We start from the raw sequence: 48,880 nt of genomic DNA on the forward strand, positions 1-48,880 counted from the left end.
CAAACCGTGAGGTCTGGAGAATCGCCGCTCTTTTAAGGCGGCGAGTATGTCAATCAATGCGAACAGTTCGACTTCGACGGTATTACGTTATATTTTTTTAACGACCAGTTCGATCGATTCGATCGCGTCACCTCCACCGCCGTCGCCAAACACTTCCGCAACTATCCCCCCTGCGGTTCGTCTTACCTCGCCAAACCCCTACGGGACGCCATCGACCTCTATTTCAACCGTCGTCGTTTGGGACTCTCCAAACCCAACGGCGAAACCATTTTCGTCCTCACCGGAAGCGTCCCCGAGGATATGGCGGAGGTGAAGAAAACCATCATCGCCGCCGCCAATCAAATCGCCTCGGACGAAGAACTGGCCATTGAAATCGTGCAAATCGGCGAGAATCCTCGTTTGCGAGACCTGCTGCTGAGTCTCGATAACGATTTGCAGAAAATGGGGGCGGCGTTCGATATCTGCGATACCGTTACCCTCGAACAGATCGATCGACAAACCCTCTCGGAAATTTTAATCGCCGCGATCGTCGATTGAATTTTTCATCACAGAGACACAGCGGACACAGAGGTTTTATCGAGCAGTTCGGCGAGTTTCTCTTCGGCGATATTCTCTTAATTTTCAATTTGACAAGTTTGATATTTCGGGATTTCAATGACAAATTCAGTCCCCCACTCGGGATTGGAAAAACACGAGAGTTTTCCGTGGTGTTTATCTACAACGATTTTATAGCTAATTGAAAGCCCTAATCCCGTCCCTTTTCCAACTGGTTTTGTTGTAAAAAATGGGTCGAAAATTTGCTGTTTTACTTTATCGGGAATCCCGCTTCCGTTGTCTTTTATGCGAATTTCAATCCAGTTCTTATTATGTTTTGTCGTAATATGAATTTGACTGGGATTTTCTTGAATCTCAGAATCTCCTCGCTTTTTATCTCGTTCTTCCAAGGCATCTACGGCATTGACAAGGATATTCATAAACACTTGATTCAGTTGTCCGGCATAACATTCTACCAAGGGAATTTCGCCGTAATTCTTAACAATTTCAATCGCCGGATGGTTGGGTTTGTCCTTAATTCGGTTGTGAAGAATCACCAAAGAATTATCGAGACCTTCGTGTAAATCTGCCTCCTTATATTCCGATTCGTCCAAACGAGAGAAATTCCGCAAAGACGCTACGATATCGCGAATTCGCCGCGCTCCTTCTTTCATGGAATCGATGAGTTTCGGGAAATCTTCGATGAGAAAATCTACATCAGCCAGTTCGATTTGTTCTCGGACTTCCTCCGTCGGCTTGGGATAATTTCGTTGATAAACCCGAATCGTTTCCAATAACTCTTCTGAATATTCCTCCGCGTGAACGATATTGCCGAAAATGAAATTCACCGGATTGTTAATCTCGTGAGCGACGCCGGCCACCAACTGCCCCAAACTGGACATTTTCTCGCTTTGCACCAGTTGGCTTTGAGTATGTTGGAGTTCTCGCAACGTTGCTTGCAATTCCTCCGCTTTCTGTCGTAACTGGGCTTCAGATTGTCGCAGTTCCGCTTCGGCGTGTTTGCGTTCGGTAATGCTCAATCCTGTACCTCGATACCCCACCAGTCGCCCGTTGTCGTCGAAAATGGGAACGCCGCTGACATCTTCCCAAACCACCTCACCCGTGGGCGTAACACCTCGGTGTTGCAGTTTAAAAGGGGTTCGATTCTCGAGGGCGACGTTGAGAACGGCGCGAACCTTATCGACATCCGCTTCAAACATCACACTAAAGGGAGTGCGTCCGATAAGTTCCGAGGCGCTGTAGCCTTTCACGTCTTTCACGCGATCGGCAAGGAACGTATATAAGCCGTCGGCGTTGATTTCCCAAACGTACTCGCCAGCGGCTTCGGAAACGTCGCGGAATCGCCGTTCGCTTTCTTGTAGGGCTTCTTCGGCGAGTCGTCGATCGGTGATGTTTTGGGCCATTGAGGCTACGCCGACGAAGTGACCGTCAGCATCGACAAGCGGCGCGTTGTACCACTCGCAGATAATGGTTTTGCCGGATTTGGTCAGGTTCTCGTTGGTGCTTCGGATTCCGCCCTGTTGCTGGACGAGTAAATCCATTAAGCCCAATACTGTAGATTTCGCACTCTCGGGAATAATCAGTCCCGCGACGGTGCGGCCGATGGCTTCCTCGGCGGTGTAGCCGAAAATCCTCTCGGCGGCGGGGTTCCAGGCGGTGATTTCTCCGCGATCGTTCCATTCGATGACGGCTAACGGCGTTTGACGCACCATCATCGACAGACGCTGTTGGGATTTGCGAATTTCTGATTCGATGCGCTTGCGTTCGTGAATTTCGGCGTTGAGGGCTTGGTTGGTGGAGGCTAACCGCTGGGTTCGTTCGCGAACTCGTTGTTCGAGGAGTTCGTTGGCTTGTTGGATTTCTCGAAACTTTTGTTGCAGTGTCAGGGACATGGCGCGAAAGTTTCCCACTAGGGCATCGAATTCCCAAATGGAGGTGTGGGGCCAGTGGATGGGAGAGCTGTCGCTGAGTTTGTCGGAGAGTCCTGTACTGACTTCGGCCAGTTTCCCCAGGGGACGGACGATCGATCGACTCAGGAGACTGGCGGACAGGAGGGCGACGGACGCGATGCCCAACATCGCGAGCAAGCTGCGAATATAGGTTTGTTCGAGGCGATCGATAAACGTATCGGCGGGGGCGAGGACGACGATCGTCCAGGGGAGATCGCTGACGAAGGCTCGGCTGTAGTAGATGGATTTCCGCCAGCGGATTATCAGCGGTAAATCTTCACCGGGTAGCCAGTGATAAACCTTTCCATCGATGTGGTGGGTTTCTCCCGATTCACGATCGAACAGTTGGGCGTTGGCGGGATAGCGGACGATGGGTCGATCGACGCGATCGATCAGGAAAAACTGCGTCTCGAAGGGCGTTTGAAACGCCGCCAACATCTGGCGAAAAACGTTCAAGTCCGCGAAACTATTTTCGTGGGCGATCTGAATTTCCGCCGCCAGTTGCGTCGTGATGGCCTCGAGGGTCGATCGAACAGTATTTTCCAATTCTTGTTGAGCCAAGCGACTGTCCACCACCATCAACCCCAACGTCGGTATGATGGCAAAAGTCACGAGCAGGTTAAACAGAGTGTGGCGCAGGGGAAACAACTGCTCTTGACGACCGTGCAACCAACGGGCGATGGGGGTGTGAACCAGCAGTAAGCTGGCGACGAGGGCGTTGAAAATGCCGTTGAGCGCCACCTTGAGCAGAATGAGAATGGTGGATTGTACGGGCAATGCCAACACCTGAAAGTAAAATACCCAGGTCAGGGGCATTCCCACCAACAGCCAATAGAGACCGTCCAGCACTACCGGATGCAAGGTCGATCGCCGCAATCCCCATCCCACGGCAAAGGCTTCTAGGGTAAAGCTAACGACGGCGTAGGGATAACCCCACAGGCGAATCGTGTAAAGGCTGACCAGGAAACCCGCCAGGGTTCCCAATTTTATTCCGTACAGGCTCGCCACCAGCACGACGGCGATACTGCCAAATAAAAAGTCCACTCCAAAAAAGAGCGGCAAATTATAATGATTTCCCGCGTAACCCAAAAGGATGAGTCCGACGAGAACGCACAGGCTTCCCCATCGCAAGTTTACGTTAGAAGCGAGATACGGTCGGGCGTATTCTTTTTCGAGACGTTCGAAGAGATTAGCCATCAAAACAGATCTGCTTCCCCAGCACAACGACACGCTGAGGTATTTCCTTATCCCAGATGTCGGACTCGCTCAGAGTGCCAGATACACTCCGCAATTTTCCGGAGTAAGGGTCTTACCCCCCCAAGGGATGGAATACCCCTTATTAGCATATCATTCGACGCCAAAGCCCCGAAAGCGTGAAGTTACAGATTTTGGATTCTGTAGTTTTACGGAGATGGGCTGGGGAAGCCGCGATCTCTCGTCAGTCGCCGAGTCGATCGCCCGATTCGATATCGAACCAATGGAGGGACTCGAGGGAAAAGGTAAAATCGAGGTCTTCGCTGTCCCATTTACAATCAGCCGGAAGCAGCGATCGCAGGACGATGGCGTTCTCGTCGTCGCCAGTTCCCGCCACCCGGACGCTCAGCAAGTTTTGCATCCCCAAGTTTTCCACCAAAAACACGCGAGCCGATACCTTCAAGTCGTCTTCGGGGGCGGCCAGACGCAAATCCTCCGGACGAACGCCCAAAACGACGTGACGGGGGGTTTCAATTCCAGAAGGGAGGGGAATTTTCGTGTTTCCCAATACTGCTGCTTTGCCCTGACAGCTCAGGGTAATTAAATTCATTTGCGGGCTGCCGACGAATCCGGCGACAAACTGGTTCGCGGGACGGAAGTACAATCGATCGGGAGGATCGAGCTGTTGTACGTCTCCCTCGTAGAGTACCGCCACCTTCGTCGAAAGGGTCATGGCTTCGACTTGGTCGTGGGTGACGTATACCACGGGGGCCTGTTGCTGCTCGAACAGTTGTTTGATTTCGGCCCGCACCCGTTCTCGCAGCAAGGCATCTAAGTTACTGAGGGGTTCGTCGAGGAGAAACACATCTGGCTGACGGACTAAGGCGCGTCCCAAGGCGACTCGTTGGCGTTGTCCCCCGGAAAGCTGTCCGGGTTTGCGGTTCATTAAGTCTTGTTTTAAATCTAAAAAACGACTGGCTTCGCTCACCCGTCGCTGAATTTCCTCAGAGGAGACTTTTCTCAGCCTCAGTGCCGAAGCCATGTTTTCGTAAACGGTCATGTGGGGATAGAGGGCGTAACTTTGAAACACCATCGAGATGTTGCGATCGCCCGGTTTGAGGGCGGTTACGTCTTTTCCTCCAATAAAAATCGAGCCGTGGGTGGGTTCTTCGAGTCCTGCAATCAACCGCAGGGTCGTCGATTTGCCGCAGCCCGAGGGTCCCAACAAGGTCAAAAACTCGCCGTCTTCGACGTTCAAGCTAATATCCTTCACGGGAATGGTGGTTCGGTTGTAGGTTTTATTTAAATTTTCCAGTTTGAGTTTTGCCATCTTTCAAAACCTTGAGAATTGATAATTTCACCTCATCATCTCATCACCTCCTCACCCCATCACCCCATCACCTCCTCGTCTAAGAATTCTCGATCGAAGCCGCTTCGGGGATATCGCTAATTTCTTCAGCATCGCGCACTTGCGGCACGAGAATCGCCCCAATCAGCATTGAGATACCTCCTAAAACCACTGCTAAAAGGCGATCGTTGTGCAGGAAGTGGTTGACGACCCAGCCTAATCCCAAAGATGCGGCGATTTCGGGTAAGACCACGAAGGCGTTGTAAATTCCCATGTAAATGCCGATGCGGTCTTCGGGAAGGGCAGAGGACACCATTGCGTAAGGCAGTGATAACAAACTCGCCCAGGCGATGCCCAAACCGATGACGGAGACGAGAATCAACAGGGGTCGATCGATAAACCACAGGGAAATCAATCCCGTCGCCCCGGCGAACAGACAGAAGGCGTGGGCGATTTTGCGGTTGGTGAGGTTGACGAAGTAGGGAATGACGAAAGAGGCCAAAACGCAAACGGCGTTGAAGACGGCGATACAGACGCCCGCCCATTCGATTCCTTCGGAATACAGTTGGGAGCCTTGTTCGGTGGCGCCGAAGAAGTTGCGGGCGACGGCGGGAGGAAAGTAGAGGAAAAAGCAGTAAATGCCCAGCCAAGAGAAGAATTGTACCCAAGCCAGTTGGCGCATGGTTTCGGGCATTTCGCGAATGGCATCCATCATGTCGTCGAAGTTTTCGCGAAAGCTACTGGCTTCGACTTGTTCGGCTAGGGCTTCGGGGTCTTCGGGGGGATATTCTTCGGTGGTGACGACGGTCCAGAGGATGGTTCCCATGAAGACTGCGGCGCCGACGTAGAAGGAGATTTCGATGTTGGGGGGAATGGCGCGATCGATCGCCACGTTGGCGACGTCGAACAAATGGCTTAACGTCCAAGGTAGCACTGCCGCCACCACTGCCCCGAGTCCGGTCAGCAGGCTTTGGACGACGAAACCGAAGGTTTGTTGGGATTCTGGCAGCAGGTCGGTGACGAGGGCGCGGAACGGCTGCATACTGACGTTATTGGCTGTGTCGAGTATCCACAAACTCCCGGCGGCTATCCAGAGGGTGGAGGAGTTGGGCATAAAAATTAGCGCGATCGAACTGAGGATCGCGCCAACTAGGAAGTACGGTCGTCTGCGTCCGAGTTTTCCCCAGGTTCGATCGCTCATTTGTCCAACGATCGGTTGCACGATCAATCCGGTTAGGGGAGCGGCAAGCCAGAGAATGGGGATTTCGTCGGCTCTCGCGCCTAAATGCTCGAATATCGCGCTCATATTCGTCATTTGCAGCGCCCATCCGAATTGGATGCCGAAAAAGCCGACGCTCATGTTGAAAATTTGGAAAAAACTCAGCTTTTTTTTATCGGTCTGATTCATGAGAATTTCGCATAGTGCTAGGTTCAGTATAGCGATCGACGGGATTCGTTGCAATTTTTATATCGATACAATCCTTGTATAGTAAGAAATTGGCGATTTTTGACGTACTAACATCGTACACAATTCTACCGGAGGAAAATCGCGACTCGCGCTCCTCGAAACGAGAGTCTCGACCCTCGAGGGGTTCCTCGGACGGGTGGGCGAGGGTGACACTGGCGCAACTGACTCCTTATCCGGAAAACCCACTGAAAAGGCGCGATCGAGCGCCAATTCCCACGAACTGGTCAATACCGGGATCGATCGCTCCGCCAACTGTCACTGTCGCCGAGAGACGATCGAACAAGTCGCCGAACTCTGGCTCTAGACCGGATGCGTCCGCCCCACAATCGAGACTGTAAGCCAGTTACGGACGCCATCTGCCATGAAACGCTCGTTCTCAGTTCGCCTCGCCACCGTCGCCGCCGCCACCCTCTCCACCCTCGGAACGTTCTTTCCGCTTCCGGCTCGTGCGACAACTTTCGGACAAACGGAAGTCTCGCAGCGCGATTTCGTCGCGGTGGCGGCCCCTGTGGGAACGACGCGCCATCAACTGGTGGTGATAGAGCAGGTGTCCGACGCCCGACCCTGTTGGAGCGAAAGCGGTTCGGCTCCCGTGCGCGTCGAGCCGCTGCTGTTAAACTTCGACTTTACTGGGATTTGCGGACGCGCCACCGACAGCAACGGCTTTTCTGTTCGAGTCAACGGCCGCGATTTGGGAACGCAATACAGCTTGCGCGTCCTGCGCGAAGACAACGATTTGGTCTTAAAAGCCGTTCCCTTCGGAGGTTCGGGAGGGGCGATTGAAATCGGCCGCACTCACGGCGCTACGTCCGATTTTGCCAAAATTCATCTCAATCCCGGTTGGCGCTTCACCAAACGTAACTATCAAGGACAATCCCTCGGTCATATCTATTTCACCAACGATCGCCCCCTCAGTGCGTTACTCGAGGCGGAGACGACACCCATCGCCACCACTCCCGAACCTATCTCGACATCGGTTCGTGAGGTTCCCACTTCTGAGGTTCCCACTTTTGAGGTTCCCACTTCTGAGGTTCCCACTTCTGAGGTTCCCACTTCCGAAGTCACTGTCAATCCAACCCCTGCGACGCCAGAACCCGTCACCGCTTCGCAACCGTCTCCCTTCGACGAACTGGACGTAGCTGAAGAACACCGCGCCTATTTACGACAAGTTTGGCAGCAATACGAGATCGCCATCGACAACCAACGATACGCGATCGCCACCGCCGAACGCCAACTGTCAGCAGCGATCGAGCGGGGAGCCTCCGAACGCACGATTCGCCGCTATCAACAGAACTTAACTAATGAGGGGTTCACCGGAGCTATAAGTCCCGCGCTCTACCTGAAAGGTGAGCGTCGGGATACATGGACTCCCCTTGAGAAGTCGATTCCCCTCGATGGGGATGAGACAAGCATTTGCATTGGCTATGGCTTGTGGCACACTATAGCGATGTAGCCCAGGGACTCTGGGGAACGGAAACAGCCTGTCAAGTCGAGCGAGCGGATGCCGAACCGAGTTCGGCATCATTCGAGTCGAGCGTCGGTCTGTCGGGGGTCTATGACCTAGATAAGTGGCGTGGGGCAGGAATACCTAACTGCGAGGTTGGGAAGCCCGCGCTGTACCCGTAGGGTCAGCGTCGGGAGGATGTCACACAACCTGCGCGAGGCTTTGCAATGGTTGCAATCTCGCCAACGCTACGCCATCGCCAATTAAAACTTTGAGATCGGGAGGTTTCAGCAAATTTGGCAGAATTCTCGTTAAAAAACCCCGGCATCTCCAAGATGCCGGGGTTTTGAAGTGGCCTCGCAATTTTCGATGTCAAACCAGCGTACTCGGCGGCGGCGTATCCTCGTCGTCGCTGGCGCTAACACCCGGAGAAGATTTATATAAAGCATCGAGTTGTTCGCGAGCGTCTTCGATACCGATCGACTTCATGACTAACAGGGGTTCTTCAATGGTTTGACCGGATTCGTCGAGCAGTTCCGGATGGGTTGGCTGCGGACGCTCCGGCATCGACGCATTGGGCGATCGCATCCGTTGTGAGTCGGCGCTAAAACTGAGTAAGTTGCGAATGAGATTGCCCACGGCAATAAAAGCCAGTAATGTAAAAGCGAGAATGTAAAGTAGCTGTAGCATTGACAAAGCCTCCGATCTAAGTCCTCGATCGAGTTTTAAAAAAAGTTAATATGCAAACGCACTTTGGTTAAGATTCTAACCGAAATTTAGAGCGATCTAAAGCCGCGCCATGGCCGTTTCCTTACAGACAACGGGCGATCGCTAGTCGCGATTCGGTTCGTTCGAGGTCAAAGTTTCCGAACGTTGACTGCGAAAGCGCATCGACACCTGCCAACATTCTGTGAGCAGACGATGCCACGGCATCAACACGGACATATCGACGCCCGCTTTACACCCTGTCGCTTCGATTAACAGTTTGGCGGAGTTAACTTCTTCTTGAGCCGTCGTGACGCGACGCAACAGTTCGGCTTGTTCGTCTTCGTCTAAAAACGGCATCGTTTCCGTTTCCAGTAGCTTGCGGGAGCGATCGAACCAATACTGGAAGTCGTCGAGGAGTGGCTCCAGTACCTTTTTGACCAAGCTCGGCTCGGGAAGATGGGGGCGGTTCATAACTCTAGAACTGTGAACTAGCGAACAGCTTAATCTTAACGCCATTTACATTTGTTTACAAATTCACCGAGAGAGAACCGCCACCACCGGCGTCGCTATCCCTCAAACCGACGATGCCTCTAGGCTTCGCGATCGGGGTCGTAGGACGGATCGTGCAGAATTTCTTCAGCGCGATAAGTATCGATCGAAGCGTCTACCAATTGGCGTACCCCCGGAATCCTTCTCAGAAAGCGGACGAAGCGATTCGAGGAGGTTGGCGCAGAAGAAGAATGAGAAGTCATAACGCACCACCTGTCTGTAAAGTTTGATACAAGTCCCACTCTCATTTTAACGAGTTTGCCCGAAAATTTCTCACGATTTCGATGGCAAAGGTTAGCGAAACCGTCCGACTTTCCCTCAAAGCCGAAACTCGTACACCTCCCGAATCAACTGCGCCCAACCCTCGGCCAAAGATTCGAGAATGCGTTTCCCCTTTTCCTCCGTGGCTGCCGTCGCATCGCCGACAACGCCGCTTTGACTGAGATCTCGCGTCAACCAAGAAAACGTCAACGCCCCTTTCGCCGCCAAGCGACTTCCCGTCGGGGGCGGATATTCCTTCACCAACTCGGACTGTCGCACCAATTCCGGCAAAATCGCCAACATCAAACTCGTCTCAGAATCGCCAGCGTGCATAGCGAGTTGGCGTTCCTCCTGGCTGACGAGGGACTTGTAAACGTCGGAGACGCGCCACGCAAACACAGGAAACACCCAAAAATCCTCATATTTGGCATGAATGTCCGTCGCGGCAATTTCCATCACCTGGGGTTGTCCCCCGTGGGAATTCATCAAAACCAGCTTGCGAAATCCGGCGCCATAGAGACTCTCGGCGATATCGTGCAGCGTCGCCAAGAGCGTTTCCGCAGATAGGCTGATGGTTCCTGGGAAATGTTGGTGTTCGTTGGATTTACCGTAGTGAAGCGGCGGTAAAGCGTAAGCGGGAATCTCAGCTTCGAGGCGTTCGAGAGCTTTTCCCAAAACGGCCACGCCGATGGCACTATCGACGACGAGGGGCAGATGGGGTCCGTGTTGTTCGATCGCCCCGACGGGTTGAACGAGAACGATATCCGGTTTATTGGGCAGGCGATCGATCTCCGTCCAAGTCAAATACGGAAAAAAGCGATGGGGCGGAATCCAAATATTCATCTCATGCTTTCTCCCCGGATTCCTCGCTCTGCCTCTAGAACTTGCAGGCGTGCTTCGATCGCATCGAGACGGCGTTTTTGTTCCACCACCAGCGTCGCCAACCGCTCGAACATGGGATCCTCTGCCAATACCGAAGCAGAGGGCAACCGTTGCGAAGGAATCTCTAACGGTTCTGGGGTGGGGTTGGGGCGAGAGTTCCCCAATCGTGAGAGTTGGCTACTTAACTGACGAACCTGCGATCGCAACTGCCACAAATCCGACTCCAACCGCGACACCCGGGATTCTACGGACGACGCCAGGGCGGGGGCGACAGCGAGCGATATCGCCACCGCCAACAGAAGACCCAATCCCCAGCGTTTCAGTCGTCGTCCGTTCACGAATCGTCCCTAGAAAGCGTTCCTTCTTAGTGGCTGAGTCCAAGCCAACCGAACTTGACCTCACCTTCGAGAGGCTAAGCACTCAGGCGTTGTTCGGGAAAATCCACCGTCCGCGTCCGCATATTGTAGCGATCGCCGTGGGTCAGCACGTGAATGCGAAGGTTGAACAGACTCAACGGATCGCTTGCGCTCACGTTCGGCTCGTTCGTATAGAGAACTTCGCCGGGGTCGATCACCGTCACCGTCCCTTTGCCCATGACCTGAATGATATCGGCACCTTCAAACATGGCGCAGGTATCTTCATCGATACCGATACCCAAGCGATCGGTGTGACAGGCGATGGCACTAATCAACCGTGCCATCCGATTGCGGTTTTGGAAATGTTGATCGACGATGACTTGGGGCAGAATGCCCAAACCCGTGGTCATATCCACCAGCGATCGATTGGGAGACTCGCCGCTTCCGCCCCCGGCGATCATGTGATGTCCCATCACCGCCGCACCCGCACTCGTTCCAGCCAGTACGACTTCGCCCCGTTGTACTTGCAGCAAAATTTTCTCCATCAACGGCGTATCCGCCAACAGCGAACACAGCCGCAGCTGATCGCCACCCGTCATAAAGACCCCGGTACAGCCTTCGAGGTAGTTTTGCCAAATGGGGTCTTCCCCTTGGTAGCGTTCTCGAATATCGAGAATTTGAACGGCTTTGGCGCCCATATCCTCGAAAATATCCCGATAGCGGTTGCCGATGGCCGCCGGTTCTCGGGACGCCGACGGTATAATGGCAATACGAGCGTCTCGTCCACCCGAGCGATTGAAAAACGTCTGTAGGATTTCGCGCCCGTGAACCTTATCTTCCGCGCCGCCGATTACCAAAATGGTGGTTTGAGGGGAATGAGACATCGTCGGTTCGAGAGATTGAGAATCTGTCTGCATCATAGGAGTTTGGGGCGTAAGTTGGACTGAAAGCAACGACGATCGTGAGGGACGTAACGTCGAAACGGCTACGCATCGATCGATGCGAACGCGCTCTGAAATCGCACTGACGTCGATCGCTGGTAGGTCGATCGTGCTGGCGATCGATGGAGAACGAGTCCCAAGCTCAGCCTGCGGCTTCAGCATTCGTTCGCACCACAGACCTCGTGCCACAGACAAACGTTTTCGCGCCGAGCGCCAACCGGTTGCAGGAAGTTCTAACGCTGAGTGACAGCCGAAAACAAGCGACTCGCCGCCAAGTCAACGGTCGCACCTAAGCTTGTCTATCATATCACCTCGCGTTCGTTCTCCTGCACCGTCAGAACCGCCAGACCTCCGAGAGCTTCGGCGATTGCCGTCCCTTCGGTCGCCGTCGAACTGATAAAGTGAAAATACATCCTATCCTCTGTCCGAACCTCAATTCTGTGAGATTTGATATCGTTACGCTATTTCCTGAATTTTTTTCCGGCCCGTTACGAGTCGGACTGCTCGGAAAAGCCCTCGATCGACAGATCGCCGAAGTTCACTGCACCAACCCCCGAGATTTCGCCACAGACAAACATCGACGGGTAGACGACGAACCCTATGGCGGCGGGGTGGGGATGGTCATGAAGCCGGAACCCCTCTTCGCCGCCGTGGAATCGTTACCCGTCCTGCCTCGGCGAGAAGTGGTGTTTCTCTCGCCCCAGGGGGAACCGATGACGCAAACCCTCTTTAAACAGTGGGCGGGCGAAACGGAGCAACTGGTGTTAATTTGCGGGCGCTACGAAGGCATCGACGAACGGGTGATGAACCTGGTAACGCGGGAAGTCTCCTTAGGGGATTTCGTGTTGACGGGTGGGGAAGTTCCGGCGTTGGCGTTAATCGATGGCGTGGTGCGGTTGCTGCCGGGAACCGTCGGGAAAACGGAATCTTTGCAAGCCGATAGTTTTGAAGACGGACTGCTCGATTATCCCCACTACACCCGTCCCCCCGTGTTTCGAGATTACGCCGTGCCGGAGGTGCTGCTCTCGGGAAACCACGCCAAAATCGCCCAATGGCGGCGAGAACAGCAGATCGAACGGACGCGGCAGCGACGACCGGACTTGTTGAGCGATGCTAATCTGGAAGAAACGGACGGCTACGAGCGATCGAATCGATCGTAACGCCGAGGCATAATGGGTTTCTCGCTACGATGTCCGCCCGCTCGATCCCGACGGAATTCAGAACCTTTGCAAACAGAAGGGGGTAACCCGCGAAGGGAAACCGTCGTTCGGATAGCCTTGTCATCGCCAACGTGCCATCGGGTTGCGATGCTTTGACGCTCGACCCAACTCAAACCATGCGTAAATTCAATCTGTTCCTCGCCAGTCTGTTGGCGGTTTTGTTCGTCAACCAGGTTTCCCTTGAGGCGACCAGAAACACCCCGATTCCCCAATTCGGCATCGAAGCCGCCGAAGCCAGACGCAGCGGCGGCCGCAGCGGGGGCGGGTCCTTTTCCCGTCCGAGTCGATCGTCTCCCTCGCGATCGCGCAGTTCTTCCCCCTCGCGATCGCGCAGTAGCGGTAGCAGCAGCGGTAGCAGTAGCGGCAGCAGTACGCGATCGAGTACCCCCAGTCCCCGCAGCACCTCCACACCCGCTCCGAGTAACAGCGGCCGGACGGGGGGTCGCGTTCAGGGGGGGTCGTTCCAACGGACGCCAACGCCAGCCCCCACCTCTACACCGAACGCCATACCGCGATCGACGCCGACCTCGACGCCGGAACCGATTCCCCACAGCGTTCCCGATCGCAGCGCCCCCACCTACCAACACAACAACTACGAACTCGAAATCGAAGTCGAACAGCCCTCGCGGGGCTATTACACCCCTGTCGTCCCCAGCGTTCCCTACAATGGCGGGGGCGATCGCGAGTCCTCCCCCAACCGGGAAGCCGAAACCGATACTGGCGTCGTCACCCCCACCAGCGATCGCCAAACCGACGCCGCCGTTCGCAGCCAAAGCCGTCGGTCGTCGGGGAATTCCTGGGTGAAATTCCTGTTGCTGTTAATCGTCCTCGGCGGAATTGTCTTCGTCGTCTGGTGGTTGATGTCCCGACAAAATTCGGACGCCAGCGGCGACACGCCGGCCGGCGTCGCCCGAGAATTGGACAACGACATCGTAACCGTCACCAAGCTGCAAGTGGCTTTGCTGGCCGAAGCGCGAACCGTGCAAGCGGATTTGACGGATTTGAGTCGAGACGCCGATTTGGACTCCCGAGAAGGGTTGACGCAATTCCTGCAAGAGTGTGCGTTAGCCTTGCTGCGCCAACCGGAATATTGGACCCACGTTCGGGCCAGTTCCGAAACTTTCAAGAGTCGGGAAGCAGCCGAACGAGCCTTTGGAGAACAGTCGATCGCCGAACGCAGCAAATTTAGCGCCGAAACCTTCTCCAACCTGGGCGGCCGCCTCCGAGAACGGGATCTGGAGGTAGACGAAGACGCTGAACCCGCCGAGTACATCGTGGTGACGATGTTAGTGGGAACTGAAGACGACAAACCTCTATTTGAGGGGGTTTATTCCGCTGAAGACCTCAAACAGGCGATGCAGAAACTCGCCGCCGTGACGCCGGACTATCTGCTGGTGTTCGAGTTACTGTGGACGCCGCAAGCGGAAACGGACAGTTTGACAGCTGAGGATCTGTTGACGGAATATTCCGACATGGTTCCGATTTAAAGCAGTCAAGCCAAATCTTCAGAGTCGGGGCGTTTCAGGCGACGCCCCGAGGGGGGCGAGGCGAGTTTTTCCGGTCGATCGAACGCCGACTGAGGGGGATCGATCGAATAGTTTTTCAGCGGGAATCTCTCATATCGATCCCCGAAATATGATATAAAAGGTGAAGTTTTTTGCGCTTCGCTGAAACGACTTCGACAAAGTTCACTGGCTAAAAATTGGGGCGATCGACCTATCGCCGCCAGTGGATTTTTTTTGTCTTAAATTTCGGCGAATTGCAACGACCTAACAACAGTAGAGACAGCTTTTCATGACCGGAGTATTGACGAAACCCGAAGCATCGAAATCGCCAAAACTCGATGATGACGTTCGCATAAAAGACATTTTAAAAACGTTACCGCGAGACGTATTTGAAAAACGCCCAATTAAAGCTTGGACGACGGTTTTCATCGATATCGCCCTCGCCGCAATCGGTTACCTGGGACTGGCGATCGCCCCTTGGTATTTATTACCCGTACTTTGGGTGTTTCAAGGAACCGTTTTAACAGGGTGGTTCGTTCTCGGTCACGATGCCGGACATCGTTCCTTTTCTAACCGAAAATGGGTCAACGACCTCGTCGGTCACGTGATGTTTTTGCCACTAATTTATCCCTTTCACGGCTGGCGAATTCAACATAACTACCATCACAAACACACCAATAAATTAGAAGTCGATAACGCTTGGGACCCTTATCGCCCGGAAGCCTATCAAAACCTCTCAGCCCTCGAACGAGGCATCTACACCGCCGTTCGCGGTCGGTTCTGGTGGGTGGGTTCCATCGGACATTGGCTCGTCCAACACTTTAACTGGAACAACTTTTCCGGCAAACAACGGGAACAAGTTCGCTTTTCAGCCTTGTTCGTCATCGTCGCCGCCTGCATCGGCTTCCCCCTCCTCATCTCCACCACCGGAATTTGGGGATTTGTCAAATTCTGGCTGATGCCCTGGATGGTATATCACTTCTGGATGAGTACCTTTACCCTGGTTCACCACACCCTTCCCGAAATTCAGTTCCAACCCGCCGAAACCTGGAACGAAGCCCAAGCCCAACTCTGCGGAACCGTTCACTGTTCCTATCCCACTTGGGTGGAAGTCCTCTGTCACGACATTAACGTTCACCTCCCCCACCACATTTCCAGCGCCATTCCCTGGTACAACCTGCGTCGCGCCCATCGCGCCTTAAAAGAACATTGGGGAAGCTACACCATCGAACGAGAGTTTTCTTGGTCGTTGATGAAGCAAATTACCGATCGCTGCCACCTGTACGACCCCAACCAGTGTTATCGATCCTTTAGCGAAGTGCGCGATCGATAAATCTTTAAAACAACGGGCAAAATTACCTTAAAAATCTCCAAAACTCCCACGATAGGGAGCTTGGGCGGGTGTCGCCTCCAGAAGACACCCGCCTTCCTGGTGAGATATTGTGGACAAAAGACCCAAGAAACTTGTCCGATTTGGGAGCTTTTTCCATGGCGATCGCGTCATAGCCAATATGACCCGAAGCGAGAGTACGAAGCACGAACGATGAAGAACTTCTATCGATGGGCGATCGCGGGACTCATAGCCGCCCAACTCCCCCTCTTCACCGCGAAACCCAGCGTCGCGCAACCGGCGACTGGCTTTGAATGCCGCACCACCGACGGCGTACACTTTACCGTAGCCCTCGGCCAAAACGGACGCGCCTCCGATCCCATCGTCGTATGGACGAGCGACGCCTTCAGTCAAGCCGGATATCCCCCCGCCCGTCGCTGTCAAGAAGTCACCACACGGCTGAACAACCTCTTAGAAGACAACAACAACAGCCTATCTGGGTTGTATCTAACCGTCGGGCGCGTTAACAGCCAATCGGTCGTTTGCACCGTTAACGGAACCCGTTCCGGTTGTAACACCACCAACGTGCTGTTTACCCTCAGCGGTCCCAACAGTCGCAACCCCGAAGAAGTTCTCTACAGCCTCTCGAGTCGCACCAGCGGCACCAGCATCCAAGAATCTGGCGGAATTCCCTACGTCAACCTCGAACAACTGGTCAACCAGCATTTTTGATAAGGAGATGATGGGATGAGGAGATGATGGGATGAGGAGATAAGGCGTATCTTTATTCTCCCCCTCTCCGGAAGCTCCCCGGCTCCCCAGAAGCTCCCCCTCTAAACCTCCGTACCGCGTCCGCGAACGGAATATGTCCCCATTCGATCGATTTCTCCAATCTGTTCAACGTACCGCCGCTAAGCTTCCGTCGTTGGCCGTAGCTTCTTTAGCGACCGTCTCGCTTTCCGTTCCCTTGACCGCCGCCCAAGCCCTCACAGAAGAACAAATCGATGCGGTGGCCTCCGTGACGACTGTGGTAATCGGTCAAGGATTGCAAGAAGGCGATATCGAAGCCCGTCGCGAGTGGAACCCCGGTTCCGGTGCCATTGTCGCTCGCGATGGCGATACCTATTACGTTTTAACCGCCCTTCACGTCGTCCGAACTCGCGATACAGTTTACGGTATTCGCACCAGCGACGGTAAAGTGCATTTTGTCGATGACGTGAAGACGAAAGAGAATATTCTCACTTTCGGGGAAGAAGTGGGGGAGTTCGGCGAAAGCATTCAAGGTTACGACCTGGCCTTGATTAAGTTCGAGAGCGATCGCGATTATCCCATCGCCGTCATGGGAGACGCTCAAGCCTTAACCCCTGGCGACCCCGTTTATATTTCCGGATGGCCCAACCCCGACGACGCCAGCGCCCGTCGAATGCGGGAAACGGTTTCGGGAACCCTTAACGCCGTCTTTCCCCCTTCGGAAGACGGGGGTTACAGCATCCTTTACGATAACGAAACCCAGCGGGGCATGAGCGGCGGCCCCGTTTTCGACGAAGAGGGAGAACTCATCGGCATTCACGGCCGGGGACGGGCGCAGGACAATATTTACTGTCTCGACCCGCAATTGAGCGCCGATAACAGTTGTGGGATGCAAGCTGCCCATTTCGTCAGCCAGGTTCGACAAAGCGGCTTGTCCCTAGCCTTCCAACCGCCTCCCGTGGAGCCGCAAGTCATTGCGGCGGGGATGTCCAACTTAGACCGCGCCGATACCATCGAAGATATTTATAGTGCGTTTACCTTCGATTTAGAATCGCTGTTACGAGACGAACCGTCGGGGGGCTGTGGCAGTTTGTTGTTGGGCGAACCGTGCGAACCGTTTTAAGCCGTGATATGAATTGAGGTCGAAGCGGTATTGCAGTCGGAGGCGACTGTTTGTCGAAGCGTCTGCTTTCGTCCGTGGTGGCTTGTGGGGAGAATCGATCGAATGTTGAAATGTCTGGTATTGAGTTTAACCACTGTTTTTGTTGCCCTGTCGCCCGTTGAGGCGGCATCTCTTTCTAAAATTCGATCGTCGCCCCCTTCAAGTTCTCCCGTCTCAAATTCTCCCGTCTCGAAATTTCACACCTCGAAATCTGCCACATCGCTGGGTATTCCATCGGTCCACTCGGCGATCGAATCGGCGACGGAAGCCCCTGTTACCGGAACGACGCCCGTGCGTACCGCCCAAGTTACTTCGGTGTCGCAACTGTCGGACGTAGAACCGACAGATTGGGCATATCAGGCGTTGCAGTCTCTTATCGAACGATACGGCTGCGTGGCAGGGGTGCCCAACGGGACGTTTCAAGGCGATCGAGCGTTGACGCGATACGAGTTCGCGGCGGGGTTGAACGCCTGTCTCGATCGCTTTTCAGACCTCGCCCCCAGCCTCGACCCGGAAGAATGGGCGACGATTCGACGACTGCAAGAGGAATTTCGCGAAGAACTCTCGGCGTTGCGCGGCCGCATCGATACCCTAGACCCTCGAATCACGACCTTAGAAGACCAACAATTTTCCCCTACCCTGGTCATGGGAGGGGAATCGATTTTCGCCCTTTCCTCGGGATTTGGCGGCGAACCCCCTGGAGAGGGCGTCACCAATACGGTTTTTACCCATCTCAGCCGATTGGGGTTTGTGGGGTCGTTTACAGGGCGCGATCGACTGCGGTTTGAATTCCAAGCGGCCAATTTCAGCGATCGCGGCTTCGCCAACCCCGTCGGTTTCAACTCCGATATGGCACTGTTGTCCTATCAAGGCAACACCAACAACACCGTCGAACTCAGCAAACTGGAATATCGCTTCGCCAGCTTCAGCGATCGCGTTGTCTTCACAGTGCGTCCTGTCGGCTTCAGCCTCAGTAGCGTCCTCACCGCCAACTCCCCCTATTTCGACGCCGGACGGGGTTCGATTTCCCGTTTCACCGAAGCCAGTCCCGCTTTCAAACTCGGTCGCCTCGAGTCTGGCGTCGGCTTCGACTGGCTGGTGACAGATACTGTGCGGTTGCAAGGGGCTTACGGCGTGCGGGACGCCGACAATCCCCGAGAAGGACGAGGAGTTTTCAACAGCGAACATTCAGCGGCGGGGGTGCAGTTACTCCTGAAACCCGCCCGAAACTTACTGGCTGGGGTCTCTTATATCAACGCCTATTCTGCCAACGGCCGCCTCGATACCTTCACGGGAAGTTTCATCGCCGACACCAACTCCTTTATCGACGAACCCGCGCAAATCGACACCATCAGCGGCACGTTACAATGGCGCTTAGCGCGGGATTTAACCTTTTCCACCTGGGGCGCGTGGTTCTTTACGGATTCTCTCGAATCCGAGGCGCGATCGACCACCTCCACCTATTTATTCGCCCTGGGCTATTCCGATCCTTTCGGGAACGACGGCGATTTACTGGCGTTTCTCTTCGGTCAACCGCCGAAATTGGTAGACGGAGAAAATCTGGTTTTCGGAGAAGATGAAGATACCTCACTCCACTTCGAACTGTTCTATCGCTGGCGTCTGACCGATCGCATTTCCATCACGCCGGGGGTGTTCGTCGTTACGAATCCCGAACACAACTCCGACAGCGAGACGTTAGTGGTGGGAACCATTCGCACGACGTTCCGTTTTTAACCATTTTTTCAATCTCCTCTCCCTGTCCTCTGTCTCTGGTATGGTAAACCTCTCAAACCCATGTCGAACTCATCGAAACTCAAATTCTCCCTTGGGCTGGCGATCGTCGGATCTCTCGTATTCAGCAGCCACCTGAGAGTCCCTGTTAACGCCCAAACCTCAGACGATCCTTGTCGAGGTCCGAACCCCGATCCCGAACTCTGTCCGCCGCCCCAGCGAGAGCGGTTGCGCCCCACCTTTTCCGAAGAAGAGAGTCGAGGCTTTGAGGAACGGGGCTTTTCCGACAGTTTTCTCGGCGACGCCCTCAACGGGATTTCCGATCCGTTGGGAAGCGGAACGGTTGGTGGCGGACAATTGGAAAACGAGGGATTTCGCGATTTATCTCCGGTCGATCGCGGCTTTATTCCCGCCTTCGATCCCACGGACGTCATTATCCCCATTCCCGCCATCACCGACTCCGACTGTTGCAGCGATTGAGTTCTGTCATTTGGAGACATTTTCCCGTTCCCGGTTCCCCGTTCCCGGTTCCCCGTTCCCTCAAAGACTCAATCTCATACAACATAGCCGCGTTGCGGACAACGCGGCTACAAAAAACCCATCTTAAACAGTAATTTGAGAAGTGATTTGAGAAATTACTTGGCGCTCCATCCTTCGGGGAGTATTGCACCTGTCAAATCGGCGCGATCGAACACCGTTCGAGTTAAATCCGCCTCCCGCAAATCCGCATTTTTCAAAATCGCGCCGCTCAAATCTGCATAACTGAGATCCGCACCGCGAAGGTTGGCGTGACTCAAATCCGTCGGGAGGGCGTCCGTTCCCGCTTCCGCGCTGAGATTGGCGCGACAAAGTTTCGCGCGTTCTAGGTTCGCCCCCTCGAGAATCGCCTCGTTGAGATGAGCGTAACTCAAATCCGCTTCCCGTAAATTCGCCTCCCGTAACGTGGTGCGTTGGTCCGCGGTCGATCGCAAATCCGCTTCGATTAACAACGCCCGTTCCAGGACGGCGCGGCTGAAATCAGCGCCGCTGAGAATCGCTTTGATGAGATTGGCGCGTTCCAAACGAGTCCCCACTAAATGAGCGCCGCTGAGGTCCGCATCTCGCAACAGCGCCCCGTATAAATCGGCGTCCGTAAAATCCGTTCCCCACAAAATCGACTCACTGAGGTCTGCTTCGCGGAAGTTGCTGTGGGGAAAATGACTGCGACCGAGTCGCGCTTGGCGAAAGTCAGCTCGCTCGAAGCTACTGCGACCGAAATCGGCGCTGAGAAGTTCGCACTCTTGTAAATTAACGCGATCGAACGCGCGATCGCCGCGCTCGTAACGTTGGAGAAGTTCGTCAACGTCCATCTAACACCTCTTGAAACTCAGCGTCGGGCCTCCTCACAGTCTAACGGACGGGTGAGTTCGGCAACGAGATCGGCAACGGACACGAGGGCGGTGGCGCGTCCGGCGTTGCTGCCCGAGAAGATTAAACCGTTCTCCAGATTACCACGGGAGGCGTTATCCAAGGCTTGCAAAATACAGTAGGTTTCGCCTTTTTCCCGACATTTACAGGCTTTCAGACAGTTAGCGACGCAACGTTGGCGCTGAGGTAAAGTTCCCTCAATGGCGCGGCGGGCGAAGTCGTTGGCGATGGCGCGGCCGGGCAATCCCACGGGAGAGGGCACCAACACTACGTCTTCGGGACGGGCTTTCAAATGTGCTTCTTTATACCGAACATCGGCGTCGCACTCTTGGGTCGTGATGAAGCGAGTCCCCATTTGTACGCCGCTGGCGCCGAGGCGGAAGAATCGATCGATATCTGAGCGATCCCACACGCCGCCAGCCGAAATGACTGGAATATCTTCGTTTAAATCGGTTTTAATATACTCGACTAATTCCGGAACTACGTATTCCGTATCCAGTTTTTCATCGTTGAGTTCTTCGGCGGACGCCCCCAGGTGTCCCCCAGCGGTGCGGGGGTTTTCCACGATAAAGGCGTCGGGAACGCGACCTTGACGCTTCCACTTGCGATAGATGAGTTTGGCGGCTCGGGTACTGGAAACGATAGGCGCCAGAGCCACATCGGGATAGTCTTGCGTGAGGCTGGGCAGCGTCATCGGCAGTCCCGCCCCGGCCACGATGAGGTTCGCCCCATGTTCGGCGGCGGTTTTGGCTAACGTATCGAAGTCTCGCGCCGCTACCATAATATTGACGCCGATAATGCCGTCGGGACTGATGCTGCGGGCTTTGGTCAGTTCGTCAATCAAGGCCAGTCGGTTGGCCTCGAAAAAGTCGCCTTTGCGGGTTTGTGCGTCGAAATAGGGAGAGTTGAAGCCCAAGCCGACGGCGGAAATAATACCGATACCTCCGGCGTTGGCTACCGCACCGGCCAGGTTCGCGCCGGAAATTCGCACGCCCATCCCCCCTTGAACGATGGGAACTCGGGCGGTGTATTTACCGATTTGCAACGGGGGAAGCGTCGATGTGGCGGGGGGACGGCTGCCGTTGAGGGAAGGGGTTACAGATACCATAGTTCGATCCGTCTCGCTGAAAGAATGAGGGGGCAGGGGAGAGGGGGGAGCAGGGGAGAGGGAGACCAGGGGAGATCGTGATAATTTCTCATGACCTCATCACCTCATCATCTCATCATCTCATCAATCTCATCAATCTCATCACGGGTGACTGAAATACGCTTGATTCTCCCCTGTTGGCGGTTTAAAGTCCGGCTTTGAGACCGTATCCGGCCCGTTGCCAGGCCATGCAGCCCCCTTGCAGGTTATATACTTTTTGATAGCCTTTTTGAACCAGGACGTTGGCGACGCTTTGGCTTCGCATTCCTGAGAGGCAGGTGACGGCGATGGGCTGGTCTTTGGGAATGTCTTTTAAGATACGGGCGAGGCTCATGCGCTTGGCGCCGGGAACGTGGCCGAACATATATTCGATGATGCCGCGAATGTCGACCACTTCGAGTTGGTCTTGGCGAGCCTCCAGTTGGGCGGGGCTGAGATATTTGAGTTTGGGGGCGTTCTTGGTTCGTTTGCTCATAATCTGTTCTGTCGGTCTTATCGATTCTCTTCGGTTGGTTAGTGTCTATTATAACTAGATACTCATCCTTTTATATATCGTATCGCTAAAAACGGAGCCGTCAAGTGGGGTCGATCGCATCGAGATTGCATCAAATCGGGTCGATCGCGTACTGAGATCGACCCTTTTTAAGGTAAGGTCTTGTTGGAGTAACCTGGTTTGCAACGTATTTCAATCGCGACTGGGCGTCGCACCACGGTCGGATATAGCGGCATCTCCGTGAAATCCTGTTGAATTTCGTGGTTTGAACCCAGAATTCCGGAGAACTATATGAGCGCACTCAACATCTTGTCTGCCCTGGGACTTGTCGGTTTGTGTTTTATTGCGTGGCTCGGTTCGGAAAACCGTCGTATCGTTTCGTGGAATACGATCTTCTGGGGAATCGGGCTTCAGTTAATCGTGGGTGCGATCGTTTTTGGTATTGGCAGTAACGTGGTCGTTTGGATTAACGACTTGCTCAATGTCGTTCTCGACGCCTCCGAAGCGGGGGCGCGATTTTTATTTGGGGGCGGAAATTCGGCGTTCGTCCCCGATCCCAGTCGACTCGTCGGTCCGGGAGAGCCGGGACGCTGGCTCGTTCGCACGGTGGGCGCTCCTTACGTGAACGTTCCGGGCGATCGACTCGGACCGGACAACCTCAACCCCGGCTTTATTCTGGCGTTTCGATCGCTGCCGCAGGTGATCTTCTTCTCAGGATTAGTCAGCCTGCTGTATCGCCTCAACATCATTCAACCGATCGTGGCGCTGTTTGCCAAAATCTTCCAGCGCACGATGAAAATTAGCGGGGCGGAATCCCTCTCGGGGGCGGCGAACATTTTCGTAGGGATCGAATCGGCCATCGCCGTCAAACCTTTTCTACCCGAGATGAGCCGCAGCGAACTCTGTGCCATTCTCGCCAGTTGCTTCGGCTCCATTGCGTCGTCCGTTCTCGCTCTCTACGCCGGATTGCTACGTCCGACGTTCCCCAACATCACCGGCCACCTCGTCTCAGCCTCGATTATGACGATTCCGGCCTGTTTCGTCCTGGCCAAACTGCTGGTTCCGGAAACGACCACCCCCAAAACCTTCGGTCACATCCCCGAAGACCCGGAAGAAGAGGGACAGAAAAAACTCAATCCCGTCGATAGCCTCATTGTGGGGGCGTTAGATGGGGTAAAAATGGCGGTGGGTATCGCGGCGGTGATTATCGCCATTTTGGGCTTAGTCGCTCTGTTCAACGCCCTGTTTGAAGGGTTGAGCCAACTTCCGGGTTGGGCGGGGGTCGTTTTTCAATACGTCACGTTACAAAACATTTTGGGGGCGCTGTTTCTCCCCTTAACCTTTTTAACGGGGGTTGCGCTGCCGATTCCCTTTACTGATGGGTTTCAGGAAAACTGGCAGGTGCTTTGGGATTCTTCGGTCATTATCGGACGGCGACTGTTTGAGACCAATATTCCGCCTTACAACACTTTGGCGCAACTGGCTCGCACGGGAGAAATTACCCCCCGCGCCATGCTCGTCGTGAGTTATGTTTTGTGCGGCTTTACTCACTTCGCGTCTTATGGAATTTTCGTCGGCGGACTCTCGGCGTTGGTGCCTTCCCGCCGTTCGGATGTTTCGGCGTTGGGCTTTAAGGCGCTGTGGGCGGGAACGCTGGCGACGCTGATGACGGGGTGTATTGCCGGACTGTTCTTTACGGGAAATACCGATACGATTTTGGGCATTCCGACGCCGTAATGGGAGAGGAGAAACATCACCATGAAACGACATTTAACTTGGTTTTTGGCTTTGGCCCTGTTGGCGGCGACTGTGGTGGCGTGGGTTGGAAGTCCGATGAAAAACTCGGTGGCGGTGGCGTCCGATGGCGGAGGAGAACTCCGTTTGGCTGCGGTGGGAAACCCTCTGGCGCAAACGCCCCCTCAACTGCCCGATCCTCCGGTGGTTCCGACGTCGAACGAAGCGCAGTCGCCGACGCCCAAACCGCAGGAACCGCCTTCGGAAGCGCCGGCTGAGTTTGAATTGGAAGAAATTTCGCCGCCGGAGGAAATGAATACGGCTGGGTTGGCTCTGGCGGAAGGTTCTTATTCTCAGCCGGGTCAGTTCCAAATTGGTACGATCGAGGGGTTTAGTTTGACGAGGATGGCGGGAATTCCTCTGTTCGAGTCGGGCGATCGCACGTTGGCCTATACTGTCGTGACGAAGCAACGGGTGAATCCTCGCGCTCTGGCTCCGGACGAACTGGCTCAAATGGCCATCGAAACCCTCGATCGCGGGGAAGGCTTTCAACCGGGAAGCGTCACGTCCACGGCACCGGATACGATTGAGATGAACTGGACGGCGGAGATTGGCGGAAAACCCCTCACAGGAAAAACTCTGGCGCGTCAGGTCGATCGACAAGTTTTCTTGTTGTTGGTGTCGGCCACGGAAGAGAGTGTCGATCGGGTCGATGGCGCGATCGCTCTGTTATCGAAGACGCTGCAAGCGGCACCGGCACCCGAAACTCAAGAAATGTAACAGGTAAGGAACAAAACGGCAGTTTTATGGTAAATGAAAACCTTCGGGACGATCGCCAGTTTGCCCCACCGACGCAACGAAACCGCGAACCGATTTTAACGGTATTGCGCCGGGTGTTACCGGAGTCGGGAACGGTGTTAGAAGTGGCCAGCGGCACGGGGGAACACGCGGCGTTTTTCGCTCCTCGACTGAAACCCCGTCTGTGGTTGCCCTCGGATTGCAATCCCCTACATCTCGATAGTATTGCGGCGTGGCGGGATTATGTTGGTGTCCAAACTCTGCTGTCTCCCGTGCATCTGGACGCAACGGCCGATCGATGGTCGATCAAACGGACGCCACCGCCGCAGTTGCAGGATTCTCCGATTTCGGCGATCGTCTGTATTAATATGATTCACATTGCCCCCTGGTCGGCGGGATTGGGTTTGCTGGCGGGGGCGGGTCGCATTTTACCCGCAGGCGGACTGTTGTATCTCTACGGACCGTTTAAGGAAGGGGGACGCCACACCGCCCCCAGTAACGAAGCCTTCGATGCTATGTTGCGCGATCGCGATCCTGCCTGGGGCGTGCGAGATTTGGAAACGGTTATTGAGGTGGCGGACTCGGAAGGCTTAACTTGGCTCGAAACCATCGACATGCCGGCCAACAATCGATCGATTCTCTTTCGTAAAACCTAACTCGGACAACGCCAAACATTTACCACATAAAAGCAAATTTGTCAACAACAGAATCGATAAAACGATAAAAAAACAGCAGTTTTTCCGCTCGTCGCAAGAACTTCTCTGTGTCCTCTGTGTCTCTGTGGTGAAAAATTGCTGATATCAGAAAAAATCGAGTCTGACAAAAAAATTGACATTTTTGAGATGCACCCCACTCGATCGCCGAACTATCTCCCCAAAAATCTCTAAAAAAACGGTCAGCTTGCAGCGAGCTGACCCGTTTAAAACCAACCAAAACCAATCACGTTGTATGTGATAGCCGTGAGGAAACTCAATAACAGCGCGTTCCCGCACCTTGCGGGTTCAACCTTTCTGTTAAATCCTTCACGCTGGTTAAATTGTAACAAACATCACTGAATTTTTGTTATAAAACTTCAAGATTTCATGAAATTTGCGTAAAGTTTCCGTATCCTATTTGCAGAACCGGAGGGGACGAGATTTCTTCCGGGTTCCCAAGGCTGCGCCACCTCAGCGCGAATACTGCTGCCACAATTTCCCGATTCGGCGTTGGAGGGTTTGACGTTCCAAGCGATTGAGAATCCGCGCGATCAGTTCCGGTTCGACAAGGGGTTTTTGGATAAAATCATCAGCACCGGCGACGAACACTTGACGCACCGTCTCGGAATCGCGATGGGCTGACAACACCAAAACCGGTAAATCGTACCATTGGGGGTCGTTGCGAACCACCTGACAGAGTTCGATCCCGCTGACATCGGGCATGACGACATCTAACAACAGTAAATCCGGTTGGGTACGGTTGAGAACTTCCCAAAACTGACAGGAATCGTCGAGGAGAACCAGATGAAAGCCCCAAGGTTCCAATAAAGTCTGGATGGCGTCGAGAAGTTCGCTGTCGTCGTCTACCACCAGGATTTTACTGCTGGGGGTGGACGCGGGTTTGGCGAGTTGACTGACGGTTTCGATCGCCTGTTGGGGCGAAACGGGTTTAGCCAGGAAGCCGCAACCGCCCAAGCGGGCGACTTTGACGCGATCGATCAAACTTTCCCGTCCGGTTAACACCACTACGGGAACGGGGGGACAGCGGTGGGTGAGTTGCGCCAACACCTCGAAGCCGCCGCCGTCGGAATCCGGTAAGTTGAAATCTACTAAGGCTAAGTCGGGGGTTTGTTTCGACACTTTCGCCTCGGCGTCGGCGAAGCTATGGGCGAGTTCGACGGTCATTCCCCGTTCTCTGGCGACGGTGGCGATCGATTCGGCGAAGGCGACATCTGCATCGACGACAAACAGATGGGTTTTGGGGGATTCTGATGCTGTCGCTTTGGCGATCGAGTTAGAGTTGAGGTTCGAGTTCGATCGATCGATCGGTAAATCCAAGGCTTGGCGGAGTTCTCTCAAACCGTCGCGCAACTGTAGCGGATTGGGGGTTTCGGCTTTCAACCCTCCTTCGAGTTGTCGGGAAATCTGCGAAGCGCGATCGAACCCGAAACTTCCCAAAGACCCCGCTAGAGTGTGGGTTTCTGCTAAGGCGCTTTTTAACTGTTCGGAACCGAGGGCGTTGCTTTGTAACGCGGCGATGGCCGATTCGACGATGGCGATACGATCGAGATACTTGGCTTTGTTCCGTTCCCACACCGCCGCCAGGGGATTGGGGGGCGTCGGTTCCGGTTCTCGCAGGCGATATCCCAAACCATACACAGTTTCGATGACATCGACTCCGCCCACTTTCTTGAGTTTTTGGCGCAAGTTGGTAATCTGACGGCGCACGGCGTTTTCAGAAGGCGGGTCGTCGAAAGTCCACAAGCGATCGAGAAGCGCACTTTGACTGAAAATCCGTTCCGGCGATCGCAAAAACACCTCCAAAAGTTCGTATTCCTTCGCCGTCAACTTCAACTCGCAACCGTCGTAAGTAATCCGACAGGCTTGGGGGTCGAGGCGCAACAACCCCCATTCCACCCTCGGAAGCAACGCATCTTTTCCCCGCCGCAGCAACGCCCGAATTCGCGCCAGCAACTCTTCGATATCGAAAGGTTTGACGAGATAATCGTCCGCCCCGGCGTCTAATCCCTTAACACGCTGCGGACTCGCATCGTGGGCGGTCATCAGTAAAATCGGCGTGCGATCGCCGCGATCGCGCCGACGGCGACAGAAGGTCAACCCATCGAGGTCGGGAACGCGCCAATCGAGAAGCATCAAATCGTAAGTACAGGTTTCGGCGAACACCCACCCGGTTTGTCCGTCGGTGGCTAAATCGACCACGTAATGTTGGCGACTTAACGCTTCGCCAATTCCTTCTGCAAAGGCTTCATCGTCATCAACTAACAAGATTTTAACCATTGATACTTGATAATTGATAATTAAAACTTGAATTTTGGGGGATTGGGTTTCATCTCTCTGGCTTGAATTTTTCGGGCTATCAATTTTCCGGCTTGCTGAAAAAGGTAAGGAGCCGGTGTTAAATCGATGGTTTCGACCTATTGATTGAGTTGTTGTAACAGATTTCCCAACTCTCGTTGGTAACGACCGTAACTCGACCAATCTCCATTTCGTAACGCTTCTTGCGCCTGGTTGTACGCTTCTTGCGCCTGTTGCGCCAGTTGAGAAAATTGCGGCGTCGCGCCTGTTGGAGGCGCTGTAGTTTCTGGCGGCGTTTCGGCTTGTTCTCCAAAAATGGCGTTTAAGGCTTCTTCTAACGTCGGTTCCATGACGATTTGGTTGTCGTAAGCCACCACGACGCGCTTGAGTTCCGGTAATTCGCCCCGTTCGGCGCGTAAATACACGGGTTCGACGTACAATAAGGATCGATCGATGGGAATCACTAACAAATCGCCGCGAATCACCCGCGAGCCTTCCTGACTCCACAAACTGAACTGTTGGGAAATCGTCGGGTTTTGGTCGATTCTCGCCTCGATTTGACTCGGACCGTAGACGAGTTTTTGTTTGGGGAAATCGTAGATTAGGAGTCGTCCGTAATTCTCGCCGTCCGATCGACCTGCCATCCAAGCGATGGTATTGTCTTTATTGACCGGCGTAAACGGTAAAATCAATACGAACTCTTCCCGATCTTCCTCAGGGAGTCGCATGATAATATAATAAGGTTCGACGGTTTCTTGATTGCCTTCGTAAATCTCCGTGGGAAAGCGCCAGAGGTCTTCGCGGTTGTAGAAGACTTCGGGATTGTCCATGTGATAGGACAAATACATTTGTGCTTGAATCGAAAACAAGTCTAAGGGATAGCGGAAGTGCGCCGCTACCGTTTCGGGAACTTGCGATCGATCCACGAACAAATCGGGAAAAATATTGCGATACGTCTGCAATACCGGATCGGATTCTTCTACGACGTAAAATTTCATCGTTCCGTCGTAGGCGTCGATGGCAATTTTAACGGAGTTGCGAAGATAGTTGACTTCTCCGGCGACGATATTTCTCAAGTTCTGTTGACTCAAGAAACTGGCGGCGTTATCGCTGCGAGCTACAGGTTTAGAATAGGGATATCGATCGCTAGTCGTATATCCTTCCACAATCCACTGAAGTTTTCCGTCGATGAGGGTAATGTAGGGGTCGCCATCGAACCGTAAAAACGGCGCGACGGTGCGGATTCGATCGAGAATCTGACGGTGGTAGTGAATGCGAGAGTTTTGGTTGAAATAGCCGGAAATGAGAATTTTCAGACTGCTGCGATCGAACGCATAGGCGAGTTTTCGCCCGAAGCTTCCCATGGGAACGCCGCCCTTCCCGTCGTAATTATTAAAAGCATTTTCTTCCCCTCGAGGATAGTCGAATTCCTGAGTTGTCGTTCCCGTAAAAATATAATTGTTCGTCTCTTCCCCGTAATAAATTCGCGGCTGTTCCACCTCCAGAGAAATATTAGACACTGGCGGAATATCTTGAATGAAAAATTCCGGTAAACCGTCGGAGGTGACTCGATTCACGGGACTCATCACTAACCCGTAACCGTGGGTGTATTTCAGCCGTTGGTTGACCCAAGTTTTCGCCTGTTGGGGAACTTGCGCGTAAGACAGTTCTCGAGGGGATAACATCACTTGACGGTAGCCGAGATCCTCAAGGTTATATCGATCGAGATCGACATCCAAAAAGCGATAGTACAGCCGAATTTCTTGCAATTGGCGATAGGTACTCAACAGAGGACGATAATCCCACAGGCGAATATTATCGATGGTGGATTCGTTGGCGTCTAACGCCGCGCGATCGAGGCTGGCTTCTACAGGATAATCGAACCGTTCGACACTATCTAATCCATAGGCTTGTCGCGTCGCTTCAATATTGTTCGCCACATAGGGCTTTTCCTTAGCCAGTTCGTTCGGTTCCACCACGAAAGCTTGAATCGCCCAAGGATAAATTCCCCCAACGACAATCCAGGCGATAAAAGCAATTCCTACGCCAAACAAAGGCAGAGCAAAACTATGTTGCCACAACGCCGCCACGCACAACACCGCCAAGGCGATCGTGGCGAAACTCATGACCCCGTAAGCGGGAAGTCTGGCGTGAATATCGGTATATCCTGCCCCAAAAACGACGCCTTCGTTGGAATACAACAGTTCGTACCGTTGCAACCAGAACCCCACCGCCAGCAACACCGCCACAATCGCCAGTAAGGAACTCAAATGAACCCGCACCCCGCCAGACACGACATGCGTCCACCCCCGTCCGAGACCGATTTCCCCTTTAAAAGCGTAAACAGCGACGGCGGCGGCTAAACTGATAACGGCGATCGACAACAAGCCGTTTTGTAACACTTCGTAAAACGGCAAGTCGAACAGGTAAAAACTCAAGTCTTGCTTGAAGATCGCATCCGTCGTTCCGAACTCCCTGGCGTTGAGAAATTTGAGGATGGTTTCCCACGCCGACGACGCCGCCGACGCCACCGACAGCGACACGAAGAACGTGACGAATCCGGCGATGGCGTTGGGGATTTGCTTGGCGTAAGGACTCCAAGTGCTACTTTCAGCCAGGGCGCGAAACAGCCGATATCGCGTGACGTACATGGCAATGCGGTAGTTCGCCCACAAAATCGCCCCACAGCCGACAAATCCCACCACCCAGGCAAGAATTTGCCACTGTATGCGCGTCCAGAACACTTGAGACAAGCCGACAGAATCGAACCACCAGGATTCAGTCAGCAGGTGGATGAGGCTTCCCGACACCATCAATCCCAGGAGGACGAGAACGGCGATCGAGACGAGAAGTTTGTGGTGGGATTTCACGATTGGGGATTTTTTAGCTCCTTCTCGATCTTAATTGAGAATTGAGAGATCGATACTCGTTTCGCCAACAAAGATGTTAAAGTAATCCTTAAATTTAGAGGGGAATTGACAAATCGCAGTTATTGTAAGAACAATATTGACCCGCTTTTTAAAAAACCGTTTTAACAAACTTAAAAATCCGTAGATTGGGTGAAGCGATCGCGAAACCTAACGCCCCGTCAAAATATCGAAGAAAAAAATAGAGACCCAAAAATAGAGACCCAAAAGATCCCCGGCATATTCTAAGATGCCGGGGATATAGCCAAATTAATAAATCCTCTGTGTCTTTGCAGTAAAAAACCACCCCATCACCGCATCAATTGCCCCAAAAAATACTCGTAAAACCCATCCAAATCCACATTTTCAAACACTTAAATTGGACGACCTCCCGGTTTAGCGATCGTGCGTCCCTGACTCGGTCCCTCGGTGATGATATCCACCTCGTACTCTCGCAACTCGTACAAATCCGGTCGTCCGAGATACGCCGTCGCCAGAACGTCCCAAAAATAGCAGTCCGCTGGTGTGATGACAACGCCCAGCAGTTCAAAGTTTTCCATCGTCATCAACAGCAGTGTCGAGAGATAGTCGTCAATTCCGCCGTCGCTATCGTGGAGAACTAGAGTTTGAGACATAGCCAGGATCGGGAAAACAAGGGAGACCCACATCATCCCATCATCTCATCATCCCCTCATCCCAATCTCTATATTGACAACTCATAATCGTTATGACTACAATCAAGTCAGCAACCGTTCGAGGATGTCATGAGAATCGAAGATATCCCCATCGACAAAATTCGCCGTCCTCTCCCTCGGGGAAACGACCCCGAGAAAGTCAAAGCATTAATGGCGTCGATCGCGGAAATCGGACTGCAAGAACCCATCGACGTGCTAGAGGTAGAGGGAAAATACTACGGATTTTCCGGCTGTCACCGCTACGAAGCCTGTCAGCGCCTCGGACAGGAGACGATTCGTTGTCGAGTGCGACGAGCGCCGAAAGCAGTTCTAAAGATGCACTTAGCTTAAGCGCGTTTCGCCAAACTGTGCTTTACAGTCAAAACATCACTACTTAACGAAGGAGATCGTTATGCAAACCATGCCAATTAACACGGGAATCGACGACCCAACCCGTGCCAAAATTGCCGAAGGATTGTCGCGCCTGCTGGCGGATACCTACAGCCTGTATCTGAAAACCCACAACTTCCACTGGAACGTTACCGGGCCGATGTTCCAAACGCTGCATCTGATGTTCGAGCAGCAATATACAGAACTCTCGACGGCGGTAGACGAAATCGCCGAACGGATTCGCGCTTTGGGATATCCCGCACCGGGAACCTATAGCGAATACGCCAAACTGACTTCGATTGAAGAACCCGACGGCGTTCCTCACGCTAAAGACATGATTCGCCAGTTGGTACAGGGTCAAGAAACAGTGGTTCGCACGGCGCGGGAAGTGTTCCCCCTGGCGGACGAGGCGAACGACGAACCCACGGCGGACTTACTGACGCAACGGATGCAGATTCACGAGAAAACGGCGTGGATGCTGCGAAGTCTGCTGGAAGAAGAGTAAGGGTTGGTGCGGATCGATCGAAACGAGCGTGGTAGAATCCAACGCTGAAGCCGCCTGCTAGTTGCGATCGATGACTGATTCCACCGAATCGAGAGACTACACCGACGTTCTCCGTCAACTGATGGGGAACGTCGGTATTTCCAGTTTTGCGGAACTTCGTCGTCTGGCGGGGGTGTCGAACTGGCAACTTCGCCAAGTGCGGCGGGGCAATTTCGAGAAAATGCGTTTAGAGAACCTGCTGAAGTTGTGTGCGGCGTTGCAGGTGTCGGTGACGGAGTTTTTAGCGGCGTTTGGCGTGGTGGAGTCGTCGCCGCCAGTGGAATCGTCGGCGGAGGCGGAGAGGCTGCGACAGGAGTACGATCGACTCAAAGGGGAGTTCGATCGCGCTCGAGATACCTTTGCTGATGAATTCCAACGGGAAAGCCTCGACATTCTCGAATCCTTTTTAACCTATTGGCACGCCGCCGCTCATGCTGTGGAAAACAATCCTCAGTTTGCAGCGAAAAACCTGTTACCGCTCGTCAAACCGATCGAACATTTGTTACAGCGATGGGATGTCGAACCCATCGGCAGAATTGCCGAAGAAGTGACATACGATCCCCAATTGCACCAGTTAGCCAAGGGAACGGCGCAACCGGGCGATCGCGTGAAGATTACTCATTTGGGGTATCGACATGGCGATCGATTGTTTTTGCGGGCAAAGGTCAAGGCGATCGTGTTATAATCCGCCCTTGGACAAGCAACAATATAACTATCGAGTTTTCATCAGAGGATTCGATCGCAACTTGTCTCAGGTTTCCAACAATTAGCTTCAACAAATAACCATGTGGAACAGTGCTGTTACGGCATACTTGCACTATCTCGGATTTATGCTGGCAGTGGGTGCGCTCGTCGTGGAAAGCTTCACGTTAAAAGAGCGTCCCACGCTACAAGAATCGCAAAAAATCGTTATTGCTGACGTGGTTTATGGAATGTCAGCTTTAATGGTGTTGATTACGGGAGTTTTGCGCGTTCTCTACTTCGGAAAAGGCACGGAGTATTACACGAGCAATCCCGTATTTTGGATAAAAGTTGGCATTTTTCTTTTCGTCGGAACGCTGTCGTTATATCCCACAATTACGTTTATTTTGTGGGCGAAAGATTGGCAGCAGGGCGCAGCCCCAGTATTGACGGCGGCAAAAACGCGCTTGCTTTCTTCTATGATTAAAGTGGAAATCGTTGGCTTTCTGCTGATTCCTTTGTTTGCGGCGATGATGGCGCGAGGGATGCGCTTGTTTTAAAGTTGTTTGAATGTAAGATTCTGAAAGATTCCCGGCCTCTCCAAGATGCCGGGAATCTAGCTTTTTAAGTGGGTTGGATAGACGGAAGGAAACCACCACCCCAGCCGTTTAACCAAAGAGCTTTTTAAAAAATAGGTCTTCGCGAATGGGGCCGAACGCTTTAACCGCCATGGCTCCCAGGAGGCTTCCAGTTTTCGGATGACTTGTTGAAGAACCATCGCGTTGACAGTCTTTAATCGGGAGTATTCAGCTTTGGCCGCAGTCAGGGACTTGCACTGCCGCGCATAGCTGGGAAATGGTGCATCCGCTGGCCAGATAAATTCCTGTACGATGGAACAGGCATTCACGGGCGACTTTCGGGAATTTAGCCAATCCTTACGTTCCCACAGAGCCAAATTCCAGACCTGGCGGCACAGATCCAAAATCTGTTCGATGGCTCAAACCTGCTCCGCCGTTGGCTCTAGCTTGAATTCTCACGTCAGGTTTAGCATGAAACTCTCCTAGCTTGGGAAATAAATACCTGTGTCTTAGGCTTAAGCGAACGACTCCCTCCCGTCGCTTCACCACCCCCCAAGCCCTCGGTTATGGGCGGAACACTGCGACGGATCTTGGTAGAGAGAACGACTCGCGGGAATTTGCCCTGCGGTGGCGATCGCCGGGGTTGAAGGGGGGGGTGTTATCTTTCGATCGAAAGACTTTTGCCAATTGGCAATTAGAACAAACGACAGATGAAACCCCAGGATTCTCGGCGTTAAGTTGAAAGTGAAGGTCAAACTTCACGCTCAACCCATCACACGGAGGTTCATTAATGCAATCCTTCACCGAACGCTTAACCGTTAATCCCGGCGATCGCATTGCGGACGAGTCGCAAAACGTCAAAGAAAAAGCCCAACAAGTGGCTGTCGATACCGTTGATGTGTTCAGCCGCCTCGTCGTTCCCACGTATTTTGTTATCGACACCCCAGAGGGCGAACAAAAAGCCCTGCACCACGTCAGAGATGCTGAAGAAATCTCCGACGTCATCCGACAAGCCAGAACTGATGAGTCTGGAAATCGGCTCTGGTGGTAGAGGTGATGATGGGATGATGGGATGATGGGAAATCTCCCAATCTCCCCCGTTCCCTATCTGCCCCTCTCCTCCTCCCACAGCGGTAACACTACAGACATCCGCGTTCCGCCTCCAGAACGGTTTTCAGCCCAAATGCGGCCGCCGTGGGCGAGGACGAGACGGCGACAGATGGTCAAACCGAGTCCGGTTCCCCCTTTTTGGCGGGAGTCTGAGGCGTCTACTTGTTGGAAGGGGTCGAAAATGCTTTCGAGGCGATCGCTCGGAATGCCACGACCGCGATCGCACACCTGTATGCAGATCTTTCGGGGCGATTCTTCTCTGTCTTCGGAGACCCACAACGCCCGTAAGGTGACAGTATTGCCTGAAGCGGAAAATTTTATAGCATTACTTAGTAAATTTGTCAAGACCTGAAGCGTGCGATCGGCATCGACCCACAATCGCGCTTGTTTGAGGCTCTCGGAGAGGGGGTCTAACACCAAGGCGATGCCGTCGCGATCGGCCATGGCTTGCATGATATTTGTACTTTGTACCAACAACTCTTCTACAGGATGGGGAGCGCGATCGAGGGTAATGCGGCCGGATTCGAGCTGTTGGAAATCGAGCAAATCGTCGATGAGGCGTTCCAAACGTTCGCTGTTGTGCAAGGCGATTTCGACGAGATTTGTCGCTTTCTTGGGAAGCTGTCCGAGCTTTCCGGTGGTCAAAACGCCCAAGGCGACGCGCATCGAAGTCAGAGGCGTTCGCAGTTCGTGACTGACGATGGAAATAAACTCGTTTTTCATCCGTTCGACGGCCTGACGTTCGGTAATGTCTTTAAACGTCAACACAGCCCCGAGGGATTCGTTGTCGTACAAAATGGGCGTACAGACGTAATCGACGGGAAACGTCGAACCGTCGCGACGGCGAAAGATCGCTTGTCGCGTGGGATTTTCTGGCTGCAATACCTGACCGATCGCCTCGAGGGTTTGCGGCATCTCACAGGTGAGGTCGTTCGCGAGAGTTGGAGCGTTTTCGGTCTCCACCACCGTGATTTCCGCCTCCTGTAGAATCTCGCTCGTTCCGGCTCTCTCTAAAGTTTCGAGGGAGGCCACGAGGTCGTTGGCGGCGGTACCGATGAGCCTGTTCGTGGTGTAACCGAGGGTGCGAGCGGCGGTGGGGTTGCAAAAGGCGATGTTGCCATGTCGGTCTAACTCGCAGATCCCTTCTCCAGCAGAGGTCAAAATCAGTTCGTAACGGCGGCGCAAGTTGTCCAAAGCGGCTTGATACTGCTTGCGATCGGTGATGTCTTGAACAATTCCCAAATAGTACAACCCCGCTTCAGTGCCGTATTGAAACGAGGAGAGGGTCAGTTCCACCCAAACGATCGATCCGTCTTTCCGGAAATACCGTTTTTCCATCGAATAATCTCGAGTTTGTCCGCTGATGAGCATCTCCATGAACTCATATTCTCGTGCCACATCCTCCGGATGGGTAAACCGATCGAAGGACATTCCCACGAGTTCGTCGAGGTTGTAGCCGATAATTTCGCAGAACTTGTGATTAGCTTCGTAAAGGCGTCCGTTAAGGTCGCCGATGGCGATGCCAACAGCGGCTTGCTCGAACATCGTCCGCAGGCGAGCTTCGCTGGCTTGGACTTGCGCGTAAAGGTCGGCTTGTTGGATGGCGAGGCTGACTTGGGCGGCCAGTTGTCCGAGCATTTCCACTTCGCCGTCGTTCCAGGGTCGCACCCGGCGACATTGGTGAGCGATGAGGAGTCCCCACAGCGGCGAGCGATCTTCAAAGGGTTTGAGAATCGGCACCACGACTTTCGATCGCACCCCCATCTGTTTCATAAACTCCACCAAACAGGGGGCAAAGGGGTCGGTTTCGACGTTGAGAACGATACGGGGCAGTCCTTGGCAATATCGCTCGTAACAATTACTCGGAAACTCTTCGTCGGGAAATTCCATACCCACACTGGCCTGATAGCCTTCGGCTACGGATTCGCTCACCACGCGCCCGAGGCGGTTGGGAAACAGTTGAAAAATCAAAACCCGCTCGACGCCGAGACAGTGACGCACTTCGCGAACGGTGTTATCGAGAATTTCTTGTAGGTTGAGGGATTGGCGAATGCGTTGGGTGAGGGTGTTGAGGAGGCGATCGCGCTGGGCTTGTTGTTGCAGGCGTTCTTCGGCTTCTTTGCGACTGGTGATATCGAAAATCGTGCCGTCGAGATATACCAAATTCCCCCATTCGTCCCACAATCCCCGACCTTTTTCGTACACCCAACAAATCGACCCGTCGGCGCAGCGAATGCGGTACTCGAAACTGTAAGGCTCTTGTTGGGCGATGGTGGTGTTAATCGAATGGGAAATGCGATCGAGGTCGTCGGGATGGATAATCTGCGCCCAAAAGCAGGAATTGTAGAGAAACTGACCGGGGGTATATCCAGTAATATCTTCGATGGCGTCGCTAATAAACACCGTCGTCCAAAATTTATCGGGCAAACAGCGGTAAATCGCCCCGGTGAGGTTGGCCACGAGGGAGCGAAACCGTTCTTCGCTGGCTTTGAAGGCCAGTTCGGTGTGTTTGAGGTCGGTAATATCGCTAGTGATGCCGTCGATGCGGAGGGGGTCGCCCCGTTCGTCCCGCACCAGCCGCGCCCGTCCCCGCACCCAGCGCAGGGTTCCATCGGGTCGCAGGATGCGATATTCCAGGTCGAACTGGCCGAGGGCGAACAGTTGGCGCCAGGCTTGTTTGAATGGGTAGCGATCGCCGGGATAGACGACTTTTTCCCAACGGTGAGGTTGTTCGATAAACTCCGTCGGGTCGCGTCCGTAGATTTTCACCAACGCCGGACTGACGTAAAGCAGTTGCAAGGTGCGAGCGCACAGCGACCATACCAAATCGTCGATGGACCCCAAAACGTTATTGAGCCGCTCTTGACTGGCTCGCAGGGCGACTTCGCTGGCTCGTAGAGAGGCTTGAGCGCGTTTGGCGTCGGTGATGTCTTCGGCAATTCCCGCGATACAGGTGACCGTACCGTCGGAGTCGCGCACGGGAAAGGAGCGATCGCGAATCCAGCGCACGCCGTCGGGTCGCAGGATGCGATATTCCACTGTCAAAGGTTTATTGAGGCTGGCATCCCAAAACAAGGAGGCTTCGAGGCGATCGCGATCTTCAGCGTCAATGACATCGAACCAGTGGCGGGGGTTTTGGTACAGTTCAGCGCGAGGCCGTCCCCAGAGGGTTTCGTAGGCGGGACTGACGTAAAGAACGGTTTCTACGTTGGGATCGACAATCCAAAATACGCTGTCGATGTTGTGGGTGAGTTGGTGAAAGCGCAGTTCGCTTTCGAGGAGCGCCTCTTCCACTTGGCGGCGGCGGCTGATATCCCGCAGGGACACAGCATAAGCGGGGCGACCGAGCCAGCGGGTTTCGGCCACGGCAATTTCGACCGGAAGGGTGCGACCGCCCGGGCGCAACAGTTCCATTTCTACGGGATCGCCTTGGGCGATGGGTTGACCGAACTCTTGTCCGAGGAGTTCTTCGAGGGGGCGATCGAACAGTCGGGCGGCGGCGGCGTTGGCGAAACAGACGATCCCTTTGCCATCGACGATAACGATGCCGTCGGAGGTGCTGTTGACGACGGTATCGAGTTGAGATTCGCGATCGCGCAGTTGTTGTTCGGTTTGTTTGCGATCGGTGATATCGGTGGCGGTTCCCAACACCTGAACCGTCTTTCCTTCGGCATTCCGTTTGAAGGTTACGTCGCGCGATCGCAACCAACGTATCCGACCGTCGGCGTGGCGCATCCGATATTCGATTTCTCGACCCTCATCGTCCTCGATCTCCGACCAGGTTCGCACGTATTCAGCCAATCGGGGAGTGTCTTCGGGATACCAGGTGTCGGCAAAAAACCCCTCGCCCCGCTGTCGGACGACGTCGGGATCGTAACCGAGAATTTCCGAAATTTGCGAGTTGACGTATACGACTCTCAGAGTCGAGAGATCGACAATGTAGATAATTTGCGGGGTCGTGTTGGCGATGGCTTCGATGAACGCTTGGTTTTGCCGCAGTTGAGCCAGAGCGCGAGAGCGTTCGGTGATGTCCCGGTAGGCGCTGAGGTAACAACTGCGGCTTGGACTGGCGAAACTTTCGCTCGAGGGCAGTGCCAGAAACCGCGTCGAGACCAAGAGCGTTTTCTGGCTGCCGTCTTTGGCGCGAATCGTGGTTTCGATGTTGTGAAGGCTACCCTGTTGCCGTACCCACTCCAGTCGTTCTAGGGCTTGGCCGTAGTCTTCAGCATCGGGATAGAGGGTTCTGAGGAAGTTGGGGTCGGCGTTGGCTTCGACATTGCTGTATCCGGTAATTTCTTCCATTTTGGGATTGAAAATGCCCAGATTTCCCCGTTCGTCACTGAGGGTGATGCCTTCGCCGACGGTTTCGACCACCGTCAGCAACCGCTGGGCGAGGGTTTGCAGGTCGTCTTCGGCCTGTTTGCGATCGGTGATATCGAAGATGACGCCGTCCCAGACGATAGATCCGTCGGGTTGAGGTTCGGGGCGGGAAATGCCCTGAAGCCATTTTTGACGACCCGAGGGGGTGGTGACGCGCCATTCGAGAGACCAGGGTTGTAGGGTTTCGGCGGAGAGTTGAATCGACTTGGCGGCGCGATCGCGATCGTCCGGGTGCATCATTTCCAGGAGGAAACTGGTATCTCGACAGGCCGCCTCCGGGGAAATCTCGAACAGGGTTTGACAGCCCGGACTGGCGTAGGCGATTTCGTCGGAACCGTCGGCATGCAAGAGGTAGCGAAAAATCATGCCCGGAACGTTGGCGGCTAAGTGGTGAAATCGGGTTTCGCTTTCTTGAAGGGCGGCTTCGGTGCGTTTGCGATCGGTAATGTCGGTATGGGAGCCGATAACGCGCTGGGGGCGTCCTCGTTCGTCCCGCCAAATGCGACTCCGCGATAAAAACCAGCGAGGCTCGCCCTTTGGCGAGAGGACGCGATACTCGAATTGGCAGGTTTCGGCGGCTCCCTCGAGGCAGCCTCGCACGAACGGCCGCACCGTTTCGCGATCGTCGGGGTGCAGGCCGTCGAGCCAGGTTTCCCAGGACTCGAGTTCCGTTCCGCCGTTGTCTTTCCAGAGGTGTTGGAAGTTGGGGGAAACGTACAACTGACCCGTGACAAGGTTCCAGTCCCAAATTGCCACTTGACTGGTGGTGAGTGCCAGTTCGTAACGCTCTTGGGGCGATGGCGTTGGGGTTTCTGGCGCCGTTTCCCACACCAGTAACAGGTGGTCTTCTCCTTCGGCGGTGGCGAGGGCGGACAGACGGGCGATCGCCCCAATGGGGCGGCCGTCTTGGCGGTGCAGGCAGCAGCGATGGGTTTGAGGCGGTTCGCCTGCGCCAACGCTCTCGAGAAAGACTCTGAAGCTGGGGCGATCGCGAGCGGGGAGCCATTGAAACACCGATTTTCCCACCAAGCTGTCCGGTAACGCTCCCAGGAGGGTCGCGGCGGCGCGATTGGCACTCAAAACGATTCCCAGTCGGTTCAATTTTAGATGAGCGACCGGGAGATGTTCTTCCCAACGACGATAGTTCTGTACATCTTGTTGGAGTTGAGAGACCGTCGCCACCAGCCTTTTTAGCAGGGCTGCATCCAAACCCATCACCCATGCCTCGAATGCCGACTTTTTATTAATATATTCGATCGGCGATTTGCCTTGCGATCGAGGCAGGGGAACCCCCGACGGACAGGATGACGCGCGTCCTTCGACAATTCCCCTTCTTTTTTGAAGTTTTTTTTAACAGCGTATTACAAGCAGTCTTGAAAAAGCGTCAAAAGTCCTATAGCGAAGTGCTAACGAGCTGCTCTGACCAACGACGGAATTGGAGGATTTAAAAGCTGAATTGCCGAAAAATCTGGCATTTTTTCGTGGCAGTGGGGACAAAACCAATAAATCTTACCGTGTGCGACATGACGTAGGAGTTTGGAGGAACAACAAGGACAGTCATTCATGATTGGTTTCCACCTCTCTTCTCTGTGAGATGCTATGTCCATCAGTGTAAGAGGGGATTGTGAAAAAGTTGTGAAGCGATGACTTTTTAAAAAATCTTAACAAACTCAAAAAAGCTGAAACTGAGGCGATCTCCTTCAGGGAACGAGGGGTTTTTAATCCCAGTTGAGGATACCACAAATTTGCGGAACCAATTTCAAGGGATCGAACGGCTTGGCAATTGCCGCTGCAATTCCCAGAGCCTCCCATTCTGGCAAGGTTTTGCCCTGGCCTTTCGCCGTCAAAAACAACACCGGGATCGATTGGGTATCGGGATTTTGTCGTAGCTGTTTCAAGGTTTCCAAACCGTCCATATCCGGCATCATCACGTCGAGTAAAATGGCATCGGGGCGATCGCGCTCGGCGGCTGCGATCCCCTCCGATCCCGAGCTAGCCGTCACCACTTCCCAGCCTCCTTCTAATTCCAGAACGATCTGCGTCACTTCCCGAATATCTTGTTCGTCGTCTACGATTAAAATTCGTCGGTGTTTGTTCATTTTTATCCCAAGAATTTGTGGCTATAGCAATTTCCTATGAGTCGCGCCATCGCCGTCCCGGCCAGAATGCCCGGGTTCGCCAGACTATTGAGCTTTTCGGATTTTAGGGTTTGCAGGAACTTGCTCTATGGCAAGCCTAAATAAATTTTATGAATAAGTTGTGAAGGGACTTGACAAACCCAAAAAAAAGTGCATTAAAAACGAGGCGACGGGTGATGGGAGATAGCCTGTCGGTGGAGGTTTGCGCTCTCGGGCGGGGCGGGAAATTCGCCAACGGCAGTGTCTACGGCCAAGGCGCGGCAGGTCAAGGGTCATCGACTGAGCCAGCAGAACAGACGCGATCGCGTCCGGCCTCTTTGGCGCGATACAACGCCGCATCTGCCGCGCGATACAACGTCTGTAAATCTTTCCCGTCCTCGGGATACTGAGCCACTCCCGCGCTGAACGTAACCTGCAACTGGGCTTCATCGTCCAAAGTAAAGGTTTGCTGTCGCCAGTCGGCCAACACTTCAGACAGACGGCGCACGGCGTCCGCTTTCAAAGTATCGATCGCCACCACGACAAACTCTTCCCCGCCCCAGCGGCCGATGGTATCTTTGGGGCGAAAAGACTCCCGCAACACCTCGCCGAAGCGATGGAGCACCAAATCCCCCGCAGCGTGGCCGTAGCGGTCGTTAACCTGTTTGAAGCGATCGATATCCAACAGCGCAAAGGACAACACCCGACTTTCCCGAGCGCAAGTTCGCAGCAATCGCGTAATGTCGTAACTGGACTTGCGACGGTTGGCCACACCCGTCAGCGGGTCGAGTTCGGCCAAGTTTTGCAACAGTTGCGTCCGTTCCAAGCGGTTAAACAATCGCGCGATCAACTCCGGTCCGGCGATGGGCTTGCTCATGTAATCGTCCGCCCCCGCCCGAAAAATACGATTGACCGTCTCAGTATCCGTGCGAACCGTCAAAAACAACACCGGAAGTTTGCGCCACTGCGGTTCGTTGCGAACCACCTGACAGAGTTCGATACCGCTGTAATCGGGCATTTCCAAATCTAAAACCAGCAAATCCGGCGTAAAGGATTCCAAAACTTGCCAAAACTGACGCGGCTCGCTGAGGGTTTGCACGTTGAGTCCCCACGGTTGCAACAAGGCTTTCAGTAACGCCAGTTCCTGAACGTCGTCATCGACGATCAGAACCTTCGCCGCCGGGTTCGATCGCTGCAACACTTCCAAGGTCGTCTCGAGAATCTGCGTCGTCGTCAGGGGTTTCTGTAAAAAGGCCTGAGCCCCCAACCGGGACACCGCCAGGCGATCGTTAAAACTGTCCCGTACCGTCAACACGATCGCCGGAATTTCTGGGCGGTTGCGGGCTAAATCTTCCAACAGCATCAACCCGTCTTCCTCCGACTCGGGAAAATTGAGATCCAGCAGAATCAGACTCGGCGGGTTTTCCACGATTTCCCGTCGCGCCTGACGCACCGTCGACGCCACCTGGGTCTCGAGTCCCCAGGTTTTAGCGTCTTCGGCGATTTGTGCCGTCAACATCGTATCGTCATCGACGACCAACAAGCGGCGGCGATCGGGAGCCGACCCCATCGGCGGCGGTTCCACCGCGATGGGGTCGGGATCTCCCTCGAGTTGCTGGCGCAGTTCCACCAAACTCTGCCACAACTGTGTCAGTTCGGCTTCGGCTAACGGCTCTTCCTTGGACAGCAAGGCTTCGATTTGACGGGCCAGTTGCGACCCGTAACGATAGCCGAAAGTCCCCAACGATCCTGCCAGACGGTGGGCTTCCTGACGGGCCAAGCGGCGATCGCTCTCTTCGCCGCCGTCCACAATGGCGTTGGCCCCCCGCTCGATGGTTTCCACCCGTTGCAGCGCCCTGGGTTTGACCCGTTCCCACACTTTTTTAATGGCGTTGAGGGTGGGATTGGAGTCGGGCTGAGTCGGTATCGTCGAGTTAGCGATCGGGGATGGAGAAGTCATGTCATTGGCGTTTTTTAGACGATAGCCGACGCCGTACACGGTTTCGATGAGGTCGGCGGGAGCGTTGGCGGCTTTGAGTTTCGTGCGCAAGCCTTTGACGTGGGCGCGGAGGGTGTTTTCGGTGGGCGGTTCTTCTAAAGACCACAAATGGGCGATAATCGTGTCTCGATCGAACACCCGCGACGGAGACCGTAAGAACAACTCTAACAGGGCGTATTCTTTTGGCGTCAGAGACAGCGATTGCTGCTTGTAAGTGACTTCGCAGGTGGCCGGGTCCAAACACAGATCTTCCCAGATCAAGACGGGTTGTCGCGAATAATGTCCTCGCCGCAATAGGGCGCGAATCCGAGCCAGCAGTTCTTCAATGCTGACGGGTTTGACCACGTAATCGTCCGCTCCGGCATCGAGTCCACTAATTTTATCGTGGCTGCTTTCGAGGGCGCTCAGGAGCAAAATCGGCATTTGATAGTGTTGCGATCGCAAATACCGACAAATCTCGATCCCGTCGAGTTCGGGCAACACCACGTCTAAAACGATGAGGTCGTAATCGAAGGTGCGAGCGTAGTTGAGACCGGTTTTCCCGTCTGTCGCCAGATCGACAATATAGTTCCGTTGGCTGAGGTACTGACTCAGCAACTCAATTAATTGTTCGTCGTCTTCGACCAACAGAATCTTCACCAATCAGTTCCCAGCGAACGACACTTCTATTGTTTAAGTTTATTCATTTCTTTTGGGATTCAAAGCATTTTGGGGGCTTGATATCAATATCATATTTTATAACAATTAAGTGACGCGAGCGATGGGAACTGTAACGGGTGCATCTCAAAACTGTAAATTCATCGGAGAAAAGCTGGCCGGATCGATCGTGCTACGCAGCACTTCCGCGAACAAAAGAACGCCGTTCCGCTGTCGAGATCGGCGATTGGGTTCGACTCCGTTCCAATTAACTGACCCAGAGCTTCCTATTTTTACAAAAGTGAGATGCGCCCGCTGCAACGGGGAGCGCCCCTTAGTTGCTGTCACAGAAGTTCGCGAAATTCGTCAAGACAGAGGATTTTTCGGGAAGAAGGCAAAAAGCTTTCGTATAATGAGGCGACGTACCGTTAGCATTTTCCGCCATGCACCGAAGTGCCGCCATTTTCTACGTTAAAGACGGCTACGACACCAGCGGCAAGCGGTTATTGGGGCGTCAGTCGGCAGGAGAAGGATTTCTCAAAGCTCTCGCCCGCTACAGCCAAGCTGAGACCCTTTACTGTTCGACGCCTTCAGAGGACTCGTTTCGCGAGTTTTGCCATCGCGTCCGAGGCTGGACCACCCAAAACCGCTCGATCGTCTGGTTAAACAGTAACGACCCCTCCTCTCTCTCCCAAGCCGGAGTGTTGTACTACCCGACTCCCGGCATCGGCGAATGGGCTTGGAAACGACGTTTCAGCGACTCTCGCAGCTATAGCCTGTGCGGTATCACCCACACCACCGCCAGCCGCGCCATCATGGAAGCCGTCAGCCAGTTACTCATCGCCCCCGTGCAACCCTGGGACGCTCTCATCTGCACCTCCCAAGCGGTCAAACAGGGGGTCGAACATCTTCTCGAGAGTTGGGGAGAATACCTCCTCCAACGCACGGGATGCCGACCGGACGCAAACGTACAACTGCCCGTGATTCCCCTGGGGGTAGACTGCACGGCGTTTCCCCAAGGAAACCAAGCCAAAGAGTCCCGCCGCCGCCTGCGTCAAACCTTACAGATTGCTGAAGAAGACCTGGTAATTTTGTTCGTGGGGCGGTTGGTTTCCTACGCCAAAGCTCACCCGGTCCCCATGTATCTCGCCGTGGAACGGGCGGTACAGCAGCTTCGGCGAGATTCCCAACTGTCCCAACAACGGGTTCATTTGATTCAAGCGGGATGGTTTGAGTCGGACAAGGACGAGGCGGCGTTTAAAGCGGCGGCGAAAAAATACTGTCCCTCAGTCAACGCCCTGTTTGTAGACGGACGCTTACCGGAAATTCGCCGTCAGATTTGGAGTACGGCAGATATTTTTATTTCTTTGGCCGACAACATTCAGGAAACTTTCGGCTTGACCCCCATCGAAGCGATGGCGTCGGGGCTTCCTGTGGTGGTCTCCGATTGGAACGGGTATAAGGAATCTGTCCGCCACGACATCGACGGCTTTCGCGTCCCGACGCTGTTACCGCCGCCGGGAACGGGGGGCGATTTGGCGTTCGATTACATCAACGATCGAGTCAATTACAGTACCTTTGTGGGGGAAAGTGCGATGACTACGGCCATCGACATCGATGCTTGCGCGACGTTTTTACTGCGGTTGATGGGCGATCGCACCTTGCGTCAGCGTCTCGGGGAAAACGGCCGCCAACGGGCGCGACAGGTGTACGATTGGCGTATCGTCATCGAATCTTACGAGGCGCTGTGGGTGGAGTTAGCCCGAAAACGAGCCAGTGAGTCCATGTGTGCGCCGCTGGAGGCTGAGCGATCGCCCTATCCCATTAGCGACGATCCCTTCCGCGCCTTCGCTCACTATCCTACGCAAAGTCTGACGCCACAGCTGCGATTGACCCTCGGTCAAATGGCGTCGCCGCAAGCAAGGGCGGAGTTGTTTCAATTGTGGACGAATACCTTGGGCAGTTCCCGCCGCCTATCGCCGGAAGAGACGGATAGACTTATCGAATTGGTGGGAAAATTGGGATCGATCTCCATCGAAGAGATTTTTCGACAGTGGCAGATTGCGCCGCGATCGATTGGCGGCGTTCGCCTCTATCGCACGGTTTCCTATTTGCTGAAATTCGATATCCTTAAAATTGAATCGCTGTCGCGAACATCTCGAAACACTGAGTTTTTACAGTAATTTACTCCGCTCGAACAGCCCCTTAAAATTCATTGAAACCTTTATTGACTTATGCTCGGCAAAGACGAACTGTTACAGGCGATCGCGGGCAAAAATCGCGGTTTGCTGGCGACGGAAACCGATAAAACCGCGATTCTCTCGGCGGTGGCGCGTCTTGAAGATCGCAACCCCACCCCCAACCCCATCGAAGCCGCTGAACTCCTCGAGGGCAACTGGCGACTGTTGTACACCACCAGCGACGAACTGTTGGGGATCGATCGATTTCCCGTTTACAATCTCGGGCAAATTTACCAATGTATCCGCGTTAAAGACCGCAAAATCTACAATATTGCTGAACTGCGCGGTATTCCCTATCTCGAAGGTATGGTGAGCGTGGCGGCAAGGTTTCAACCCACCTCCACCCGTCGCGTTGACGTGAAATTTCAGCGATTCGTGGTGGGATTGCAGCGACTCATCGGCTATCAAAACCCCGACTCGTTTATCGAAGCGATGGAATCGGGTAAAAAGTTCTTCGCCGTGGATTTCGAGATTACTCCAGGAGAGCGCAGCGGTTGGCTGGAAATCACCTATCTCGACGAGGATTTACGCATCGGACGGGGCAACGTGGGTAGCGTCTTTGTCTTGTCGAAAGTCTAGAAACCCCGTTGTCCAAGAGGTTGGAAGATTTTTGACAAACTCTCCGGACGGTATTCCTTCAGCCCGGAAGTATAGAACGGTAGATGCACCCTGATAGTTAACCCCGGCAAGACACCCAGCCGGGGTTTTTTGTTGATAGAATTCGATCGCCGCGTCGATTAGAGGGGCAACCGCAACCAACGCCGCAACCAATTCGCTACGCGATCGAACCGGGTTAATTTGGCTGGCCACGACTCTCCATGTTCCTGCCACTCGCGGACGACCAAACGTCCCAACGGCGTCAGGCGGAAACTGTCTGTAATACCCTGTCCGTCTACTTTCCGACGCAACACTCCGACGTTAATCAGCCACAACAGATCGTTTTCGGCGTTGAGTTCGGGAATCGGCATTTCGGTATATCCTGCTTTAAAGCCGGCGGTTCCCGCAATTTCTCCGAGAAATACCCCTTCTTCGCGCATGGCGATGTAGAGTTTGAGTTGAAACGGCGCACAGCGCACGGCTCGTCTGGCGCGTTGAATGGTAACTTCGGGATATTGAACCGATTGTGACATTTTGGAGTGGGTGACGGTCATAGCGTTTGGGAATCGTGTCAACAGAAGCGATGGAGGACGGCGACTCACGTTCGCGGCCGAGTGTGATGCGAACGTGAGATGCTAAGGTTCATCTCGACGAGATATCGACGGGTCGAATTTTTTTAAATATTCTAAACGGAAGGGGCGATCGCTGTCACAACCCTGGCACAATGATAGATCCTTCGATAGAGCGTCTTTGAGTTTTCTGATGAGTGTTGTTGTTGCCACGTTTTATAAATTCGTCCGTTTGCGCGATTTTGCAGAAAAGCGAGAACCGTTGCTGAAATTTTGTCGCGATCGCGCCGTCAAAGGGACGATTTTACTGGCGGAAGAAGGGATTAACGCCACGATCGCCGGAAGCCGAGGATCGATCGATGCAGTACTCGCCGAACTCCGTCGCGATCCCCGTCTGATGGACTTGGAGCATAAGGAATCCACTGCGGAAAACCCGCCGTTCGAGCGGATGAAAGTGCGGCTGAAGCGAGAAATCGTCACCCTCGGACAACCGGATATCGACCCGCGCGATCGCGTGGGAACCTACGTGAGTCCCGAACAGTGGAATCAAATTATTTCCGATCCCGATGTGACGCTTATCGACACTCGTAACGATTACGAATTTGAAATCGGTACGTTCAAAGGGGCGAAAAATCCCAACACGCGATCGTTTCGCGAGTTTCCCGAGTACGTTCAAAAAACGCTCGATCCGACAAAAAACAAGAAAGTGGCGATGTTTTGTACGGGCGGAATTCGCTGCGAAAAAGCAACTTCTTATTTGTTAAAGCAAGGCTTTGAAGAAGTTTATCATCTCAAAGGTGGGATTTTAAAATATTTAGAAAACGTCCCCGAAAAAGAGAGTTTATGGGAAGGAGAATGTTTCGTATTTGACGAGCGTGTGGCGGTCAAACATGGTTTAGAACCCGGTCGTTACGAAATGTGCCTCAGTTGCGGACATCCCATTTCCGAGGAAGATAAAGCCTCTGAAAAATACGAATTTGCGATTTCTTGTCCTCACTGTCACGACAGTTTGACGGAAGAAAAACGTCGCCGTCAGATGGCGAGAAAGCAACAGTTACTGTACTCTAAATCCTAGCCATCTCGTCGCCGCATTTTATGCAACGCGGCGACAGGGGCTTGAACGGGAATTTTAGGGTCTTCGGAAATTATGGTGTAATTTGTAAATTTGCATACAAAATCTGGGTCGGGGCGCATCCCCCCAACCATCCCCCCAACCCCCCTTTCAAAGAGGGGTGAAGGGGTGATATAAAATCTGCTTATCACCTCAAACTCCGAAGACCCAGTATGGTTCAACAGCCAATGTCAATTTAACTCGAAGATTCTGAGTTTGAATTTCCCTCATCGAGCAATTGTTGAAACTCGGCGATCGAACTCACTCTGATAGCTTGCACCAACAGTGCTTTCAACCGTTGCAAATCTTGTAAAGAATTGAGGGTTTCTGCTACAGAATCCGGAACCGTCTCGAAGCGAGCATTTAAAAGGTCGATAACCGCCTCGCGGCTTCGGTTCAAGATCC

General features: G+C 53.7%; 40 protein-coding genes and 2 pseudogenes. 21 read left to right on the forward strand and 21 right to left on the reverse strand.

The window, feature by feature from the left end; genetic code table 11:
* Positions 1-237: 237 nt before the first annotated feature.
* The gene (locus ACP5D4_RS00615; RefSeq protein ID WP_428009675.1) at positions 238-537 is read left to right on the forward strand and encodes a hypothetical protein; all 300 of its coding nucleotides are present in this window, start codon (positions 238-240) and stop codon (positions 535-537) included.
* Between the two features lie 77 nt (positions 538-614).
* On the opposite strand, the gene ACP5D4_RS00620 is transcribed toward ACP5D4_RS00615, so the two are convergent.
* The 3 genes from ACP5D4_RS00620 to ACP5D4_RS00630 all read right to left on the reverse strand — a co-directional run bounded on the left by ACP5D4_RS00620 (position 615) and on the right by ACP5D4_RS00630 (position 6,454).
* Positions 615-3,701: a PAS domain S-box protein gene (locus ACP5D4_RS00620; protein WP_428009676.1), complete on the reverse strand. Its 3,087-nt coding sequence runs from the start codon at positions 3,699-3,701 to the stop codon at positions 615-617.
* Between the two features lie 241 nt (positions 3,702-3,942).
* Complete coding sequence (locus ACP5D4_RS00625; protein ID WP_428009677.1) at positions 3,943-5,028, reverse strand: ABC transporter ATP-binding protein; 1,086 nt, start codon at positions 5,026-5,028, stop codon at positions 3,943-3,945.
* A gap of 79 nt (positions 5,029-5,107) precedes the next feature.
* A complete protein-coding gene (locus ACP5D4_RS00630) occupies positions 5,108-6,454 on the reverse strand; it encodes an MFS transporter (RefSeq protein ID WP_428009678.1) in 1,347 nt (448 codons plus the stop codon).
* Between the two features lie 196 nt (positions 6,455-6,650).
* Between ACP5D4_RS00630 and ACP5D4_RS00635 the strand changes: the two genes are divergently transcribed.
* The gene (locus ACP5D4_RS00635; protein WP_428009679.1) at positions 6,651-6,818 is read left to right on the forward strand and encodes a hypothetical protein; all 168 of its coding nucleotides are present in this window, start codon (positions 6,651-6,653) and stop codon (positions 6,816-6,818) included.
* A 57-nt stretch (positions 6,819-6,875) separates the two neighbouring features.
* Complete coding sequence (locus tag ACP5D4_RS00640) at positions 6,876-7,967, forward strand: DUF3747 domain-containing protein (protein WP_428009680.1); 1,092 nt, start codon at positions 6,876-6,878, stop codon at positions 7,965-7,967.
* Between the two features lie 363 nt (positions 7,968-8,330).
* Here ACP5D4_RS00640 and ACP5D4_RS00645 read toward each other — a convergent pair whose 3' ends face one another.
* From ACP5D4_RS00645 to ACP5D4_RS00670, 6 genes are all read right to left on the reverse strand, one after another.
* A complete protein-coding gene (locus ACP5D4_RS00645; RefSeq protein WP_428009681.1) occupies positions 8,331-8,648 on the reverse strand; it encodes a DUF2973 domain-containing protein in 318 nt (105 codons plus the stop codon).
* A 141-nt stretch (positions 8,649-8,789) separates the two neighbouring features.
* The gene (locus ACP5D4_RS00650; RefSeq protein WP_428009682.1) at positions 8,790-9,137 is read right to left on the reverse strand and encodes a DUF2605 domain-containing protein; all 348 of its coding nucleotides are present in this window, start codon (positions 9,135-9,137) and stop codon (positions 8,790-8,792) included.
* A gap of 119 nt (positions 9,138-9,256) precedes the next feature.
* Positions 9,257-9,418 carry a hypothetical protein gene (locus ACP5D4_RS00655; protein ID WP_428009683.1) on the reverse strand — a complete coding sequence of 54 codons (162 nt, stop codon included), beginning with the start codon at positions 9,416-9,418 and terminating at the stop codon, positions 9,257-9,259.
* A gap of 115 nt (positions 9,419-9,533) precedes the next feature.
* Positions 9,534-10,319, reverse strand: coding sequence for a creatininase family protein (locus tag ACP5D4_RS00660; protein WP_428009684.1), 786 nt, complete (start codon positions 10,317-10,319; stop codon positions 9,534-9,536).
* Positions 10,316-10,696, reverse strand: coding sequence for a hypothetical protein (locus ACP5D4_RS00665; protein WP_428009685.1), 381 nt, complete (start codon positions 10,694-10,696; stop codon positions 10,316-10,318). The genes ACP5D4_RS00660 and ACP5D4_RS00665 overlap by 4 nt, the downstream gene beginning before the upstream one ends.
* Before the next feature lie 74 nt (positions 10,697-10,770).
* A complete protein-coding gene (locus ACP5D4_RS00670) occupies positions 10,771-11,634 on the reverse strand; it encodes a cyanophycinase (RefSeq protein WP_428009749.1) in 864 nt (287 codons plus the stop codon).
* Positions 11,635-12,095: 461 nt separating this feature from the next.
* On the opposite strand from ACP5D4_RS00670, the gene trmD reads away from it, so the two are divergent.
* The 7 genes from trmD (at position 12,096) to ACP5D4_RS00705 (ending at position 19,833) form a co-directional block, all read left to right on the forward strand.
* Positions 12,096-12,815 carry a tRNA (guanosine(37)-N1)-methyltransferase TrmD gene (gene trmD / locus ACP5D4_RS00675; RefSeq protein WP_428009750.1) on the forward strand — a complete coding sequence of 240 codons (720 nt, stop codon included), beginning with the start codon at positions 12,096-12,098 and terminating at the stop codon, positions 12,813-12,815.
* Positions 12,816-12,991: 176 nt separating this feature from the next.
* The gene (locus ACP5D4_RS00680; protein WP_428009686.1) at positions 12,992-14,362 is read left to right on the forward strand and encodes a DUF1517 domain-containing protein; all 1,371 of its coding nucleotides are present in this window, start codon (positions 12,992-12,994) and stop codon (positions 14,360-14,362) included.
* Between the two features lie 307 nt (positions 14,363-14,669).
* Positions 14,670-15,713, forward strand: coding sequence for a fatty acid desaturase (locus tag ACP5D4_RS00685; protein WP_428009687.1), 1,044 nt, complete (start codon positions 14,670-14,672; stop codon positions 15,711-15,713).
* Between the two features lie 210 nt (positions 15,714-15,923).
* Positions 15,924-16,442: a COP23 domain-containing protein gene (locus tag ACP5D4_RS00690; protein WP_428009688.1), complete on the forward strand. Its 519-nt coding sequence runs from the start codon at positions 15,924-15,926 to the stop codon at positions 16,440-16,442.
* A gap of 133 nt (positions 16,443-16,575) precedes the next feature.
* Positions 16,576-17,583, forward strand: a complete 1,008-nt coding sequence (locus tag ACP5D4_RS00695) for a S1 family peptidase (protein WP_428009689.1) — start codon at positions 16,576-16,578, stop codon at positions 17,581-17,583.
* Between the two features lie 102 nt (positions 17,584-17,685).
* Positions 17,686-19,356: an iron uptake porin gene (locus ACP5D4_RS00700; RefSeq protein ID WP_428009690.1), complete on the forward strand. Its 1,671-nt coding sequence runs from the start codon at positions 17,686-17,688 to the stop codon at positions 19,354-19,356.
* Between the two features lie 60 nt (positions 19,357-19,416).
* Entirely contained in the window at positions 19,417-19,833 is a 417-nt protein-coding gene (locus ACP5D4_RS00705) for a hypothetical protein (protein WP_428009691.1), read from the forward strand.
* A 155-nt stretch (positions 19,834-19,988) separates the two neighbouring features.
* Here ACP5D4_RS00705 and hetL read toward each other — a convergent pair whose 3' ends face one another.
* From hetL to ACP5D4_RS00720, 3 genes are all read right to left on the reverse strand, one after another.
* The gene (gene hetL, locus ACP5D4_RS00710; RefSeq protein WP_428009692.1) at positions 19,989-20,702 is read right to left on the reverse strand and encodes a heterocyst differentiation pentapeptide repeat protein HetL; all 714 of its coding nucleotides are present in this window, start codon (positions 20,700-20,702) and stop codon (positions 19,989-19,991) included.
* A gap of 17 nt (positions 20,703-20,719) precedes the next feature.
* The gene (locus ACP5D4_RS00715; protein ID WP_428009693.1) at positions 20,720-21,868 is read right to left on the reverse strand and encodes an NAD(P)H-dependent flavin oxidoreductase; all 1,149 of its coding nucleotides are present in this window, start codon (positions 21,866-21,868) and stop codon (positions 20,720-20,722) included.
* A 184-nt stretch (positions 21,869-22,052) separates the two neighbouring features.
* Positions 22,053-22,382, reverse strand: coding sequence for a rhodanese-like domain-containing protein (locus tag ACP5D4_RS00720; protein ID WP_428009694.1), 330 nt, complete (start codon positions 22,380-22,382; stop codon positions 22,053-22,055).
* A 309-nt stretch (positions 22,383-22,691) separates the two neighbouring features.
* Between ACP5D4_RS00720 and ACP5D4_RS00725 the strand changes: the two genes are divergently transcribed.
* Genes ACP5D4_RS00725 through ACP5D4_RS00735 form a run of 3 tightly spaced genes read left to right on the forward strand, consistent with a single transcriptional unit; the run spans position 22,692 to position 25,588 of the window.
* Positions 22,692-24,137, forward strand: coding sequence for a NupC/NupG family nucleoside CNT transporter (locus tag ACP5D4_RS00725; protein ID WP_428009695.1), 1,446 nt, complete (start codon positions 22,692-22,694; stop codon positions 24,135-24,137).
* Between the two features lie 21 nt (positions 24,138-24,158).
* Complete coding sequence (locus ACP5D4_RS00730; protein WP_428009696.1) at positions 24,159-24,914, forward strand: hypothetical protein; 756 nt, start codon at positions 24,159-24,161, stop codon at positions 24,912-24,914.
* A 26-nt stretch (positions 24,915-24,940) separates the two neighbouring features.
* Positions 24,941-25,588, forward strand: coding sequence for a DUF938 domain-containing protein (locus ACP5D4_RS00735; RefSeq protein WP_428009697.1), 648 nt, complete (start codon positions 24,941-24,943; stop codon positions 25,586-25,588).
* Between the two features lie 510 nt (positions 25,589-26,098).
* Here the strand turns inward: ACP5D4_RS00735 and ACP5D4_RS00740 are convergent.
* The 3 genes from ACP5D4_RS00740 to ACP5D4_RS00750 form a co-directional block, all read right to left on the reverse strand.
* Positions 26,099-27,925 carry a response regulator gene (locus ACP5D4_RS00740; RefSeq protein ID WP_428009698.1) on the reverse strand — a complete coding sequence of 609 codons (1,827 nt, stop codon included), beginning with the start codon at positions 27,923-27,925 and terminating at the stop codon, positions 26,099-26,101.
* A 137-nt stretch (positions 27,926-28,062) separates the two neighbouring features.
* On the reverse strand, positions 28,063-30,813 hold the full coding sequence (locus tag ACP5D4_RS00745) for a UPF0182 family protein (RefSeq protein ID WP_428009699.1): 2,751 nt from the start codon (positions 30,811-30,813) through the stop codon (positions 28,063-28,065).
* 410 nt (positions 30,814-31,223) lie between these two features.
* Positions 31,224-31,484, reverse strand: a complete 261-nt coding sequence (locus ACP5D4_RS00750) for a hypothetical protein (protein ID WP_428009700.1) — start codon at positions 31,482-31,484, stop codon at positions 31,224-31,226.
* 129 nt (positions 31,485-31,613) lie between these two features.
* Between ACP5D4_RS00750 and ACP5D4_RS00755 the strand changes: the two genes are divergently transcribed.
* The 4 genes from ACP5D4_RS00755 to ACP5D4_RS00770 all read left to right on the forward strand — a co-directional run bounded on the left by ACP5D4_RS00755 (position 31,614) and on the right by ACP5D4_RS00770 (position 33,698).
* Positions 31,614-31,874 (forward strand): ParB N-terminal domain-containing protein, encoded by a 261-nt coding sequence (locus ACP5D4_RS00755; RefSeq protein WP_428009701.1) that lies wholly within the window; start codon positions 31,614-31,616, stop codon positions 31,872-31,874.
* Positions 31,875-31,935: 61 nt separating this feature from the next.
* Entirely contained in the window at positions 31,936-32,418 is a 483-nt protein-coding gene (locus ACP5D4_RS00760; protein WP_428009702.1) for a Dps family protein, read from the forward strand.
* 70 nt (positions 32,419-32,488) lie between these two features.
* Entirely contained in the window at positions 32,489-33,142 is a 654-nt protein-coding gene (locus ACP5D4_RS00765) for a helix-turn-helix domain-containing protein (RefSeq protein WP_428009703.1), read from the forward strand.
* A gap of 100 nt (positions 33,143-33,242) precedes the next feature.
* On the forward strand, positions 33,243-33,698 hold the full coding sequence (locus tag ACP5D4_RS00770; RefSeq protein ID WP_428009704.1) for a DUF2214 family protein: 456 nt from the start codon (positions 33,243-33,245) through the stop codon (positions 33,696-33,698).
* A 152-nt stretch (positions 33,699-33,850) separates the two neighbouring features.
* On the opposite strand, the pseudogene ACP5D4_RS00775 reads toward ACP5D4_RS00770, so the two are convergent.
* Positions 33,851-34,132: pseudogene (locus ACP5D4_RS00775) on the reverse strand (RNA-guided endonuclease TnpB family protein); the annotation flags it as partial.
* A 374-nt stretch (positions 34,133-34,506) separates the two neighbouring features.
* Between ACP5D4_RS00775 and ACP5D4_RS00780 the strand changes: the two are divergent.
* A complete protein-coding gene (locus tag ACP5D4_RS00780) occupies positions 34,507-34,767 on the forward strand; it encodes a hypothetical protein (RefSeq protein WP_428009705.1) in 261 nt (86 codons plus the stop codon).
* A 53-nt stretch (positions 34,768-34,820) separates the two neighbouring features.
* On the opposite strand, the gene ACP5D4_RS00785 is transcribed toward ACP5D4_RS00780, so the two are convergent.
* The 3 genes from ACP5D4_RS00785 to ACP5D4_RS00795 form a co-directional block, all read right to left on the reverse strand.
* Positions 34,821-40,421: a PAS domain S-box protein gene (locus tag ACP5D4_RS00785; protein ID WP_428009706.1), complete on the reverse strand. Its 5,601-nt coding sequence runs from the start codon at positions 40,419-40,421 to the stop codon at positions 34,821-34,823.
* Positions 40,422-40,924: 503 nt separating this feature from the next.
* Positions 40,925-41,305 (reverse strand): response regulator, encoded by a 381-nt coding sequence (locus ACP5D4_RS00790; RefSeq protein WP_428009707.1) that lies wholly within the window; start codon positions 41,303-41,305, stop codon positions 40,925-40,927.
* A gap of 304 nt (positions 41,306-41,609) precedes the next feature.
* Positions 41,610-43,961: a response regulator gene (locus ACP5D4_RS00795; protein ID WP_428009708.1), complete on the reverse strand. Its 2,352-nt coding sequence runs from the start codon at positions 43,959-43,961 to the stop codon at positions 41,610-41,612.
* Positions 43,962-44,401: 440 nt separating this feature from the next.
* Here ACP5D4_RS00795 and ACP5D4_RS00800 point away from each other — a divergent pair, with 440 nt between their 5' ends.
* A complete protein-coding gene (locus ACP5D4_RS00800; protein ID WP_428009709.1) occupies positions 44,402-46,141 on the forward strand; it encodes a glycosyltransferase family 4 protein in 1,740 nt (579 codons plus the stop codon).
* 51 nt (positions 46,142-46,192) lie between these two features.
* A complete protein-coding gene (locus ACP5D4_RS00805; RefSeq protein ID WP_428009710.1) occupies positions 46,193-46,777 on the forward strand; it encodes a PAP/fibrillin family protein in 585 nt (194 codons plus the stop codon).
* Positions 46,778-46,935: 158 nt separating this feature from the next.
* On the opposite strand, the gene ACP5D4_RS00810 is transcribed toward ACP5D4_RS00805, so the two are convergent.
* Entirely contained in the window at positions 46,936-47,349 is a 414-nt protein-coding gene (locus tag ACP5D4_RS00810; protein WP_428009711.1) for an Npun_F0494 family protein, read from the reverse strand.
* A 208-nt stretch (positions 47,350-47,557) separates the two neighbouring features.
* Between ACP5D4_RS00810 and ACP5D4_RS00815 the strand changes: the two genes are divergently transcribed.
* Positions 47,558-48,439 (forward strand): rhodanese-related sulfurtransferase, encoded by an 882-nt coding sequence (locus tag ACP5D4_RS00815; protein ID WP_428009712.1) that lies wholly within the window; start codon positions 47,558-47,560, stop codon positions 48,437-48,439.
* Positions 48,440-48,671: 232 nt separating this feature from the next.
* Here the strand turns inward: ACP5D4_RS00815 and ACP5D4_RS00820 are convergent.
* A pseudogene (locus ACP5D4_RS00820) lies at positions 48,672-48,880 on the reverse strand (transposase); the annotation flags it as partial.

This window comes from Baaleninema sp. (assembly GCF_049974805.1).
Classification (GTDB): Bacteria; Cyanobacteriota; Cyanobacteriia; order Cyanobacteriales; family Geitlerinemataceae; genus Baaleninema.

What these genes read in the sequence shown, in the direction of transcription:
- ACP5D4_RS00720 (WP_428009694.1), bottom strand. Translation starts at nt 22,382, where the DNA reads ATGAGCAAACGAACCAAGAACGCCCCCAAACTCAAATATCTCAGCCCC.
- ACP5D4_RS00785 (WP_428009706.1), bottom strand. Translation starts at nt 40,421, where the DNA reads ATGGGTTTGGATGCAGCCCTGCTAAAAAGGCTGGTGGCGACGGTCTCT.
- ACP5D4_RS00810 (WP_428009711.1), bottom strand. Translation starts at nt 47,349, where the DNA reads ATGACCGTCACCCACTCCAAAATGTCACAATCGGTTCAATATCCCGAA.
- ACP5D4_RS00700 (WP_428009690.1), top strand. Translation starts at nt 17,686, where the DNA reads ATGTTGAAATGTCTGGTATTGAGTTTAACCACTGTTTTTGTTGCCCTG.
- ACP5D4_RS00755 (WP_428009701.1), top strand. Translation starts at nt 31,614, where the DNA reads ATGAGAATCGAAGATATCCCCATCGACAAAATTCGCCGTCCTCTCCCT.
- ACP5D4_RS00660 (WP_428009684.1), bottom strand. Translation starts at nt 10,319, where the DNA reads ATGAATATTTGGATTCCGCCCCATCGCTTTTTTCCGTATTTGACTTGG.
- ACP5D4_RS00670 (WP_428009749.1), bottom strand. Translation starts at nt 11,634, where the DNA reads ATGATGCAGACAGATTCTCAATCTCTCGAACCGACGATGTCTCATTCC.
- ACP5D4_RS00740 (WP_428009698.1), bottom strand. Translation starts at nt 27,925, where the DNA reads ATGGTTAAAATCTTGTTAGTTGATGACGATGAAGCCTTTGCAGAAGGA.
- ACP5D4_RS00805 (WP_428009710.1), top strand. Translation starts at nt 46,193, where the DNA reads ATGCTCGGCAAAGACGAACTGTTACAGGCGATCGCGGGCAAAAATCGC.
- ACP5D4_RS00685 (WP_428009687.1), top strand. Translation starts at nt 14,670, where the DNA reads ATGACCGGAGTATTGACGAAACCCGAAGCATCGAAATCGCCAAAACTC.
- ACP5D4_RS00760 (WP_428009702.1), top strand. Translation starts at nt 31,936, where the DNA reads ATGCAAACCATGCCAATTAACACGGGAATCGACGACCCAACCCGTGCC.
- ACP5D4_RS00780 (WP_428009705.1), top strand. Translation starts at nt 34,507, where the DNA reads ATGCAATCCTTCACCGAACGCTTAACCGTTAATCCCGGCGATCGCATT.
- ACP5D4_RS00735 (WP_428009697.1), top strand. Translation starts at nt 24,941, where the DNA reads ATGGTAAATGAAAACCTTCGGGACGATCGCCAGTTTGCCCCACCGACG.
- ACP5D4_RS00750 (WP_428009700.1), bottom strand. Translation starts at nt 31,484, where the DNA reads ATGTCTCAAACTCTAGTTCTCCACGATAGCGACGGCGGAATTGACGAC.
- ACP5D4_RS00645 (WP_428009681.1), bottom strand. Translation starts at nt 8,648, where the DNA reads ATGCTACAGCTACTTTACATTCTCGCTTTTACATTACTGGCTTTTATT.
- ACP5D4_RS00725 (WP_428009695.1), top strand. Translation starts at nt 22,692, where the DNA reads ATGAGCGCACTCAACATCTTGTCTGCCCTGGGACTTGTCGGTTTGTGT.
- ACP5D4_RS00620 (WP_428009676.1), bottom strand. Translation starts at nt 3,701, where the DNA reads ATGGCTAATCTCTTCGAACGTCTCGAAAAAGAATACGCCCGACCGTAT.
- ACP5D4_RS00800 (WP_428009709.1), top strand. Translation starts at nt 44,402, where the DNA reads ATGCACCGAAGTGCCGCCATTTTCTACGTTAAAGACGGCTACGACACC.
- ACP5D4_RS00650 (WP_428009682.1), bottom strand. Translation starts at nt 9,137, where the DNA reads ATGAACCGCCCCCATCTTCCCGAGCCGAGCTTGGTCAAAAAGGTACTG.
- ACP5D4_RS00690 (WP_428009688.1), top strand. Translation starts at nt 15,924, where the DNA reads ATGAAGAACTTCTATCGATGGGCGATCGCGGGACTCATAGCCGCCCAA.
- ACP5D4_RS00815 (WP_428009712.1), top strand. Translation starts at nt 47,558, where the DNA reads ATGAGTGTTGTTGTTGCCACGTTTTATAAATTCGTCCGTTTGCGCGAT.
- hetL (WP_428009692.1), bottom strand. Translation starts at nt 20,702, where the DNA reads ATGGACGTTGACGAACTTCTCCAACGTTACGAGCGCGGCGATCGCGCG.
- ACP5D4_RS00770 (WP_428009704.1), top strand. Translation starts at nt 33,243, where the DNA reads ATGTGGAACAGTGCTGTTACGGCATACTTGCACTATCTCGGATTTATG.
- ACP5D4_RS00715 (WP_428009693.1), bottom strand. Translation starts at nt 21,868, where the DNA reads ATGGTATCTGTAACCCCTTCCCTCAACGGCAGCCGTCCCCCCGCCACA.
- ACP5D4_RS00705 (WP_428009691.1), top strand. Translation starts at nt 19,417, where the DNA reads ATGTCGAACTCATCGAAACTCAAATTCTCCCTTGGGCTGGCGATCGTC.
- ACP5D4_RS00790 (WP_428009707.1), bottom strand. Translation starts at nt 41,305, where the DNA reads ATGAACAAACACCGACGAATTTTAATCGTAGACGACGAACAAGATATT.
- ACP5D4_RS00630 (WP_428009678.1), bottom strand. Translation starts at nt 6,454, where the DNA reads ATGAATCAGACCGATAAAAAAAAGCTGAGTTTTTTCCAAATTTTCAAC.
- ACP5D4_RS00730 (WP_428009696.1), top strand. Translation starts at nt 24,159, where the DNA reads ATGAAACGACATTTAACTTGGTTTTTGGCTTTGGCCCTGTTGGCGGCG.
- ACP5D4_RS00655 (WP_428009683.1), bottom strand. Translation starts at nt 9,418, where the DNA reads ATGACTTCTCATTCTTCTTCTGCGCCAACCTCCTCGAATCGCTTCGTC.
- ACP5D4_RS00640 (WP_428009680.1), top strand. Translation starts at nt 6,876, where the DNA reads ATGAAACGCTCGTTCTCAGTTCGCCTCGCCACCGTCGCCGCCGCCACC.
- ACP5D4_RS00765 (WP_428009703.1), top strand. Translation starts at nt 32,489, where the DNA reads ATGACTGATTCCACCGAATCGAGAGACTACACCGACGTTCTCCGTCAA.
- ACP5D4_RS00625 (WP_428009677.1), bottom strand. Translation starts at nt 5,028, where the DNA reads ATGGCAAAACTCAAACTGGAAAATTTAAATAAAACCTACAACCGAACC.
- ACP5D4_RS00680 (WP_428009686.1), top strand. Translation starts at nt 12,992, where the DNA reads ATGCGTAAATTCAATCTGTTCCTCGCCAGTCTGTTGGCGGTTTTGTTC.
- ACP5D4_RS00695 (WP_428009689.1), top strand. Translation starts at nt 16,576, where the DNA reads ATGTCCCCATTCGATCGATTTCTCCAATCTGTTCAACGTACCGCCGCT.